Below are 57,671 nucleotides of genomic sequence, written 5' to 3'. Positions count from 1 at the left end.
ATGCTGAGGATCCCAAGTTCGCCTCGACCGTGCGTGGCAGCCGGTTGGGGATGGCGTCGAACCGGCGGCGGTTACAGGCCGGCGCATTGTTCGTGTTGGGCCTGACGCTGCTGATCGCCGGCGTTGCCCTGCCGCTCAAGCCGGGCGGCTTCCCGATCATCAGTCTGCTCGGGTTCCTCGTGATGTTCGCCGCCGGAGTCTTGTTGCTCCTCGGCGGTCGTCGGCCGTCGACTCCAGGGGCGACGGGCGGTAGTTCCGGTTCCGGAAAGTCCGGTCGAAGTTCCCGCGGCGGCAAGAAGTCCTCGGGTGGTGGCTTCACCAACCGCATGGAAGAGCGGTTCCGGAGGCGTTTCGAGCAGGACTGACCTCCTCGACCATCAGGTGTACCGACGACGGCGCGACCCACGGGTCGTGCCGTCGTCGTTCGTCTGCAGACCTTTCACCGACCCGGCGTCGTCCGCCTCTCCGCCCCTCCACCACCGCGCCCCACTCGCGCAATCTCCGTCTCCCCACCGCCTCCCACCTCGGCTCCGGCCGCAGTGTTTTCCCTGGTCGCCGATTGCTCGGCCCTCGCTCCGCCGGTGGGGCGGATCGTCGGGGCGCCGACAGCGGTGGATCCGTCGTCGTCACGCGAGCGCGTGTCCCCATTTTCCGCCACCTGCTCTGAGCTGGGAATGTGACGACAACACGCGCGGCCGGGCGGCAGTAATCCGTTTCCGGTGGGGCAAAGTGGGGTAATGTGGGGCGCGGCGGGACAAGGTGTCCTGTCGCGCGAAGCATCCGTCCGGCAGCGGGGAGGCGCCGAGTGTTCCTCGGTACCTACACCCCGAAGTTGGACGACAAGGGCCGGCTGACACTGCCGGCGAAGTACCGAGACGAGCTGGCGGGAGGGGTGATGATCACGAAGGGGCAGGATCACAGCCTCACCGTGTTCCCTCGCGACGAGTTCGCCGCTCTGGCCGAACGCGCTGCGAGTGCCTCACGGAGCAACCCTCAGGCACGTGCGTTCCTGCGGAGTCTCGCGTCGGGAACGGAGGAGCAGCGACCCGACTCACAAGGCCGGATCACGCTGTCGTCAGCTCACCGCAAGTACGCCGGTCTCACCAAGGACTGCGTGGTGATCGGTTCGGTCAGGTACCTCGAGATTTGGGACGCGACGGCATGGGAGACCTACCTCGCCGAGCACGAAGAAGACTTCTCGGAAGCGAGAGACGAAGCACTACGCGACATCTTGTAACCACGGCTCGGGCTGCGCGGCGAGTGCCGCGAGGCCTCTGCCCGATGTGCCGGCCCTGACGCACTTCCCCAGCGCCAGGTACGGACCGGAGGGCCCTGACGCACTTCCCCGGCGTCAGGTCTCTTCGGACTCGGACAGAGACCTCGAGGCATTCGCCGTCTTCCGTATCCACCCCCGTGGCGGCGAGCACGGTATCGAGACGAGCGACAGGCAGGCACGAGGCATACCACCGTCCACCCGACGAGTACCCGACAGACCGTAAGCGGCCCGAGCAGGATTCCGGAGGACACATGGTGGACGGCGAGCACGAATCCGTCGATGGTACGGATGAGGCCACCGGTGCCGATGTGACATCTGCGGCGGAATTCGGCCACGTGCCCGTCATGCTCCAGCGCGCCGTCGACCTTCTCGGTCCGGCCATCGAGAGCGTCGGTCCCGACGGCGAGGGCGCGGTCTACGTCGACGCGACACTCGGTCTCGGGGGGCACTCCGAACACTTCCTGACGATCTACCCGAGGCTGCGGCTCGTCGGCCTCGACCGTGATACCGACGCACTGGCGATCGCCCGCGAGCGACTCGCACGGTTCTCCGACCGCACAGACTTCGTCCACACCCGCTACGACGGGATCGCCGACGCGCTCGAGAGCGTCGGCCTCGACCGGTACGGCTCGGTCCACGCCGCCCTGTTCGATCTCGGCGTGTCCTCGATGCAGCTCGACGAGGCGGAGCGCGGTTTCGCCTATTCCAAGGACGCCCCGCTCGACATGCGGATGGATGCCACCACCGGCATCACCGCGGCCGATGTCCTCAACACCTACAGTCACGGCGACCTCGCTCGCATCCTGAGCACCTACGGCGAGGAGCGCTTCGCCGGCAGGATCGCCTCCGAGATCGTGCGGACCCGGGCCAAGACTCCCTTCCGGACGAGCGGCGAACTCGTCGAACTGCTGTACCGCACGATCCCGGCGGCGACCCGCCGTACCGGTGGTCACCCGGCCAAGCGCACCTTCCAGGCGTTGCGGGTCGAGGTCAACGCGGAGCTCGACTCGTTGCGCACCGCGATCCCCGACGCTCTCGACGCTCTCGCGGTGGGCGGCCGGATCGTCTTCATGTCCTACCAGTCGCTCGAGGACAAGGTCGTCAAGCAGGAACTGACACCGCGTGCGAAGTCCCGCAGTCCCGAAGGGCTTCCGGTCGAACTGCCCGGGACGGGACCGGAACTGCGCATCCTCACCCGCGGTGCGGAGCGGGCAACGGACGACGAGATCGAGGCCAACCCACGTTCGGCGCCCGTCCGCCTGCGTGCTGCAGAACGAATCGCCAGGAGGTAACCGATGACCGTACAGGTGGCACCCCCGCAGCGCCGGAACCCGGGGCGATCGACCGCAGCGCAGCGTGCCTATCAGCGACGGTCGCAGCGCGCAGCGCAGCTCGGGGTCGAACAGGTGCAGACCCGCGGGCGCACGACGGGTGCCGGACGTGTCCGCACCCGGATCCCGTTCGTCGCCACCATCATCGGGCTCCTGGGCGTGGGCATGGCCGTGACGCTGTTGCTGACCACCCGGGCGACCGAAGACTCCTACGAGCTCAGCGCGGCGCGGTCCCTCAACGAGGAGCTCGCCCAGAAGCGGGCGGTGCTCCAGCGCGACGTCGCCACGGCCGAGTCGGCTCCCGCGCTCGCGGTCGCCGCGGCGGAACTGGGGATGATCCCCACCGGGCAGGTCGCGCGGATCGTCGTCGCTCCGGACGGTTCGGTGCAGGTGGTGGGCGATCCGGTTCCGGCCCAGGGTGCCCCGCCGGTCCCGCTGGATCCGCCCGCCCGAGAGGACGCCCGCGTCCAGACCCCGCTGGCCGGCAGCGCCGGGGCGGAGACCCCGCGGCCGCTCGGTGACGTGAGCGAGGAACCCCGGCCGCGCACCGACACCGAGGGCACGCGTCGGGCCGCGCCATCGGCCGACGGCCGCCCGGTGGGCGAGGAACCGGCACCGGCTCCCGTGCCGGTACCCGCGGCGGAAGCTCCCGCGGCCGCCACGCCGGATGTCGAGGGTGCCGCACCTGTACCGCCCGCGGCAGGACAATCGGTACCCGTGAGCGAACTGCCGCAATCCGAAGCGCCCCGTGAAGCGGCGCCCGAAGCACCAGTCCAGGCCGTGCCGACGGAACCCGAGGGCGGGCCTCGGTGAACAACCGCTCCACCCCTCGGCGTGCACCGCAGCGACGTTCCACCCCGGCGACGCGCGGCGGCCGCGCTCGAATGCCCGCGCCGCGCGATCGCAAGCAGCGCGACCGGACGAGTTTCGCGTTCCGCAACAAGTGGGGCCGGATCGGCATGTTCGGCATTCTGGGCGTAGCCGTCGCCCAGTTGTTGTCCGTGCAGCTCGTCCAGGCCCCCACACTGTCCGCCGAAGCCGCCAGCCAGCGCACCACCCGACTCGTCGAACCCGCGACCCGCGGCACCATCGCCGATCGCAACGGGGAACCGCTCGCGTACACCATGGAAGCGAAGGCGCTGACCTTCCAACCCGTGCGGGTGCGCAAGGAACTCGAGGAGGAACGCGCGAAGGACCCGTCCCGGCCCGAGGTCTCCGAATATCTCGAGGGCATCGCGTCGGCGGTCCACGAGGCGCTCGGCGCCGCGGCGCCGGAGAAGGACGTGCTCGAGATGCTCGAGAGCGACGAGACCTTCGTCTACCTCGCCCGCGGCGTCGATCCGGGGGTCGCGGCGGAGATCGTCGACGAGTACGACAAGGTCGGCACCGAGCGTCAGGACATCCGTCTGTATCCGGGCGGATCGCTCGCCGCCAATCTCGTCGGCGCGACCGGCTGGGACGGACACGGCCTGATCGGGCTCGAAGCGTCGATGGACGCCGTGCTGGCGGGTACCGACGGTTCGTCCACCTACGACCGTGGATCCGACGGCGCCGTCATCCCGGGCAGCTGGCGCGACCGTCAGCCCGCCGTCGACGGTTCCTCCGTCGAGCTCACGATCGACAACGACCTGCAGTACCACGTGCAGCAGGAGGTCCAGCGCGCGAAGGACCTGTCCGGGGCGAAGAACGCCTCCGCTGTGGTGCTCGACGCGCACACCGGCGAAGTGCTCGCCATGTCGAACGACAGCACCTTCGACCCGTCGATCGGTGTCGCGAACAACCCGCCCGACGCCGAACAGGGCAACCTCGCGGTCAGTTCGCCGTTCGAACCCGGGTCCGTGAACAAGATCATCACCGCGGCCGCGGCGATCGAGGACGGTCTGACCCGCCCCGACGAGGTCCTGCAGGTCCCCGGCACGATCACCATGGCCGGCGCGACCGTCAAGGACGCCTGGGATCACGGGGTCGTGCCGTATACCACGACGGGTGTGTTCGGGAAGTCGTCGAACGTCGGCACGCTCATGCTCGCCGAGCGGATCGGTGAGGACCGCTTCGCCGAGATGCTGCGACTGTTCGGTCTCGGCCAGCGCACCGATGTCGGCCTGCCCGGCGAATCCGCGGGTCTGCTGCCCAGCCGTGAGCAGTGGTCGGGTGGCACCTTCGCGAACCTGCCCATCGGCCAGGGTCTGTCGATGACCCTGCTGCAGATGACCGCGATCTACCAGACCATCGCGAACGACGGGGAACGTGTCCCGCCGCGGGTCGTGCGCGCGACCATCGCGCCGGACGGCACGCGCACCGAGACGCCCCGTCCCGATCCGGTGCGGGTGGTGAGCCCGCAGACCGCCGCGACGGTGCGCGACATGTTCCGTTCCGTCGTCCAGTCCGATACCGGCAACCAGCAGGGCACCGGTGCGGGCGCCGCCATCGAGGGCTATCAGATCTCGGGCAAGACGGGTACCGCCCAGCAGATCGACCAGAACTGCAAGTGTTACTCGAACTCCGACTACTGGATCACCTTCGCCGGCATCGCTCCGTCCGACGATCCGCGCTATGTCGTGGGCATCATGCTCGACGCCCCGACCCGCAGCTCCGACGGCAGCGGGGGCCAATCGGCCGCGCCGCTGTTCCGCAACATCGCGTCGTGGTTGCTGCAGCGCGACGGCGTGCCGCTGTCGGCCGAACCGGAGAGCAAGTTGATCCTCCAGGTCGACTGACGAGGTGACCGTGGCGCCTCGGTAGGCTGACAGGTCGGTAACGTGACACGACGGTCGTCGCCGAGAGCGGATCGGGAACGAACCCGGAAACATCCGTCGGAGTGCCTGCAGACGAGCTGCAGCGAAGCGAGAGGAAACTGGTGCCTGTGCCATCGAGTCCGGATCCGGCTCCTCCGGAGGAGGGGCGGAGACCCGAGCACCCACCGATGACGCAGATCTCGGTTCTCGCCGACGCCATCGGGGCGCGCGTCGAGATCGTCAATGCAGCCGCCGGAGAGGATGCGGCCCGCGCGGCCGCGATCACCGGCATCGACCTGCGCGCCCAGGGCATCCGCCCCGGCGACGTCTTCGCCGCGCTGCCCGGCGCGCGCGCCCACGGCGCCTCCTACGCGGGCACCGCGCTCGAACGCGGAGCGGTCGCCGTGCTGACCGACGAGGCCGGTCGCGACCTCGTCGCCGAGGCCACCTCCGATTCGGTCGCGGTCCTCGTCCATCCCGAACCGCGTGTCGCGCTGGGGGCGGCGTCGGCCACCGTCTACGGACACCCCTCCCGGAGCATGCAGGTCATCGGCATCACGGGCACGTCCGGTAAGACCACGACGTCCTATCTCGTCGAGGCAGGCCTCGTCGCGGCCGGACGCGTCGTCGGTCTCGTCGGGACCGTGGAGACCCGGATCGAAGGCATTCGCGTGCCGAGCACCCTCACGACACCCGAGGCGCCGCAGCTGCACGCCCTGTTCGCCGTCATGCGCGAACGCGGTGTCGACACGGTCGTGATGGAGGTTTCCAGCCATGCCCTCGCGCTCGGTCGCGTGGACGCCACCGAGTTCGCCGTCGGCGGGGTCACCAACCTGTCCCAGGACCATCTCGACTTCCACAAGGACCTCGACGACTACTTCGGCGCGAAGGCCCGGCTGTTCGCCGAGGACTCGCCGGTCCGGGCCCGCCGCGCGGTGGTGTGCACCGACGACGTGTGGGGACGTCGCATGGCCGAGGTCGCGCGCGCGGGCCGCGACGACGCGACCGCAGTCCGCACGGTCACCACAGGTGGCGACGGTGACGCTGCCGGCGCCGCGGCCGATTGGACGGTCACCGACGAGGTCCCCGAAGAGACGGGAGTGCAGCAGTTCACCCTGACCGGTCCGGACGGGATCGCCCGCCGCGCCACCGTCGGCCTGCCGGGCCGCTACAACGTCACCAACGCCGCTCTCGCTGTAGCGCTTTGCGCCGAGGTGGGCGCCGACATCGACGCCGCGATCCGCGGTATCGCCGATGTCGCGGTGCCCGGCCGGGTCGAACGGGTCGAGCGCGGTCAGGACTTCCTCGCCGTCGTCGACTACGCCCACAAGCCCGCGGCGCTCGAAGCGGTCATCGGAACCCTGCGCGCCGCGACCGAGGGACGCATCGCCGTCGTCGTCGGTGCGGGCGGCGACCGCGACCGGACGAAGCGGCCGATCATGGGCGAGGTCGCGGCGCGGGCCGCCGATCTGGTGGTCGTGACCGACGACAACCCACGAACCGAGAGCCCCGCCGCCATCCGCGCGGCCGTCCTCGACGGTGCACACTCCGTCCCGGCGGCCGAACGCGGCGAGATCCTCGAGATCGGCGATCGCGCCGCGGCGATCGACGCCGCGGTCGCGTGGGCCCGCCCGGGCGACGTCGTCCTCGTCGCCGGCAAGGGCCACGAGACGGGGCAGGAGATCGACGGAGTGAAGCACCCCTTCGACGACCGCGAGGTCCTCGGCGCAGCTCTCGACAAGTACCGGACCGCAGGACCCGACGGTGACCATCCGCCTGCTGCGGGCGGTTCGCATCACGGAGGCAAGGCATGATCCCGATGACACTGGCTCGGATCGCGGAGGGCGTCGGGGGCACCCTGCACGACGTCGACGATCCGTCCGCCGAGGTGACCGGTTCCGTCGAGTTCGACTCGCGACGGATCGGTCCCGGTGGCCTGTTCCTGGCGTTGCCCGGTGCGCGCTCGGACGGCCACGATCACGCCGCGGCCGCCGTCGCCGCCGGTGCGGTGGCGGTCCTGGCCGCACGGCCGGTGGGTGTGCCCGCGATCGTCGTGCCGCCGATTCTGCCGACCGAGACCAACGCCCTCGCGCTCGAACACGACAGCGACGGATCCGGCGCGGCCGTGCTCGCCGGCCTCGCGAAGCTCGCCCGCACCGTGGTGGACACGCTCACCGGCGCCGGCCTCACCGTCGTCGGTGTCACCGGTTCGGCGGGCAAGACGTCCACGAAGGACATGATCGCCGCCGTGCTCGCGCCGCTCGGTGAGGTCGTCGCCCCGCCCGGATCGTTCAACAACGAACTCGGCCACCCGTGGACCGCCCTGCGCGCCACCGCATCCACTCGCTTCCTCGTCCTCGAGAAGTCGGCACGCGGCCCCGGGCACATCGCGGCCCTGGCCCGCATCGCCCCGCCGCGGATCGGCGTCGTGCTCAACGTCGGTACCGCACACCTCGGCGAGTTCGGCTCGCAGGAGGTCATCGCCGAGACGAAGGGCGAACTCGTCGAGGCGCTGCCCAGCGCCGCCGAGGGGGGAGTGGCGATCCTCAACGCCGACGACACCCTCGTGTCGAAGATGGCGACCCGCACCACCGGTCGTGTGGTGACCGTCGGGACCGGGTCCGGTGCCGCCTATCGCGCCGAGGACATCCACCTCGACGACCAGGCGCGTGCCTCCTTCACCGCCGTCGTCCCCGGCGCCGACGGACAGGAGCGGCGCGTGCCCGTGCGGCTCGCCGTGCACGGCGAACACCAGATCGGCAACGCTTTGTCGGCGATCGCCGTCGCCGTGGAGTGCGGTGCGACGGTCGAGCAGGCCGCCGAGGCGCTCGCGACGGCGGGTCCCGTCTCGGCGCACCGCATGGCGGTGCAGACCCGATCCGACGGGGTGACCGTCATCGACGACGCCTACAACGCCAATCCCGATTCCATGCGCGCAGCCGTGAAGGCCCTGGTCACCATGGCGCGGTCCGGTCCGGATCGCCGGCGCACCTTCGCGGTGCTGGGGGAGATGGCCGAGCTCGGGGACGACGCCGTCGTCGCCCACGACGCCATCGGACGCCTCGCCGTGCGCCTCGACGTCACCCGCATCATCGCCGTCGGTGCCACGCGGCCGGTCCGGGGTCTGTTCCAGGGCGCCGTGATGGAAGGATCGTGGGGTGAGGAAGCGAGCCACGTACCCGATGCCGACGCCGCGATCGCGTTGTTGCGCGACGAACTGCAACCGGGCGACATCGTGCTCGTGAAGGCATCGCAGTCCGTGGGACTGTGGACCGTCGCCGAGGCCGTCCTCGCGGACGACCCCGGTGCCGGAGACAACGACGCTGCTGTGGGGACGGAGGACGCCCGGTGAGACAGATCCTGTTCGCGGCGGGCATCGCGCTCGCAGTCTCGATCCTGCTCACCCCCCTCCTGATCAAGATGTTCTCCCGGCAGGGCTTCGGGCAGGAGATCCGGGTCGAGGGCCCGCAGAGCCACCAGTCCAAGCGCGGCACCCCCACCATGGGCGGCGTCGCGATCCTCGCCGGTCTGTGGGCCGGTTACTGGGGGTCGCATCTCATCGGTACGGGATACGACGCGGAAGGTCCCACGGCCTCGGGTCTGCTCGTGCTCGGCCTGACGACGGCGCTCGGCGGCGTCGGCTTCCTCGACGACTTCATCAAGATTCGCAAGCAGCGCAATCTCGGTCTGAACAAGACGGCCAAGCTGGTCGGCCAGCTGGTCGTCGCGGTGGGCTTCGGCATCCTCGCGCTGCAGTTCCGCAATGCGGACGGTCTCACCCCGGCCAGCACCGATCTGTCCTACGTGCGCGATATCGCCACGGTCTCGATGGGCTCGATCGTGTTCATCCTGTTCGTCTATCTGCTGGTCAGCGCATGGTCGAACGCGGTGAACCTCACCGACGGTCTCGACGGTCTCGCTGCGGGTTCGATGGCGCTGGTGCTCGGCGCCTACGTCATCATCACCTTCTGGCAGTACCGCAACGCGTGCGCCGTGGAGCCGACCGCCGGGTGCTACGACGTCCGTGATCCGCTCGATCTCGCGTTGCTGTGCGCCGCCGGCGCCGCCGCCTGCATCGGCTTCCTGTGGTGGAACGCCGCACCGGCCAAGATCTTCATGGGCGACACGGGCTCGCTCGCCCTCGGCGGCATGCTGGCCGGTCTGTCCATCACGACCCGCACCGAGCTGCTCATGGTGGTCATCGGCGCGCTGTTCGTCGCGGAGGCCGCCTCGGTGGTCATCCAGGTCGCGGTCTTCCGGTCCAGCCGCAGGCGGGGGTTCCGGATGGCACCTTTCCACCATCACTTCGAACTCGGCGGATGGGCCGAGACCACGGTGATCATCCGGTTCTGGTTGCTCGCCGCCATCGCCTCGGCGATCGGTCTGGCCCTCTTCTACAGCGAATACCTCGCGGCGATCGGGGACTGACCGTGAACGACGAACTCGAACGGCTCAGAGGACGGGCGGTGCTCGTCGCCGGGGCAGGGGTGTCCGGCCGCGCGACGATCGAACCCCTTACCGATCTCGGCGCCCACGTCACCGTCACCGACCGCAACGAGCGGGCACTGGCCGAGTGCGCGGCGCTCGGCGCCCGGACGGTCGACCTCGACAGTCTCGTCGACGACCCCGCTGCGCTGCGCGAGTTCGCCCTGGTGGTCACGAGTCCCGGATTCCCGCCCGACGCCCCGCTGCTCTCGCGCGCGGCCGGCGCGGCGATCCCCATCTGGGGCGACATCGAACTGTCCTGGCGCATCGACCGCGCCGAGGTCTACGGACCGGCCCGTCGGTGGCTGGCCGTCACCGGGACGAACGGCAAGACCACTACGACCATGATGCTGCACGCGATCCTCGAGGCCTCCGGCCTCGGCAGCGTCGCGTGCGGCAACATCGGTCTTCCCGTGCTCGACGCCCTGCGCCGCGACGAACCGCGGGCCGACGTACTCGCCGTCGAGTTGTCGTCCTTCCAGCTGCACTGGGCGCCCTCGGTTCGGCCCGAGGCCGGCGTCGTGCTCAACATCGCCGAGGACCATCTCGACTGGCACGGCGGCATCGAGAACTACATCGAGGCCAAACTCGGTGCGCTCACCGGCGCCGTCGGGGTCATCGGTCTCGACGACCCGATCGCCGGTGGTCTCGGCGACCGGTCCCGTGCCGTGGTCACCGTGGGCTTCACCCTGGGCTATCCCCAGGAAGGCGAACTCGGGATCAGCGGCGAACTGCTCGTCGACCGGGCGTTCGCCGATTCCGCCGTGCTCGCCCGGGTGGACGACGTGACGCCGCCCGGCCCCGCCGGACTGTCCGACGCACTCGCGGCCGCAGCCCTCGCCCGGGCCATCGACGTGCCCGCCTCGGCGGTGCACGACGGCCTGCGACGGCACCGCGTCGGTCCGCACCGCGCCGCGCCGGTCGGGCAGGTCGACGGCGTCGAGTACATCGACGATTCGAAGGCGACCAATCCGCACGCGGCCCGTAGTTCGCTGCTCGCCCGCGACCGCGTGGTGTGGATCGCCGGTGGTCTGCTCAAGGGCGCCCGCGTGGACGACCTGGTCGCCGAGGTTGCGCCGCGACTGTCCGGAGCCGTGCTGCTCGGCCGCGACGCCGGCGACATCGCCGACGCGCTGGCGCGACACGCCCCGCAGGTCCCGGTCGTCGTCGTGGACACGGGCGACGATGAAGCGATGACCGATGCGACGAGCGAGACCGACACGTCTTCGGTGAGGAGGGCCGTGGCACGGGGCGCCGACGGTCCTGCCGCGATGCGCGTGGTGGTCCGGGAGGCGGCCGCACTCGCCTCGCCGGGGGAGACGGTGCTGCTCGCCCCGGCCGCGGCATCGCTCGACATGTTCGCCGATTACGCGGAGCGCGGCCGGAGTTTCGCGTCCGCGGTCGAGGAACTCCGCGGGGGCGGGACGCAACCGTGACCCCTCGGGCAGGAGCGACCCGAGCAGGGGCGAACACCGACGAGCCGGTGGTCGGAGTACGCGGCCGGTTCGGGGCCTGGATGGCGCGACCGCTCGCGTCCTTCCATCTCGTGGTGACGATCGCCGTCCTGCTCACCGTGCTCGGCCTCGTCATGGTGCTGTCGTCGTCGAGCGTCGGCGCGGTGGCCGCGGCGGGATCGGCCTACGGATTGTTCACCTCCCAGGCGATCTTCGCCGTCCTGGGCATGGTGATCTTCTACATCGCGCTGCAGATCCCGGTCCGGGTGATGCGACGCTTCGCCTTCCCGGCGTTCGCGTTCTCGGTCGTGCTGCTCGTGCTCGTGCTCATACCGGGCATCGGTACGGTCTCGCAGGGCACCCGGGGGTGGTTCGTCATCGCCGGTATCTCGTTGCAGCCGGCGGAGATCGCCAAGATCACCCTTGCCGTGTGGGGTGCGCACCTGCTCGCCTCCCGGCGTGGGGAGAACTCGACGCTGCGCGAGATGCTCGTCCCGCTCGTCCCGGCCGCCCTGCTCGTGACCGGCCTGATCGTGCTCCAGCCCGACCTCGGCACCACCGTCTCGATCGTGATCATCGTGATCGCCCTGTTGTGGTTCGCGGGACTGCCGCTCAAGGTGTTCCTCGGGATCGTCGGCACGGCCGCCACACTCGCGGTGATCCTGGCCTTGACGGCCGGCTATCGCTCGCAGCGTGTGCGGGCCTTCTTCAACCCCGGCGACGACCCGCAGGGTGCCGGTTACCAGGCGCGACAGGCGAAGTTCTCCCTCGCGGACGGCGGCCTGTGGGGTCGCGGGCTCGGTCAGAGCCGCGCGAAGTGGAGTTATCTGCCCAACGCCCACAACGACTTCATCTTCGCGATCATCGGTGAGGAACTGGGCTTCCTCGGTGGAGTGGCCGTCATCGGCCTGTTCGGTCTGTTCGCCTATGTCGGACTGCGGATCGCGATGCGCTCGGCCGACCCCTTCCTGCGCCTGTTCACTGCGACGGCGACGACGTGGATCATCGGCCAGGCCTTCATCAACATCGGCTACGTCGTGGGACTGCTGCCCGTGACCGGCCTGCAGTTGCCGCTCGTGTCGGCCGGTGGTACCTCGACGGCCACCACCCTGCTGATGTTCGGCCTGATCGCCAACGCAGCCAGACACGAACCCGAGGCCATCGCCGCGCTGCACGCGGGTCAGGACGGCCGGTTCGCGCGGCTGCTGCGCCTGCGCAAGCCGGAGGCCTACCGGGCCGGTCGCTCCTCGGCGGCGCGTACGGTCGCAGCACGACAGCCGCGAGCGCGGGCCGCGGCGCCCGAGCGCAGTGCCCGCCCCGCGTCGAAAGGTGGGGGATCGCGCAAGCGGCAGTCCCCCGCACCGAACGAGCGGCAACGGGGAGCCGCGACGGACCGCCGGACATCGGCAGGCCGGACTGAACCCCGGGAGGGGACCGGCCGGGCCCGGCGTGCACAACCTGCACGCGAACCGGCTCGCGGCCGGCAGCAGACGAACCGCACGACACGCGGATCGAACGGACGAAGCGGAGAGAGAGGGAACCGTAGGTGAGTGGGGAGAGGCCGGCACTGTCGGTGGTGGTGGCCGGAGGCGGCACGGCCGGTCATATCGAACCGGCACTCGCGGTGGCCGACGCCGTTCGCGCACTCGTGCCTGACGCGCGGATCACCGCGATCGGCACCGAACGGGGACTCGAGACGACGCTGGTGCCGCGCCGCGGATATCCCCTCGAACTCATCCCGCCGGTGCCGCTGCCCCGCAAGCCGACGGTGGACCTGCTGAGACTTCCCGGCCGGGTGGTCTCGTCGGTGCGCCGTACCAGGCAGATCCTCGACGAGGTCGGCGCCGACGTCGTCGTCGGTTTCGGCGGGGACGTCGCGTTGCCCGCCTATCTCGCGGCCGGAGCCGGTCCGCTGCGTCGACGCCGGCGCATCCCGGTCGTCGTCCACGAGGCCAATGCCAGTGCGGGCATCGCCAATCGCATCGGTGCCCTGCGGGCCGAGCGCGTGCTCGCCGCCGTCCCGCGCTCGGGAATCGTCCGGCGCGGTGACGCGCAGATCGTGGGGATCCCGGTCCGCTCGTCGATCACCGGTCTCGACCGCGCCGGGCTGCGCGCGGAGGCACGCCGGCACTTCGGTCTGCCCGACGACGTACCCGTGCTGCTCGTCTTCGGTGGGTCGCAGGGTGCACGCTCGCTGAACGAGGCCGTGTCCGGCGCGTCCTCGGCACTCGCGGAGGCCGGCATCGCGGTGCTGCACGCGCACGGACCGAAGAACACCGTGGACATCCCCGCCCATGTCGGTCACGCCCGCGCCCCGTACGTCACCGTGCCCTATCTCGAACGGATGGACCTCGCGTACTCCGCCGCCGATGCGGTGGTCTGCCGGTCCGGGGCCATGACGGTCGCGGAGGTCTCGGCGGTGGGTCTGCCCGCCGTGTACGTGCCGCTCCCGCACGGGAATGGTGAACAGGAGCTCAACGCCCGCCCCGTCGTCGAGGCCGGCGGTGGCAGGATCGTCGCCGACGGCGACCTGACTTCGGACTATGTCGCCACGGAAGTGGTGTCGCTGCTCGGCGACGAGCGGAGACTCGTGGAGATGGGGCGCAGCGCCGCGGCCGCTGGTCACCGCAGCGCCGCAGACGAGATGGCGCGCATAGTGCTCGAGGTTGCCGGAGTGGAACCGAACAGGAGTGAACGATGAGTGCGCAGTTCCCCGCCGAACTCGAGCGGGTGCACATGGTCGGTATCGGCGGTGCCGGGATGTCGGGCATCGCCCGGATCCTGCTCGCCCGTGGGGGACAGGTATCGGGTTCCGACGCGAAGGAGAGCCGCGGTGTGCTCGCGCTGCGGGCCCGCGGCGCGCAGGTCCGCATCGGCCACGCCGCCGAGGCTCTCGACCTGCTGGAGGGTGGTCCTACCGCCCTGGTCACAACGTTCGCGGCTATCCCGAAGGACAATCCCGAACTGGTCGCCGCCCGCGAGCGGGGCATCCCGATCCTGTTGCGACCCGCGGTCCTCGCCTCGCTGATGCGAGGGAACCGCACCTTCCTGGTCTCCGGCACCCACGGCAAGACCTCCACGACGTCGATGCTCGTCGTCGCGCTGCAGCACTGCGGCCTCGATCCGTCCTTCGCGGTGGGCGGTGAACTCAACGAATCCGGGACCAACGCCCACCACGGCAGCGGGGACGTCTTCGTCGCCGAAGCCGACGAGAGCGACGGCTCGCTGCTGCAGTACGACCCGAACACCGTGATCGTCACGAACATCGAGGCCGATCACCTCGACTACTTCGGCACGCCGGAGGCGTACACGGCGGTCTTCGACGAGTTCGTCGCCCGCATCGCCCCCGGCGGCCTGCTCGTCGTCTGCCTCGACGACCCCGGCTCGGCGGCCCTCGCCGAGCGCGTCGTCGCCCTCGGCCGCGACGACCTGCGGGTGCAGGGTTACGGCACCGCCGACGTCATCGGCACCGTGGGCGACCACCGCGGCGTTCCCGTCGGGGTGCGGCTGCTCGGCTGGGAGGCCAAGGATGTCGGCGGCGTCGCCGAGTTCCACCTCGCGGGTGAGGATTCGCCGCGCACCGTGCGACTGTCCGTCCCCGGCCGGCACATGGCGCTCAATGCTCTCGCCGCGCTGCTCGCCGCGCTCGAAGCCGGAGCGCAGGTCGACGAGGCGATGGAAGGCCTCGCCGGTTTCGGTGGTGTGCACCGGCGGTTCCAGTACACCGGCCGCGAACACGGTGTGCGGGTGTTCGACGACTACGCCCACCATCCCACCGAGGTCCGCGCGGTCCTTGCGGCCGCGGCCGAACTCGTGGCGGGAGAGCCGCTGCGCTACACCGAGACGGGCACCGAACGGCCCCGCGTGATCGTCGTCTTCCAGCCGCATCTCTACTCGCGCACCGAGGCGTTCGCCACCGAGTTCGGGCAGGCTCTCGACCTCGCCGACGAGGTCGTGGTGCTCGACGTCTACGGCGCCCGGGAGGAACCGATCCCGGGTGTGAGCGGTGCGCTGGTCGCGCGGGCGGTGAGCAAGCCTGTGCACTACCAGCCGAATCTGTCCGCGGTGCCGCGGCAGGTCGCGCGTCTGACCCGGCCGGGTGATGTCGTGATCACGATGGGTGCCGGTGACGTCACGATGCTGGGCCGGCAGATCCTCGACGCGCTCCACAGCAAACCGGGTCGCTTCCGTCCGGCCGGGGCGGCTCCCGAGCCCGGCGGATTCCGCGCACCCGGCGGTTCCGGACCGGGACCGATCAGCTCGTGACGCCCGCCGCCGTCTCGTCGCGCCGCCGTCGCGGACGACCGTCACGCGAACCGCGTGAGCCCGATGAAGCCCGCGAACGCAGCACTGCCCGCCGCCCGTCCGGGCGGTCGGTGCGCCTGCGGACGGTACTGCTAGGGGCGGCTGTCGTCGCGGTGTTCCTCGGCGCCATCGCGGTGGCGTGGCTGTCGCCGTTGCTGTCCGTGCGGGTGATCGAGGTGGACGGGATCGAGGTCGTCACCTACGACGAGGTGGTCGACGCGCTCGCGGTCGCCGAGGGCACGCCGCTGCTCCGGGTCGACACGGCCGCGGCGGCCCAGCGGGTCGCGACGATTCCGCGTGCGGCGTCGGCCCGGGTCCAGCGGGTCTATCCCTCCACCGTCCGGGTGACAGTGACCGAGCGCGAGGCGATGGTCTTCTTCGACGCCCCCGACGGCACCCACTCTGTCGACATCGAGGGAGTGGACTTCGCGGTCGAGCCGCCTCCGATGTTCACTCCCCGTCTCGTCACTCCGACGCCGGGCACCGGCGATCCCGCGACCCGCGCCGCCGTGGAGGTGCTCGACAAGTTACCGCCCGACCTGCGCGTGCAGGTGGAGACGGTCGAAGCGCCCTCCCCGTCCGACATCTCGATCGTCCTCACCGACGGGCGTGTCGTGGTGTGGGGTGGAACCGATCGTTCCGAGCGGAAGGCGGCGGTCGTCGGCCCGCTGCTGACACAGCCGGGGGAGCGATTCGACGTGGCGAGTCCCGACCTGCCGACGGTGAGGTGAGGGATCGACGAAATTCGTCCGGCGTGTCCGGCGCGTCTACTGGCTAATCTCGGTACCCGTGCCATAGCGTTTCGGACAGTCGCGTTACTTGACATAACCTTCAAGCTGTGGTTGAGGGTTTGTCGGGGCAGCGCGCTGCGGAGCCGTCCGCCCGACCGGCGGACGTGACCGACATCGAGTCAGACCCAGACCCAGCACCACCCGGACACCATGCACCACCCGGAACTTCAGGAAGGCGAGAGCACATGACGCCCCCGCACAACTACCTCGCCGTAATCAAGGTCGTCGGTATCGGCGGTGGCGGCGTGAACGCGGTCAACCGCATGATCGAGCAGGGACTCAAGGGAGTCGAGTTCATTGCCGTCAACACCGACGCGCAAGCCCTGCTCATGTCGGATGCCGACGTCAAGCTCGACGTCGGCCGCGAACTGACCCGCGGACTCGGCGCCGGCGCAGACCCGGAGGTCGGCCGCAAGGCCGCCGAGGATCACAAGGACGAGATCGAAGAAGTACTCAAGGGCGCCGACATGGTCTTCGTGACCGCAGGCGAGGGTGGTGGAACCGGTACCGGCGGCGCTCCCGTCGTCGCGAGCATCGCCCGCAAGCTCGGCGCGCTCACCGTCGGTGTCGTCACGCGTCCGTTCTCGTTCGAGGGCAAGCGCCGCGGCAGTCAGGCCGACACCGGCATCCAGACGCTGCGCGAGTCCTGCGACACGCTCATCGTCATCCCCAACGACCGGCTCCTCCAGCTCGGCGACGCCGCCGTCAGTCTCATGGACGCCTTCCGCTCCGCCGACGAGGTGCTCCTCAATGGTGTCCAGGGCATCACCGACCTCATCACCACACCGGGTCTGATCAACGTCGACTTCGCCGACGTGAAGGGCGTCATGTCGGGTGCCGGCTCCGCGTTGATGGGCATCGGCTCGTCGCGCGGCGAGGGGCGTGCGATCAAGGCCGCGGAGGCCGCTATCAACTCGCCGCTGCTCGAGGCGTCGATGGAAGGCGCGCGCGGCGTGCTGCTGTCGATCGCCGGCGGATCCGATCTCGGCCTGTTCGAGATCAACGAGGCTGCCTCGCTCGTGCAGGAGGCCGCGCACATCGACGCCAACATCATCTTCGGCACGGTCATCGACGACTCGCTCGGCGACGAGGTCCGCGTGACCGTCATCGCCGCGGGCTTCGAGGGCGGAACGCCTGCCCGCCGTCCCGTCGAGGTCGGCCAGCAGCAGCAGGGGCAGGCGCAACAGCAGCCTCCGCAGCAGCAGCAGCAGCCGGCCGGTCGGCCCGGTGCAATCGGCGTCGCGCGCGCCGGCGAACTCGGCCGTCCCGAGCGCGAGACCGTCGAAACCACCCCCGTGCGCGAGCAGCCCCCCGTCGGCAGCCAGCCGCCGGCCGGAGGCGGCAACGCACCCCGCAGCGTGGACATCGACGACGACGGTGACGACGACGTCGACGTGCCGATCTTCATGCGCCGTTGACGGCTCCGCACCGCCTGCTGCGCGCCCGCCGGGTCGTGACCACACGAGCCGGCGGGGTGTCCGCAGCTCCGTACGACAGTTTCAACCTCGCCGATCACGTCGGTGACGACCCGGCCGCAGTCGCTGCCAACCGGCGGCGGCTCGCGTCCGTCATCGGGTTGCCGCCCGAGCGGTTCGTCTGGATGGAACAGATCCACAGCCGCAACGTCACCGTGGTCGACGCGCCGGTGTCCGAACCCGTTCCCGCCACCGATGCGCTCGTCACCCGCGAGACCGGGCTCGCGCTCGTGACCCTCAGCGCCGACTGCGTGTCGATCCTGCTGTCCGACGAGGTGGCCGGGGTGGTCGCCGCGGTGCACGCCGGCCGGGTGGGGGCGCGCATCGGGATCCTCCCGCGCGTGCTCGACGTCATGGTCGATCTCGGCGCCCGCCCCGATCGCATCGGTGCGCTGCTCGGACCGGCCGCGAGTGGCCGGCAGTACGAGGTGCCCGCGGCGATGAGGGCCGATGTCGAGGCACACCTGCCCGGCAGCGCGACCCGCACGAACCGCGGTACTCCCGGACTCGACCTGCGTGCCGGACTGCGCCGCCAGCTCGCCGATCACGGCGTGACCGCCGTGGTGGAGGATCCGCGCTGCACGATCGAGGACACCTCGCTGTTCAGCCACCGGCGTTCGGCACCCACGGGGCGGTTCGCCTCGGTCGTCTGGCTCGAGGAGGCCGGCGAGGAGGGAACGGCGTGAGCCCCCCCACCTCCGAGGAGCGGCGCGACGAACTCGCCGGACGTCTCGCCGCCGTACGCGAGCGGCTCGACGCCGCGGCGCGCGCCGCCGGACGCGATCCGTCGGACGTCGCGTTGCTGACTGTCACCAAGTTCTTTCCCGCCTCCGACGCCGTGCTCCTCCACGAGCTGGGATGCGAACGCTTCGGCGAGTCCCGCGAGCAGGAGGCGAGCGCGAAGATCGCCGTGTTCCGGGAGAGCGTCGACGCGCCGGTCGAGTGGCACATGATCGGTCGGGTGCAGCGCAACAAGGCCCGTGCCGTCGCCCGTTGGGCGCACACGGTGCACTCGGTCGACAGTCTCCGTCTCGTGCAGGCCTTCGAGAAGGGGGCGCGGGCCGCCCTCGACACCGGCGAACGCACCGTACCGCTGCGGGCACTGCTGCAGGTCAGCCTCGACGGCGACCGGGAGCGCGGCGGCGTGGTCGCCGAGGATCTTCCCGCCCTCGCCGAGGCGGTCGCCGCGTCCGAGGTCCTCGAACTCGGAGGCTTGATGGGAGTGCCGCCGCTCGGGTGGGAGCCCGAGCGGGCATTCGAGCAGCTTCACGCCATGCATGCACGGTTGCTGCAGGACCACCCGGCGGCGGTGGAGCTGTCCGCGGGCATGTCGGGTGACCTCGAGCACGCGGTTCGATGGGGTTCGACGTGCGTGCGTGTCGGAACGGCGGTCTTGGGGTATCGACCGTTAGCCTGAATGACATCCGCCGCGCGAGGGAAAGGCGATCGATGAGCACACTCCACAAGTTCAAGGCGTACTTCGGGATGGTGCCGCTCGAGGATTACGAGGACGAGTACCTCGACGATCCGGCGAGTGGCCGCCGCGACCGTGATCGCGACTACGGCGAGGCCACTTATGGCGGGTACGCGCCGTCGCATCGCGACGAGTACGCCCCGTCGCACCGCGAGGAACCGGTTCGCGAGTTCGAGCACGACGAGTTCGACCGGTACGAGCCGGCACCGCGTCCGCGGGTCGAACCCATCACCGCTCGCAGTCCCCGTCCGGCGCCCACCCCGGCCCGCGCGGTTCCCAGCCGTGCACCACTGACGGCGGAGAGCCGGCTCGAGCGCGCCGAGCCCCGGCGTGGTGCGCTCTTCGACGAGGGAGGTCCGTTGTCCAAGATCACCACGTTGCGCCCCCGCGACTACAGCGAGGCGCGCACGATCGGTGAGCGTTTCCGCGACGGAACGCCGGTCATCATGGACCTCGTCGAGATGAGCAACGCCGACGCCAAGCGACTCGTCGACTTCGCGGCCGGGCTCGCCTTCGCGCTGCGCGGTTCGTTCGACAAGGTGGCCACGAAGGTCTTCCTGCTCTCGCCCGCCGACATCGACGTCTCCGCCGAGGAACGGCGGCGTATCGCCGAGACCGGCTTCTACAACCAGCAGTAGTCGACGCGCGCTGCGCGGGCGTGCACCCGGCACGTCCGTCGCGGCATGCCCGTCGCCGTCCCTCGAGCGTTCCGACACGCCCGGCCATGATGCAGATCACTGCAGGCCGGGCGTTTCGGTTTTGATCGACCCGTCATCGTCGGGCATTGTGGGCAGGTGGCCGTTTTCGAGGTGCTGTGGTTCCTGCTGTTCATCTTCTGGCTTCTGCTGATCGGACGGATCATCGTCGAGTTCATCAGAACCTTCGCGCGGGAGTGGAAGCCGTCCGGCTTCGTGGTCGTCGTTCTCGAGGCGATCTTCACGGTCACGGATCCGCCGGTGAAGCTGCTGCGGAGACTGATTCCGCCGCTCAATCTCGGTGGTGTACGGCTCGATCTGTCCATCATGGTCTTGCTGTTCATCGTGTATTTCCTCATGGCATTCCTGCCCAGGGGCGGCGCAGCATGATGCCTGCGTCGGACGTCGGGTCGAGCCGTCCCGGAGCTGCCGTGTGCCACAATGGAGTGCCATATACAGTGGGTTTTGATACGCGTAACGCACTGTCGATTACTCAGAACGCCTGCTTGACCGCTTACTCGACGCGTGAAGGGATCCTTCCATGCCGCTGACACCAGCTGATGTGCACAATGTCGCGTTCAGCAAGCCTCCGATCGGGAAGCGTGGTTACAACGAGGACGAGGTCGACGCCTTCCTCGATCTCGTCGAGCAGGAGTTGACGAACCTCATCGAGGAGAACGCCGACCTGCGTCAGCGGGTCGCCGAACTCGACCAGGAGCTTGCCGAAGCCAAGAAGGCGCCGCGCAGCGCGTCGTCGTCCGCGCCGGCGGCCCCGTCCAAACCCGAACCCGCGCGTGTCGTCGAGACACCCAAGCCGGAACCCGCCCCGGCGCCGGCTCCGGCACCCGTCCCGGTCGCCGCTGCGCCGTCGAGCGGCGACGCGAGCATGCAGGCCGCCAAGGTCCTCGGGCTCGCGCAGGAGATGGCCGACCGCCTCACAGGCGACGCCAAGGCCGAGGCCGAGGAGCTCGTGCGCAACGCTCGGACCAACTCCGAGCAGCTCGTCTCCGACGCCCGCACCCGCAGCGAGGCGATGATCGCCGACGCGCGGCAGAAGTCCGACGCGATGCTCGCCGATGCCCGCACCCGTTCGGAGACCCAGCTGCGTCAGGCCAAGGAGAAGGCCGACGCGCTGCAGGCGGACGCGGAGAAGAAGCACACCGAGATCATGGCCACGATCAACCAGCAGCGTTCGGTGCTGGAGGAGCGCATCGAGCGGCTCAAGACGTTCGAGCGTGAATACCGGGTGCGCCTGAAGTCCTATCTGGAGTCGCAGCTCGAAGAGCTCGAGCAGCGCGGTTCCGCCGTTCCGGTGGACGGTGGACAGGAAGTGTTCAACCAGTCCAACTCGTCGTCGTCGTTCGGATCGTCGTCCTTCGCGAAGGGCAACAGCTGACCGACGGTCTCTCCGGCTGGTGCTGTACGGCCTGGTGCTGTACCTCGGTAGAGGAGGAGCGTCGTGCTCGTCGTCACGCTGGTACTCGCAGCTGTCGGATTCGGTCTTCTCGTGATCGCGTTGATGACCGGTTCGGTGCTCTGGGCATGGGGTTGTATCGCGGTGTGCGTCGTGGGAGCGGTGCTCCTGCTGGCGAGCACGCTCGGCGGACGGAGTTCGGCCGAAGGTGAGTGGGCCGATCCCCGTTCCGTCGGGCAGGCCGGAGCCTCGGGCGGACGTCCCGGTCGGCGTGCATCGCGCCGGCGTCGCGGCGACCGGAATTCTTCGGATCGCTGAAGCGTCCTACAATATGCATCACCGAGCGTGAAGCTCGATCCCGCGATCGCGGGCGGCGTCGATCCGGCCATCACCGGGGAGCCTCCGGAAGAACGGCGACCTTGCCGGTCGCCCAGTAGAACCGGACGGGTGGGCCCGTCACAGCCCGAACGAGTGGCCGTCCCCCCGGACGAGCAAGCGGGGTGGTACCGCGGTGGCCGTGCACGCGCACGGCGATCGTCCCCGTGCCGAGACGTATCCAGGCACGGAGGAGCCACGCTGTGACCGAGAACCACGCTGCACCGGATCCCACCGCAGCAACCGCCGGCAGTACTGCCGGATATCCGCGCGTCGACTACGACCTGCCGCGCGATTCGGGTGTCGACTTCCCGGCGCTCGAAGAATGTGTGCTCGCACAATGGGCCTCCGACGGCACCTTCGAGGCCTCGCTGCGCAACCGCGACGGCGCCGACGAGTTCGTCTTCTACGACGGCCCGCCCTTCGCGAACGGACTCCCGCACTACGGGCACCTGCTCACCGGCTACGTCAAGGACGTCGTCCCGCGTTTCCAGACCATGCTCGGCAAGAAGGTCGACCGTCGCTTCGGCTGGGACTGCCACGGCCTGCCCGCCGAGCTCGAGGCGGAGAAGCAGCTCGGCATCAAGGACAAGTCCGAGATCGACTCGATGGGCGTGGCCGAGTTCAACGCCTACTGCAAGCAGTCGGTGCTGCGCTATACCGGTGAGTGGCGCGACTACGTCACCCGCCAGGCACGCTGGGTCGACTTCGACAACGACTACAAGACCCTCGACCTCGACTTCATGGAGTCGGTCATGTGGGCGTTCAAGTCGCTGTACGAGAAGGGCCTGATCTACCAGGGCTTCCGCGTGCTGCCCTACAGTTGGTACGAGCAGACGCCGCTGTCGAACCAGGAGACCCGTCTCGACGACGCCTACAAGATGCGTCAGGACCCGGCGGTCACCGTCGACATGGTGCTGCGCGCCCCCGGCTCCGAACTCGACGGCGCGTGCGCGCTCATCTGGACCACCACGCCGTGGACCCTGCCGTCCAACCTCGCGATCGCGGTGCACCCCGAGATCGAGTATGTCGCCGTGCGCGGGGCCGACGACAAGACCTACCTGCTCGCGCAGGATCGTCTCGGCCACTACGCCCGCGAACTCGGCGAGGAGCCCGAGGTGCTCGGCCGTTACCGCGGCACCGACCTCGTCGGTCTCGCCTACGAGCCGCCCTTCGACTTCTTCACCGGCCGCGAGAACGCCCACCGGGTGATCGCCGCCGACTACGTCACCACCGAGTCCGGCACCGGAATCGTCCACCTCGCACCGGCTTTCGGTGAAGAGGACATGGAGTACTGCCAGCGCAACGGCATCGAGCTCGTCCAGCCGCTCGATCCGGGCGGCAAGTTCACCTCGATGGTGCCGCCGTACGAGGGTCTGCAGGTCTTCGACGCCAACCCGGCCATCATCAAGGACCTCAAGGCCGCCGGAAAGCTTGTGCGGCACGAGACCATCGAGCACTCCTACCCGCACTCGTGGCGGTCGGGTCAGCCGTTGATCTACATGGCGGTGCCGTCGTGGTTCGTCGCCGTCACCCGTTTCCGCGACCGCATGGTCGAGCTCAACCAGCAGATCACGTGGGTGCCCGAGCACATCCGCGACGGTCAGTTCGGCAAGTGGCTCGAAGGTGCCCGCGACTGGAACATCAGCCGTAACCGCTACTGGGGCAGCCCGATCCCGGTATGGATCTCGGACGACCCGGAGTACCCGCGTGTCGACGTCTACGGTTCGCTCGACGAACTCGAACGCGACTTCGGCGTGCGGCCCACCGACCTGCACCGGCCGATGATCGACGAACTCACCCGGCCGAATCCCGACGACCCGACCGGGAAGTCGACCATGCGTCGCGTCCCCGAGGTCCTCGACTGCTGGTTCGAGTCCGGCTCGATGCCGTTCGCCCAGGTGCACTATCCCTTCGAGAACCGCGACTGGTTCGACACGCACTACCCGGGCGACTTCATCGTCGAGTACAACGGCCAGACCCGCGGCTGGTTCTACACGCTTCACGTCCTGGCCACCGCGTTGTTCGACCGTCCCGCCTTCAAATGCGTTGCCGCCCACGGCATCGTTCTCGGCGATGACGGCCTCAAGATGAGCAAGTCGAAGGGCAACTATCCCGACGTCAACGAGGTCTTCGCCCGCGACGGTTCCGACGCGATGCGCTGGTTCCTCATGTCCTCGCCGATCCTGCGCGGCGGCAACCTCGTCGTCACCGAACAGGGTATTCGCGAGGGCGTGCGGCAGGCGCTGCTGCCGCTGTGGAACGCGTGGAGCTTCCTCCAGCTGTACGCGTCGAAGCCGGGCACCTGGCGGACCGATTCGACAAACGTGCTCGACCGGTACATCCTCGCCAAGCTCGCGCAGACCCGCGACGTCATCACCGAGGCACTCGAGACCGTAGACATCGCCGGGGCGTGCGACGAGCTGCGCACCTTCTGCGACGCGCTGACCAACTGGTACGTGCGCCGCTCGCGGAACCGGTTCTGGGACGAGGACACCGACGCGATCGACACCCTCCACACGGTGCTCGAGGTCGTCACGCGCCTGGCCGCGCCGCTGCTGCCGATGGCGTCCGAGGTGATCTGGCGGGGTCTGACCGGTGGTCGGTCGGTGCACCTGGCGGACTGGCCGGCGGCCGACGACCTGCCCTCGGATCCCGCGCTCGTCGCGGCGATGGACGAGGTGCGCGGGGTGTGCTCGACCGTGCTGTCGCTGCGCAAGGCCCAGAAGCTGCGCGTGCGGCTGCCGCTGCCCGAGGTGACGGTGGCGACGCCTGGTTCGTCGCATCTCGATCCGTTCGTCGATCTCATCAAGGACGAGGTCAACGTCAAGCGGGTCGTGACCACCGACGACGTCGAGGCCCACGGCCGGTTCGAGGTGGTCGTCAACGCGCGTGCCGCCGGTCCGCGTCTCGGCAAGGACGTGCAGACGGTCATCAAGGCCGTCAAGGCGGGAGACTGGACGCAGGCGGAGGACGGCACGGTCACCGCGGCCGGCATCGCCCTGCTGCCCGAGGAGTACACCAGCCGTCTGGTCGCGGCCGAGCCGGAATCCACCGCCGCGCTGCCGGGTGGCAACGGCCTGGTGGTCCTCGACACGGCCGTCACCGAGGAACTCGAGGCCGAGGGCTGGGCCAAGGACCGCATCCGCGAGTTCCAGGACGCGCGCCGCAACCTCGGCCTGGAGGTCTCCGACCGCATCTCGGTGCGGTTCGAGGTTCCCGCCGAACGCGCCGAATGGGCTGCCCGCCACCGGGATCTGATCGCCGGCGAGATCCTCGCCACGACCTTCGAACTCGGTGCCCCCGAGGGCGAGGCGATCGAACTCGGCGAGGGAACCCGCGCGTCCATCGTCAAGGCGTGACCGGGCCGGTGCTTCCGGGAGGATCGAGCGTCCTTCCGGAAGCACCGGTCTGCGGCCTCCCGCCGGACGTGTGGGTGCGGCGCACTAGTCTCGACACGTGCCCGCTTCCGTGAGTCGGCGCTGGGTGTTGCACCTGGATCTCGACGCGTTCTTCGCGTCCGCCGAGCAGTTGACCCGGCCGACCCTGCGGGGCCGGCCGGTCCTCGTCGGTGGGCTCGGTGCCCGCGGGGTGGTGGCCGGCGCGAGCTACGAGGCTCGCGTCTACGGTGCGCGCTCGGCCATGCCGATGAGCCGGGCACGGCGCCTCGTCGGACCGGCGGCGGTCGTGCTGCCTCCGCGCGGAATCCTGTACCGCGAACTGAGCGGACTCGTCTTCGACACCCTGCGCGCCCGGATCCCCATTCTCGAGACCCTCTCGCTCGACGAGGCGTTCGCCGAGCCTCTCGAACTGGCCGGCGCCGACGCCGACGAGGTCGAACGCTTCTGTGCGGAGCTACGCGAACACGTCAGGGAGAAGACGGGTCTCGTCGCCTCCATCGGAGCAGGATCGGGTAAGCAGATCGCGAAGATCGGGTCCGGTCTCGCGAAACCGGACGGGCTGCTCGTCGTCCGGCCCGAAGGCGAGCTTCCGTTGCTGCACAGCCTGCCGGTGCGCAAGCTGTGGGGGATCGGTCCGGTGGCCGAGGACCGGTTGCGGCGACTCGGTATCGAGACCATCGGCGATCTCGCGGCGCTGCCCGTCGCCGAGGCCGCGTCGATCCTCGGCGGCACCATCGGACCGGGATTGCACCGGCTGGCCAACGGATTCGACGACCGGCCCGTCGCCGAACGCGCCGAGGCGAAACAGGTCAGCGCCGAGACCACCTTTCCCACGGACATCGTCGCGATGCCCGGACTGCGGCGGGCGATCGCCGCGTCCGCGACCGCCGCGCACACACGCCTGCGCAAGGACGGGCGTGCCGCCCGCACGGTGGTGCTCAAGCTGCGCAAGGCCGACATGTCGGTGCTCACCCGGTCGTCGACCCTGCCCTACGCCACCGAGGACGTGCAGGTGCTCACCGCCGCCGCCCAGCGCCTCGCGCTCGATCCCCTCGAGATCGGCCCCGTCCGGCTCGTCGGGGTGGGGTATGCGGGTCTGTCCGCGATCGCGCAGGACACCCTGTTCCCCGAACTCGACCGGACGACGACCGAGGAGATCGGACCGGCCGAGGAGGACGACGAGGAGCGCGTCGTGGCGAGCGGGCCGGCCACCCGGTGGACGCCGGGCGCCGACGTCTGCCATCCCGAATTCGGGCACGGATGGGTGCAGGGCGCGGGCCACGGCGTGGTCACCGTCCGCTTCGAGACACGCAGCACGGGTCCGGGACCAGCGCGGACGCTCGACGAGGACGATCCCGACCTCACCGTCGCCGACCCGCTCGCGAGCCTGAACTGAAACATGTTCCCGGCGCCCTCATGGTCTTCTTACTACCGCCGGGTACTCTTGCGGGCGATCCGCTGCCGGATGACCGAGCACGACGAACACATCGTGCACGACCGAACGAGAAGGACGAGAAGTTGAAGCTTCGCAAGATCACCGTCGCCACCGTGGCGCTCGCCGCCGCCCTCACGATGTCCGCCTGCAGCTCGGACGACGGCGGTAGCTCCTCCGAGACGACCGCGAAGACCAGCACGACCACGACCGCCGCGGCTCCGGCCGTCGACTACCCGCCGGTGCCCACCGTCGAGGAGCTCAACGCCGACCTCGCGCGCGCCTTCGACCTGAGCGTCCCGGCCGCCGAGAAGACCGACCTGGTTCAGGGTGCCGAGGAGGATCCCGAGCTGATCAACATGGTCGCCCAGGCGGCCAACGACGCCGGTGTGCAGGTCAACGTCGTCGACGTGACCGACAACGAGAACGGCACGATCACCGCCGGTGTCGAGATGGCGCTCGCGGGCAGCGACCAGCCGTCCTTCGGCACGGTCGACTTCGTCGCCGAGGACGACACCTGGAAGGTGTCGAAGGACTACGCGTGCTCCATCGTCATCAACATGGCGCAGCTGCAGTCCCCGGCCTGCGTGTGATGTAGTACTCGTCCCGAACGAACCGACGGCCGGCGCGGATCATCCGCGCCGGCCGTCGGTGTTCGTCCGTCTCCCGGACTACTGATCCGAGGTGTTCCAGCCCACCCGGTCGACCTGCGACTGCGACAGGCGCGTTCCGCCGTCCGGCTCGACGTAGGTCTGATCGCCGCGCACCGTCAGTTCCCCGCCGACGGGCAGGGGGAGCGACGCGTCGATCGTCATCGACCCCTCACCGGCCATCGTGTACTGCTCGATGTCGAGACGGCCCTGCCCGTTCGGCAGCACCCAGGTGGACTCGCGCGGTGTCTGTTCAACCTTCACGTCGACCGTGATGCGGTCGTCCTCCCGCTCGACGAGCGTCGCCGTCCCGACCTGGTCGAGGGTGATGCCCGCGCTCATCACCTGCTGGTGGATCTCCCACACCGCGCCCACCCCGACGGCTTCCTCCGGGAACGAGACGATGCGATAGACGGCCTGGTAGAAGGCCTGCTCGATCGCCGACCGTGCGATATTCGCCGCATCGGGAGTGGGCTCGAGGCGCAGCGCACTGATCGCGCCGGTGGGGCCGATCGTCAGTCCGGCTCCGGAACCCTCGGCATCGGACAGTGCCGATCCGAGCGTCTCGTCCGGCGACGTCGCCGATCCGACGGTGATGTCGACCACGGTGCTCGGGTCCTCGTCGGAGACCGCCCGCTCGACCGTCGCCGAGAGCGGAAGGGTCAGCTCGGGAGTGGAGAAGTCCTGCTGCGGGTCGTCGCCGACGCGCTGGAAGACCTCGGACCGGGTGGTGAGGACGACGCCCTGCTGCACCCCGGCCTCCGGTACGAGCCGCACCACCGATCGGGGTTCGGCACCGGGGTCGAGCACTGTCGTGGTCACCGCCGACACCGGCACCGTCACCTCCGTCGATGTCGCCGCCGTGACGGCGGGCGCGCCGTCCGAAGGACCACCGCAACCGGCGACGAGAGCGGAGAGGGACAGCACAGCCGCGAGGGCACACGGCCCCGAGCGGGGGAATCTGGACAGCGCAGGCACGCCACCCAGGGTAGCCACGACGGGAGGGGGAACCGCCGCGGTCGTCCGGTAGGGGATGATGGAGCGGTGACGAACGAAGCTTCCCGACCCGACCGCGACGCGGAGACGCCGGTTCCCGGTCGTGCCGACGAGCCGTCCCCCTCCGTCGGCCGCCGCATGCTGCGGCCGCTGCTGCTCGTGGCGCTCGTCGTCTACGTCGCGGATCTGGTGACGAAGGTGCTCGCCGTCCACTACATCGACCCAGCCGATCCGATCTCGATCGTCGGCGACACGGTCACCCTGACACTCGTCCGCAATCCCGGTGCCGCGTTCTCCATGGCCACGGGCATGACCTGGTTGCTCACGCTGGTCGCGATCGCCGTCGTCGTCGGCGTCGTGAAGATCGGCCGGACCCTGAGATCGAGGTGGTGGGCGCTCGGCCTCGCCCTCGTCCTCGGGGGAGCGCTCGGCAATCTCACCGACCGTCTGTTCCGCTCGCCCGGACCGCTGCAGGGCCACGTCGTCGACTTCGTGTCGGTCGGATGGTGGCCGGTGTTCAACGTCGCCGACTCGGCCATCGTGTGCGGAGCGATCCTGCTCGTGGCCCTGACCGTCTTCGGCGTCGAACCCGACGGCGGTGCCTCGAAGGGCCGGGACGCAGCGCCGGGTGCGGACGAAACGAGAAAGGAATCACACCAGTGAGGGAAACCCGCGCGATGCCCGTACCCGACGGGCTCGACGGGATGCGTGTCGATGCAGGCCTCGCGCGCCTGCTCGGTCTGTCCCGGACCGTGGTCGCCACGCTCACCGAGGAGGGCGCCGTCGTGGTCGACGGCGCTGCGGTGGGCAAGTCCGACCGACTGTCCGCAGGCTCCTGGCTCGAGGTGGAACTGCCCGAGCCGCCCCGCCCCCTGACCATCGAGGCCCAGCCCGTCGAGGGCATGGAGATCCTCTACGCCGACGACGACATCGTCGCGGTCGACAAGCCCGTGGGTGTCGCCGCCCACGCGAGCGTCGGCTGGACCGGACCGACTGTGATCGGCGGCCTCGCCGCCGCCGGCTACCGGATCTCCACGTCCGGCGCCCACGAACGCCAGGGCATCGTGCACCGGCTCGACGTGGGCACCTCCGGCGTCATGGTGGTCGCGACGTCCGAACGCGCCTACACCGTCCTCAAGCGCGCCTTCAAGGAACGCACGGTCGACAAGCGGTACCACGCGCTCGTCCAGGGGCATCCCGACCCGAGCAGCGGCACCATCGACGCACCGATCGGCCGCCACCGCAGCAGCGACTGGAAGTTCACGGTCACCGCCGACGGCAAACCCAGCGTGACGCACTACGACACGATCGAGGCGTTCCAGGCCGCGAGCCTGCTCGACATCCATCTCGAGACCGGTCGGACCCATCAGATCCGGGTGCACTTCTCGGCACTGCGTCACCCCTGCTGCGGCGACCTCACCTACGGAGCCGACCCACGTCTCGCGGCGCGTCTCGGTCTCGAACGGCAGTGGCTGCACGCGTGCACCCTCGGGTTCTCGCACCCGACGCGCGGGCACTGGGTCGAGATCACCAGCAAGTACCCGCCGGATCTCGAACACGCGCTCGCCGTGTTGCGCAACGCCTGACCGATGGGACGCGTCCTGCCCTGGGCGGCGGTCGTCGTTCTCGTCGTCGCCGTGCTCGTCGCCGGGTGGACCTCACCGCCGCGGCCGGCCCCGGTCGGCAGCGACACCCTCGGTCCCGACAACGGGGAAGCGGTCGCCGACTATCTGACACGGGCCGCGGACAGCCTGACCGAGGCCGAAGCGGACGGAGACCTCGAGCACTGGGGACTGGTGTCGTTCACCGACGCCGTCGGCATCGACCGGGTCGTCGAACTCACCGACGAGGTGCGCGTGGCGCAGGTGCTGTTCCGTGTGCCGATCGACCGCGTCCAGACACCACTGGTGCCGGTCGCGGTGCCGGAGAACCCGGAGGCGGTACGTCGTGCCCCCTCGGTCGCCGCGGGCCGGCTGAGCCTGGTGGAGTTCGGGACCGAACGCGCCGCGCGGGTCGGGGCGGTCTCCGCGCAGCGGCTCGCCGACGGCTGCGACTGCGTCGTCGCGGCGGTGCTCCGTGGCACTCCCTCACAGTTCCGGGCCGTCGCCGACGCCCCGGACGTGCGGGCCGTGGAGGTCCTGCCCGCAGACGCGATCGCGGGACGCTTCGCGGTGACCCCGCTGCTGCCCACCCACGTCGAAACGGTCGTGCCCGGCCCGGACGACGGGGAGGTGTGACGGTGCGGTGGATCCCGTCTCGGAACGACAGTGTCTCGGAACGACAGCGCACCGGCGGAGCCGTAGGGTGAGCCGGTGAGCGACTCGGAGGATCGGAACGACTCGGGGCAGCGGAACATCGTGCGCACCGGGGTGCTGTGCGGTCTGGGTGCCTATGGATTGTGGGGACTGTTCCCCGCCTACTTCGGTCTGCTCGAACCCGCCGGCGCCGTCGAGATCCTCGCGCACCGCGTGCTGTGGACCCTCGTGCTCATGCTGATCGTACTGGGCGTCATGGGACGCCTCCGCACCCTGCGCGGCCTGTCGGCCCGCACCTGGGGCCTGGTCGCCGCGGCGTCCACCGCGATCGCGGTCAACTGGGGCGTCTACATCTACGGCGTCGTCTCGGGCCGGGTCGTGGAGACCGCACTCGGCTACTTCATCAACCCGCTCGTCAGCGTGGTGTTCGGTGTCCTGTTCTTCCGGGAACGATTGCGGCCGGCGCAGATCGCGGCGCTGGTGCTCGCGGTGTGCGCGGTGGTGGTCATCACCGTCGACTACGGCAGACCGCCGATCATCGCCCTGACCCTGGCGCTGTCCTTCGCGTCCTACGGGGTGATCAAGAAGATCGTGCCGCTCGATCCGCGCACGTCCCTGACAGGGGAGGGGATCGTCGCGGCCCCGTTCGCGCTCGGGTACGTGATCTTCCTCGCGGTGACCGGCACCGGCACCTTCCTCGGGCACGGCGTGGATCACACGGCCCTGCTCGTATCGGCGGGGCCGGTGACCGCAGTGCCGCTGCTGCTCTTCGGCGCGGCCGCACAACGGGTCCCGCTCGCGACACTCGGCATGCTGCAGTACCTCACGCCGAGCCTGCAGATGACGTGGGGTGTGGTGGTGCTCGGGGAGGACATGCCCGCCTCGCGGTGGATCGGTTTCGTCCTGATCTGGATCGCCCTGGCGGTGTACAGCACGGACGCGCTCGTGCGGGCCCGTCGTCAGCGTGCCGTGGTCACTGCGGAGCCTCGCGCGGCTTAGACTCGTCTCTGCCCACAGACATCCCGGGAGAGGCACGCGTGGCTGACTCGTTCGTTCATCTGCACACCCACACCGAGTACTCGATGCTCGACGGTGCCGCGAAGGTCGGACCGTTGTTCAAGGAGGCCGAACGGCTGGGGATGCCGGCCGTGGGCATGACCGACCACGGAAACATGTACGGCGCCAGCGAGTTCTACAACGTCGCCAAGAAGTTCGGCATCAAGCCGATCATCGGCATCGAGGCGTACGTCGCGCCGGAGTCGCGCTTCTCCACCAAGCGTGTGCAGTGGGGTGATCCCGGCCAGAAGTCCGACGACGTCTCCGGCTCGGGTGCCTACACCCACATGACGATGGTCGCCGAGAACTCGACGGGCCTGCGGAACCTGTTCAAGCTGTCCTCCCTCGCATCGATCGAGGGTCAGCTCGGCAAGTGGGCCCGTATGGACGAAGAGCTCATCGCCCACCATCACGAGGGCATCATCGCCACGACCGGCTGCCCGTCGGGCGAGATCCAGACGCGCCTGCGCCTCGGCCACGAGCGCGAAGCGCTCGAAGCCGCCGCGAAGTGGCAGGAGATCTGGGGCAAGGACAACTTCTTCCTCGAGCTGATGGACCACGGCCTGTCCATCGAGCGTCGTGTGCGCGAGGGTCTGATCGAGATCGGCCGCAAGCTCGACATCCCGCCGCTGGTGACCAACGACTGCCACTACGTCACCAAGGATGCGGCCGCGAACCACGAGGCGCTGCTCTGCATCCAGACCGGTAAGACCCTCTCCGATCCCACCCGGTTCAAGTTCGACGGCGACGGCTATTACCTCAAGTCGGCGCAGGAGATGCGCGAGCAGTGGGACCGCGAAGTGCCGGGTGCGTGCGACAACACGCTGCTCATCGCCGAGCGGGTGCAGTCCTACGAGGACGTGTGGACCCACCGCGACCGGATGCCGATCTTCCCGGTGCCGGAAGGGGAGACGCAGGCGAGCTGGTTGCACAAGGAGGTCATGCGCGGTCTCGATCGTCGCTTCCCCGCCGGCCCGCCCCGCGAGTACGTCGAGCGCGCCGAGTACGAGATCAGCGTCATCAACCAGATGGGCTTCCCTGCTTACTTCCTCGTCGTCGGCGACCTCATCAACCACGCCCGCGAGGTCGGCATCCGCGTCGGCCCCGGCCGTGGTTCGGCCGCCGGTTCGCTCGTCGCCTACGCGATGGGCATCACCAACATCGACCCGATCCCGCACGGTCTGCTGTTCGAGCGGTTCCTCAACCCCGAGCGCGTGTCGATGCCCGATATCGATATCGACTTCGACGATCGCCGCCGCGGTGAGATGGTGCGCTACGCCACCGAGCGGTGGGGCAACGACAAGGTCGCCCAGGTCATCACGTTCGGCACCATCAAGACGAAGGCCGCGATCAAGGACTCCGCGCGAGTCCAGTTCGGCCAGCCCGGATTCGCGATCGCCGACCAGATCACCAAGGCCCTGCCTCCGCCGATCATGGCGAAGGACATCCCGGTCTCGGGTATCACCGACCCGAGCCACGAGCGGTACAAGGAAGCCGCCGAGGTCCGCCAGCTGATCGAGTCCAACCCGGACATCAAGAAGATCTACGACACCGCGCTCGGTCTCGAGGGCCTGATCCGCAACGCCGGCGTCCACGCCTGCGCGGTGATCATGTCGTCCGAGCCGCTCATGGACGCGATCCCGCTGTGGAAGCGCGCGCAGGACGGCGCGATCATCACCGGCTGGGACTATCCGTCCTGCGAGGCCATCGGCCTGCTGAAGATGGACTTCCTCGGTCTGCGCAACCTCACCGTCATCGGCGACGCGATCGAGAACATCAAGGTCAACCGCGGGATCGATCTCGACCTCGACACCCTCCCGCTGGAGGATCCGGCGACCTACGAACTGCTCGCGCGCGGCGACACGCTCGGCGTGTTCCAGCTCGACGGCAGCGCCATGCGCGACCTGCTGCGCCGCATGCAGCCCACCGGCTTCGAGGACATCGTCGCCGTGCTCGCGCTGTACCGCCCCGGTCCGATGGGCATGAACGCGCACAACGACTACGCCGACCGCAAGAACGGGCGGCAAGAGGTCAAGCCGATCCATCCCGAGCTCGAGGAGCCGCTGAAGGAGATCCTCGCCGACACCTACGGCCTGATCGTCTACCAGGAGCAGATCATGCAGATCGCTCAGAAGGTGGCCGGTTACTCGCTCGGACAGGCAGACCTGCTGCGTCGCGCGATGGGTAAGAAGAAGAAGGAGATCCTCGACGAGGCCTACGACGGCTTCGCGCAGGGCATGAAGGACAACGGCTTCTCGCAGGCGGCGATCACCGCGCTGTGGGACACCGTTCTGCCCTTCGCCGGTTACGCGTTCAACAAGTCGCACGCCGCCGGCTACGGCCTGGTCTCGTTCTGGACCGCCTACCTCAAGGCGAACTACCCGGCCGAGTACATGGCCGGTCTGCTCACCTCCGTCGGCGACGACAAGGACAAGGCCGCGGTCTATCTGTCCGACTGCCGCAAGATGGGCATCACGGTGCTGCCGCCGGACGTCAACGAGTCGCACACCAACTTCATGTCGGTGGGTGAGGACATCCGGTTCGGCCTCGGCGCCGTCCGCAACGTCGGCACGAACGTGGTCGCCTCGATCATCAAGGGGCGGGAGGAGAAGGGCCGCTACACCGACTTCTCCGACTATCTCAACAAGATCGACACCGTCGCGTGTTCGAAGAAGGTCACCGAATCCCTCATCAAGGCAGGTGCATTCGACTCGCTCGGACACCCGCGCAAGGGATTGATGCTCGTCCACGCCGACGCGATCGACGCGGTGATGAGCACGAAGAAGGCCGAGGCCATCGGCCAGTTCGACCTGTTCGGCGGCGACGACGCCGACGAGTCCGTCGCCGCGGTGTTCAACGTCCGCATCCCCGAGGAGGAATGGGACACCAAGCACCGCCTCGCCCTCGAACGGGAGATGCTCGGCCTGTACGTCTCCGGGCACCCGCTCAATGGCGTCGAGCACGTCCTCGCGTCCCAGGCCGACACCCAGATCCCCGCGATCCTCGAAGGCGCGCTCAAGGACGGCAGCCAGGTCACCGTCGGCGGCATCCTCGCCTCGGTGAACCGGCGCATCAACAAGAACGGTCTCGCCTGGGCGTCCGCGCAGCTCGAGGACCTCACCGGTGGCATCGAGGTGCTGTTCTTCCCGCAGTCCTACGCCGTCTACGGCATGGACGTCGTGGAGGACTCGGTGGTGCTGGTCAAGGCCCGGGTGTCGATCCGTGACGACCGGATCTCCCTGATCGCCAACGATCTCGCCGTCCCCGACCTGTCGCAGATCGGGGTCGCGAAGCCGGTCTCGGTGTCGATGCCCACCCGGTTGTGCACCCCCGACAAGGTCGGTGCCCTCAAGAATGTGCTCACGCGCCATCCCGGTTCGTCCGACGTGCACGTGCGGCTCATCACCGGCAGCAAGGTCACCGTCCTCAAGCTCGACGACAGCCTGCGGGTCGAAGCGTCGTCGGCGCTCATGGGCGACCTCAAGGCCCTGCTCGGGCCGGGCTGCCTGGCCACCTAGCGGTCCGCCGCGCGGCGCGAGCCCTTCGGTGAGCGCCGCGCGGCAAGCCGGGGTCGGCCGGTGCGTCTAGGAACGGAGTGCGTGCTGCTGGATCCTGCGGACCCACCACACGACGACGGTGACCGCAGCGGCACCGATGACGGCGCTCTGGGCGCTGGTGGTGACGACGAGGACCACGAGCAGGGTCAGGAGACCGGCCGCGAGTGCTTCGAGCTTGTACAGGGGCCAGATCGTGCCGGCGATGTCCACACCGTCGGTGCGCTCACGGTGTATCCGGGGGTCGAGCACGGACATCGCGGTGCACCTCCTGTAGGCCGAGCGACTGTAGGCCGGGCGGAATTCTTTCTTCAGGATAGGCGCAGGGAAGAGTTCGGGCCACCGAACTCGACGATCGGGCGGCGACTGCTACAACGATTGTGTTGACTGGTCGGTATGCCACTGCACGGAGAATACGAACCGAGTCCCGTCGAATGGAGCGCCAAGCAGGTCGAGGAGTACGAGTCGTCGGGCGGAACCCGCGGCACCACCCTCCAGGGTCGACCGGTCATCATCCTGACCACGGTCGGCGCCAAGTCCGGCAAGCTCCGCAAGATCCCTCTCATGCGGGTCGAGCACGAGGGTAGGTACGCCGCTGTCGCCTCGCTCGGCGGTGCACCGAAGCATCCCGTTTGGTACCACAACATCGTCGCGAACCCGCACGTCGAGGTCAGGGACCGCACCGAGGTGTGGGACATGACCGCCCGCGAGGTCCACGGCGAGGAGAAGGCGCAGTGGTGGGAACGTGCCGTCGAGGCGTTCCCGCCCTACGCGGAGTACCAGGAGAAGACCGACCGCGAGATCCCCGTCTTCGTTCTCGAACCGGTCGAAGGCCCGTAGACCGAGCACGCTCGGACGGACTGTGCTGCTACCCCCTCGATGCGGATCCCGCCGTGGTGGTCGAATCGGGGGAGTGGCAGCATTGACGGGTGACCTCCACTTCGCGAACAGCAGAACCGATGACTCTGACCGCCGTGCCCTGCGCGGCCGACATCGATGCGGCTGCCGAGCGAATTTCGGAGGCGGTCGACCCAACGCCGCTCGAGCGCAGCCCTCGACTCTCGGCGCTCGTAGGCGCCAACGTCTACCTCAAGCGGGAGGACCTCACCCGGGTGCGGTCCTTCAAGCTCCGTGGGGCGTACAACGCCATGGCGCAGCTCGACGCAGCCGAGCGCGCCGCGGGCGTCGTCACGGCCAGCGCCGGTAATCACGCGCAGGGTGTCGCCTACGCGTGCCGGGTGATGGGAATCCAGGGCCGGATCTACGTGCCCACCCGCACTCCCAAGCAGAAGCGCGATCGGATCCGTGTCCACGGCGGCGACAGCGTCGAACTCATCGGTGTCGGCGACACCTTCGACGCCGCGGCCGCAGCGGCAGCCGACGATGCGATCCGCACCGGTGCGACGATGATCCCGCCCTTCGACGACGCCCGCACCGCTGCCGGGCAGGGCACCATCGCGCGCGAGGTCCTCGAACAGCTCGACGGCGATCTCGACGTCGTGCTCGTCCCCGTGGGCGGGGGCGGCCTCATCGCCGGTGTCGCCGCCTATCTGCGCGAGCGGTCCCCACGCACGTCGATCGTCGGCGTCGAGCCGGCGGGTGCAGCGTCGATGACCGCCGCGCTGGTCGCGAGCGGTCCCGTCACGCTGCCGGAGGTCGAGCCGTTCGTCGACGGCGCTGCGGTCAAGCGGATCGGCGACGTCCCCTACGCCGTGGTCTCCGAACTCGGTGCCGAGGTCGTGTCCCATTCGAGCCTGCCGCTCGTGGCTACGCTGCGCCGGGAGGGGCTCGGCCGGGCCCCGTTCGGGATGACCCAGATCGACGAGGGTGCGCTGTGCACCACGATGCTCGATCTGTACCAGAACGAGGGCATCATCGCCGAGCCCGCCGGCGCCCTGTCGGTCGCTGCCCTCGAGTCGATCTCGGTGCAGCCCGGAGCGAACGTGGTGTGCCTGGTGTCGGGCGGCAACAATGACGTCTCACGCTACGGCGAGATCATCGAGCGGTCGCTCGTCCACCGCGGGCTCAAACACTATTTCCTCGTGGACTTCCCCCAGGAGCCCGGCGCACTGCGGCGGTTCCTGGACGAAGTCCTCGGACCGGACGACGACATCACCCTGTTCGAGTACGTCAAGCGCAACAACCGGGAGACCGGCGCTGCCCTCGTCGGTATCGAACTGGGTGCCGCGGAAGACCTTTCGGCTCTGCTCAATCGCATGGACGCGTCGCCGATCGACGCGCAGCGACTCGAGCCGGGGTCGCCGGCCTACCGTTATCTGACGTAACCGGGTGGCCCGGTCACGTCACGGTTGGTGTGCGGTCACCAGCGATTGCACACCAGCCATGGGCCCCACCAATAGCAGTCGGGCCGCCAGTAGTGGTTCCGGTGATGGTCGCGGTCGTACTTCTTGTCGTGATGGTTGTAGTTCTTGTCGTGATCGTGGTGGTCGTACTTTCCGTGGTCGTCGTGTCCTCCGCTGACATTCACGATCCCGGGTGCTGTGTCGACGGTGGGGGTCGCCGATGCGACTCCGACGGGAGCGAGGACGAGGGCGGTGCTGAGGAATACACTCGCCAGAATCTTCTTGGGTTGCATGGTGATTCACCTCGAGAATTCGACGGTACTTGAGACGGTACTCGCCCACTCGTGGCATAATCAACGACTTTTTTCGCCTGACGAACGTTATCGGCGGGGCATCTCGGGAGCCTCCAGGATCGCGAAGGACCAGCCCGGGATCAACACTGCGGACTCGGTACGGTTGACCACCGGTTCGTCCCACCAGAGCAGTGGTTTCCCGCCGACCGGCACGGTGACGGGGTCGGGTCCGAGATTGCACGCCACGCGCAGCGCCCCGCGGTGCACGACGAGCCATTTCTCGTCCTCGTCGTACGTCACGTGCACGTGCTCGAGCCAGGGATCGGTGAGCTCGGCCCGATCCCGCCGGAGCGCAATGAGTGCGCGATAACACTCCAGCAACCGGGCGTGCCCGCCCTCGTCGCGTTCGTCCCAGCGCAGCTTCGAGCCGATGAAGGTCTCCGGAGCCTGCGGGTCGGGTACGTCGGCGGCGTCCCAGCCGTGTTCGGCGAACTCGCGCCGGCGACCCTCGACGACCGCCGCGGCGAGTTCCGGTTCGGGATGCGACGTGAAGTACCGGAAGGGTGTGCTCGCACCCCACTCCTCGCCCATGAACAACATCGGCGTGAACGGGGACGTGAGCACGAGCGCCGCCTTGACGGCCAGCTGACCGGGCTCGAGATAGGCACCCGGCCGGTCGCCGAGCGCCCGGTTGCCGACCTGATCGTGCGTGCAGGTGTAGGCGACCAGACCGCTCGCCGGCGTGCGCCGGGTGTCGAGCGGGCGCCCGTGGACCCGGCCGCGGAAGCTCGAATACGTCCCGGCGTGAAAGAAGCCGTGCCCGAGCGTGTACGCGAGGCAGTCCAGCGAACCGAAGTCGCCGTAGTAGCCCTGCCGTTCACCGGACACCGCCGCGTGGATCGCGTGGTGGACGTCGTCGGCCCACTGCGCGTGCAGTCCGTATCCACCGCCGGGCCGGGGAGTGATCAGCTTCGGATCGTTGAGGTCCGATTCGGCGATCAACGACAGGGGGCGGCCGAGATGGGCGGACAGGCGGAACGTCTCGACCGACAGTTCCTCGAGGAGGTGTGTGGCGGTGTGGTCGATCAGCGCGTGCACGGCGTCGAGCCGGAGGGCGTCGATGTGGAAGTCGCGGAACCAGCGCAGCGCATTGTCGAGGATGTACCGGCGCACCTCCCCGGATCCGGGACCGTCGAGGTTGATGTTGTCGCCCCAGATTCCCGGGGCCGCGGAGAGATAGGGACCGAAGCGGCCCAGATAGTTCCCCGACGGACCGAGATGGTTGTAGACGACGTCGAGTGCTACCGCCAGTCCGCGCGCGTGGGCGGCGTCGACGAAACGCTGCAGGGCATCGGGGCCACCGTAGGGTTCGTGCACCGCGTACCAGAGCACGCCGTCGTAGCCCCATCCGTGGGTGCCGTTGAACGCGTTGAGCGGCATGAGTTCGACGAACTCGACACCGAGGTCCACGAGTTCGTCGAGACGGTCGATCGCCGAGTCGAGTGTGCCCTCGGGGGTGAAGGTCCCCACGTGCATCTCGTAGACGATGCTTCCTGTCAGTTGCCGGCCGGTCCAGCCGTGGTCGGTCCACTTCGTCTCGTCGAGCACGTGGAGCTGCGACGGCTCGTGCACGCCCTCCGGCTGCCGCGGAGATCGCGGGTCGGGAAGGACCGTCCCGGTGTCGTCGTCGAGCACGAAACCGTATCGGGTGTCGGGAGCGACGCCGACGGTGGTGCGCCACCAGCCGTCGTCGCCGCGTTGCATGTCGTGGAACCGTCCGTCGGCGAACAGTCGGACGGACGACGGGATCGGAGCCCAGACCTCGAAGGTGTGCACTCGACCAGCATGCCGTGTCGGAGGCGTCGGTGCAGGGGATGGCGCCACCGGCGTACCACCCTGCCGCGCGTCAATTTTGTTGCAGCTGCAATGCACTCGATACTGGGGGAGTGAACCCGAATCCCGAGCGAGCCCGCCGACGGTACACCTCGCCGTTGCGGGAGGAAGCGGCCCGCCGAACCCGCGAGACGATCCGCGACGCCGCGGCGCGGCTGTTCGTTCGCGACGGCTACGTCAGCACCACCGTCAAGAACATCGCGGACGAAGCGGGTGTGGCGGTGCGGACGGTGTTCACCGCCTTCCCCGGCGGCAAGGCGGAGATCTTCCGCGAGGCGCTCGATCACGCGGTGGCCGGCGACGGCGATCCGCGCGCGAGCGAGGCGACAGATCCGGAACCGTCCCATGCCGGCGGCGTGGTCTCGCACGTCGACCTCGTGGTCGAGCAGGTGGTCCGCTACGGCACCGCGATGCTCGAACGCGCGGGCGGGCTGCTCATGACCTCCGTGGAATCATCGGGGGCGGACCCCGACATGCGTCGTTTCGCCGCGGACGACGCGAAGGCGACGGCCGAGAACGCCCGCACCCTCGCGGAAGGACTCGAACATGCCGGCTGGCTGCGCGAGGACGTCACCGTCGAGCACGCGGCCGATGTCCTGTTCACCCTGAGTTCCCCACAGGTGCACGCGCTGCTGAGGCGAGACCGCGGATGGGACGTCGACCAGTACCGTCAGTGGCTCTCGGGAACGCTGCGCGCGACGCTGTTGCGACGAACGGCGCCGTGACGGAGTCGGTTCAGTCGTCGCCGCAGTCGTCGAGGTAGAGCCACTCGCCGTCCTCCCGCACGAACCGGCTGTGCTCGCGCATCGAGTCGGGCACCCCGTCCGCCGTCCAGTGCGCGCGGAAGTCCACCGTGCCGGTCGTATGCAGGAATCCGCCTCCGGTGATGTGCAGGACCTCGAGCCCGGTCCAGCGCTGACCGGGGTCGAACTCGATCGAGCGCGGACGTGTGGACGGGTGCCAGGTGCGCAGCAGGTGCGCCGCGTCGCGCGTCGCGAATGCCGTGTACCGCGAACGCATCAGCCGTTCGGCGGTGGGCGCGCTCGCACCGGCCAGCAGCGGCCCGCAGCATTCGGACAGGGGAACGCCGCGACCGCACGGGCACGGGGAATCCGGGCGGGTGTCGGTGCTGCGGTCGGCTCTGCTCATGGCCACAGTCTCCCCCGATGGGCTCGATCGCCCGGCCTCGGGGCGGTCAGAGCGGGAGCGGACGATGCCGGGCGTGAATGATGTTCTCGGACCGCGCGCTCCGGAGCGCTCCGTGATGCAGAATGCCGGACATGAATGCGCAGCGCTATGTCGGGGTCGTGGGGCCGGGTGAAGCCACGCCCGAACAGCGACGCCTCGCCCGCCAGGTCGGGGGACTCCTCGCCGGACGCCGGGCCGTCGTGGTCACCGGCGGTCTCGGTGGGGTGATGGCGGCAGCCTGCCGTGGCGCTGTGGAAGCCGGTGGGACGACCCTCGGCCTGCTGCCCGGAGACGACCGTGCCGAGGGCAATCCCTATCTGACGGTGGCCGTTCCCACGGGCCTCGGAGAGATGCGCAACGCGCTGCTCGTGCGCAGCAGCGACGCGTTGATCGCGGTGGGTGGAAGCTGGGGCACCATGAGCGAGATCGCGCTCGCGGTCCGCATCGGTGTTCCGGTCATCGCGATCGGCGGTTGGCGGATGCCCGCCGCCGGAGTGCTCGATGTCGAATCGCCCGCCGAGGCCGTCGAGTGCCTGCACGCACTGTTGTGGCGCAAGGACCCGATGTGAGCCGACCGTGACGACGCAGTAAGCACGACGCAGTAGGCACGACACCGTAGACGCGACGATCCCCGCCGATCCGGATCGGCGGGCATCGTCTGTTGTGGACTCCTGTGGAGCAGGAATCTACGAGCCGGAGTTGGTGAGCTCGTAACGGCGGCGGTACTCCTCCTTGGACGTCTCGCTGATGTCGACGTCGGTGGCGCGGGCGCGCAGGGCGCCGACGGTAACCTCCTCACGCGGGATGTGCTCGAAGGGATCCCAGTCGAAGAACCTCGCGGCGTTGGCGAAGGTGATCTTGTCGATCTCCTCGTCGGTGCACTCGCACGCGTCGAGTTCCTCCTCGAGCATCTCGGGGGAGTTCGGCCACGTCGAGTCGGAGTGCGGGTAGTCGCATTCCCACGCGATGGTGTCGACGCCGAGCCGGTGACGGTTGTTCAGTCCGCTCGGTTCAGTGATGTAGCAGGCGAGGAAGTTCTTGCGCCACACGTCCGTCGGGCTCATGCCGGCCGGCAGGAAGCTGGTGCCGGTCCGGGACTGGTTGACGACGTGGTCGTCGATGCTGATCATCACCATGTCTTCGGCCTTCATCGAAACCTCTCCCTGACTGCGCAAAGTCCTGCCGGCGACGGCGCTCGCGATGAGAACTAGATCTTCCGTGCTCGAGAACGTAAACCAAGGACCTTCGACCGTGAGAATGTAATTCTCTATTTCGTGATCGACTACGCCGAGGGGTGATTGCATGTCCGGCCCGACGGGTGTGCCGGGGTGGTTCGGCAATCGAAAATGACAAGAATGCTTGACATGGAATGACAAGCATAGTTTACTTTTGGTGTGACCGACACACCGAGGAGCAACCGGGTCCGCGAATTCCGCAAGAAAGCGGGACTCACCCAGGCCGCGCTCGGCGACGCGGTCGGCGTCAGCAGACAGAGCATCGTCTCGACGGAGAAGGGTGACTACGCGCCCAGCGTGTACCTCGCCCTGCGTCTCGCCCTCACACTCGACAGCACGGTCGAGGAACTGTTCCCGCTCACCACCTAGGAGCCCTCATGACGGTCTTCGTGAAAACCGCGCGCTTCATCGGCGATCTGGACGACGAATTCTACCGCGACGAACGTCAGCGAGACGTCTGGAACGAAGCATCGGCGGTGGGATTCCAGTTGTCCCTGTGGATCGCGCTGGTGGCGGCGGCGCTGCTCCCGTGGCTCGCCGGCCGGCCCGGGGCGTGGACGGCACTGGGCATCCTCGTGGCCTGGTTCGTCGTGTCGATCGTGACCCAGTTGTACGCGCGGCAACGCGACGTCGACCTGTACGCCACCGCGAAACTGTGGCGACCCCGCAGTGCCGCCGCCGCCGCGCTCTATCTCGTCGGCGTCGCCGGCATCTTCCTCCGCCTGCGTTACGAGAGCCATCCTTTCGAGAACGACGCCGCGACCTGGACGGGGCGGGTCGTCGGCGCGGCGGTCGTCATCGTCCTCGCAGGACTGGTTCTCGCCTGGAGTCGGCGACGCACCCAGCGCCGGCTCGACGCGGAGGAAGCGCTCGACGCGCTCGAGGACTAACGCGCGCGGACGAGTGCTGCGACCGGCTGGGAGTCGAGCAGATCGGCCACCCGCACCCGACCGGTGAAGGAGCGTCCGGTCAAGGCATCCGACCAATCGCCGTCCGGCAGGTCGACGGTCGTGTCCTTCCACCCCGAACGCGACAGCGCCACGGTGCGGCGGGAAGCCACCGCGAGGACATCGAGGTCGTCCGACGCCGGACCGCGGCCGAACGCGAGCAGGTGCTCGGCGGCCGGGCCGGTGGCGAGGACCGGAACGTACGCGCCACCGACGAAGCTCGCCGGTCGTTCGCGGCGCAACCGGAGCGCGGTGCGCACGATCGTGAACTTCGCCGGCGCCGAATCAGGGGCGTCGAGCAGCCGCCGTCGGACGTCGAACTCCACCGGCCGCCGGTTGTCCGGATCGACGAGCGAGTCGTCCCACAGTTCGGTGCCCTGATAGACGTCGGGGACGCCGGGGCCGAGCAGTTGCAACAGTTTCTGGCCGCACGAGACGGCCGCGACGTGCGGTTCGACCTCGGTCACGAAAGCGGTGAGCTCACCCGCGACCGGTCCGTCGATCACCGCGTCCAGCCAGCTGCCCACCGCGGTCTCGAATTCCTCGTCGACCTCGGTCCACGTGGTGCGGGTTCCGTTCTCGCGCAGCGCCTTCTGCGCGTAGGCATGTACCCGTTCACGCAGTTCGTCGGTCACCACTCCGTCGAGCGGCCAGACTCCGAACAGGGTCTGCCACAGGAACAGTCCGATCGCCGGATCCGGTGCGGGCGCACGGTCGTTCCACGACCCGAGCCGCCGCGACCACTCGTCGGCGACCTGCGAGAGCACACCGATCCGCGCCCGGACGTCCTCGCTGCGTTTGGTGTCGTGGGTCGACAGGGTGGTCATCGCCCGCGGCCAGTGCCGTGCCCGCTGGGTCCACGCGAGGTGGAACTCGGCCGGGGTGGCCGAGAAACGGCCGGGTTGCCCGCCCACCTCCTGCAGCGAGATCAGCCGCGCCGCCCGATAGAACAGGCAGTCCTCGACCGCCTTGGCCGTCGCGGCACCGCACACCTGGCCGAAGCGGGACGCGGCCTCACCGCCGAGGGCCATCGCCCGGGCGAACACCGCGAGCGCAGGATCGAGCGCGGGTTGCGTCCGCGCGAGGTCGCCGACGATGCGCGGCACCAGGGTCGCGAGCGGCGCGTAGTCGGCGCGGTAGACGGGAAGCTGTGCGGCGACTGCCATCACGGCCTCGCGCAGCGCCGCGTCGTCGCAGCCGGTGTCGCCGGTCTCGCGTCGGATCGCCCGCACGAGGCGGCGCACCTCCGGCGCGAGCCCGCTGCCGAGCACCGATCGTTTGAGGTCGTGTTCGCGGGCGTGCAGCCACGGCGCGTCGCCTTCGGCGCCGGTGAACCTGCGCGACAGGGCGTTCAGCTCCGACTCGCCGGACGGATCGACGAACACCGTCGACAGTTCGCCGAGTGCGTCGTAGCCGGTGGTGCCGTCCACCGGCAGCGTCGCATCCAGCGGTTCGGCATCGCCGAGGATCTTCTCGATCACGAGCCACCGCTCGGGGCCGATCACCTCGCGCAAGCGCGCGAGATAACCGGACGGATCGGCGAGACCGTCCGGATGGTCGACGCGAATCCCGTCGACCAGATCGTCGGCGATCCACGACGCGACCTGCTCGTGCGTCGCGTCGAACACCGCAGGATCCTCCACCCGCACCGCGGCGAGATCGTCGACGGTGAAGAAGCGGCGGTATCCGATCAACCCCGAGTTCCACGCCACGAGCCGGTAGGCCTGCCGCGCGTGGACCTCCTCACCGGTGCCCTCGTCGGTCCCGGGAGCGATCGGGAATCGCTTGTCGTAGTAGGCGAGCATCGGCTCGTCGCCGGAGCGGTCGACGGTCAGCTCCTGCACCGCGTCGTCCGATCCGAGCACCGGCAGAGCGATCCGACCGTCCACACCGTTGTCACCAGCGAGGTCGAGATCGAAGAACGACGCGTAGCGCGATCCGGAGCCGTGCTTCAGGACGTCCCACCACCACGCGTTCTGACGTGGGTCGGCCACCCCGACATGGTTGGGGACGATGTCGACGACCAGCCCCATGCCCCGTGCGCGTGCCTCCCGCGACAACCGTTCCAGACCCTCGCGTCCCCCGAGCGACTCGGAGACCGTGCCGGGATCGACCACGTCGTATCCGTGGGTGGACCCGATCGTCGCGCTGAGGACGGGGGAGAGGTAGACGTGCGAGACACCCAGGGCGTCGAGGTAGTCGAGCAGGGCGACGGCGTCGGCGAAGGTGCACTCGTCGCCGCGCATCTGGAGTCGGTAGGTGGACAACACCGGCGCAGTATTCCCCGCGCCGGCGCCGTTCACACCTGCCGACTCCGTACCGCCGGGGGTCACCGGGTCTTCCGGAGCACCAGAACCGAGCGCGCCTGCACCCGGACCGGCTTACCGGCGACGACCGTCTCCTCGCGCAGACCGTCGGGAACGTCGGTGTCGAGCGCGACCGTCCATTCCTCGGCGTGCGGGCCGTCGGGGGTGACGAACTCGATCGGTTCGTGATGGGCGTTGAAGCACATCAGGAACGAGTCGTCGACGACGCGCTGCCCCCGCTGATCGGGTTCGGGGATGCCCTCGCCGTTGAGGAAGACCGCGAGCGACTTGCCGAAACCGCTGTCCCAGTCCTCGGGCATCATCTCGTCGCCGGCCGGTGTGAGCCACGCGATGTCGCGGGACTGATCACCGCTGCGGATGGGTCGGCCCTCGAAGAACCTGCGACGCCGGAAGACAGGGTGGTCGGTGCGCAGCGCGATCACGTTGCGGGTGAACGCGACCAGGTCGGCGTTGGACTCGGCGAGCGACCAGTCCACCCACGAGAGTTCGTTGTCCTGGCAGTACACGTTGTTGTTGCCCTGCTGGGTGCGACCGAACTCATCGCCGTGGGCGAGCATCGGCGTGCCCTGCGACAGGATCAGCGTCGCGAGCATGTTGCGCTGCTGGCGCCCGCGCAGCGCGAGGACCTCGGGATCGTCCGTGGGGCCTTCCACACCGCAGTTCCACGACCGGTTGTGCGACTCACCGTCGCGATTGCCCTCGCCGTTGGCATCATTGTGTTTCTCGTTGTACGACACCAGATCCGCAAGGGTGAACCCGTCGTGGGCGGTGACGAAGTTGACCGACGCGCCGGGACGGCGGCCGGTGTCCTCGTACAGATCCGACGAGCCGGTCAGGCGCGACGCGAACTCGCCGAGGGTGGCCGGTTCGCCGCGCCAGTAGTCGCGGACCGTGTCGCGGTACTTGCCGTTCCACTCCGTCCACTGACCGGGGAAGTTGCCCACCTGGTAACCGCCCTCACCGATATCCCACGGCTCGGCGATGAGCTTGACCTGCGAGACCACCGGATCCTGCTGGACGAGATCGAAGAAGGCCGACAGCCGGTCGACGTCGTGCAGCTCGCGCGCCAGGGTCGACGCGAGATCGAACCGGAAGCCGTCGACGTGCATCTCGGTCACCCAGTAGCGCAGCGAGTCCATGATCAGCTGCAGGGTGTGCGGGTGACGGGCGTTGAGGCTGTTGCCCGTTCCCGTGTAGTCCATGTAGTAGGCCTTGTCGTCGTCGACGAGGCGGTAGTAGGCGGCGTTGTCGATGCCGCGGAAGCAGATGGTGGGACCGAGATGGTTCCCCTCGGCGGTGTGGTTGTAGACCACGTCGAGGATCACCTCGATGCCCGCCTCGTGGAAGGCCCGCACCATCGCCTTGAACTCGGCGACCACGGCGCTCGGCTTGGTCGACGACGAGTACTCGGCGTGCGGCGCGAAGAACCCGAAGGTGTTGTACCCCCAGTAGTTCCGCAGCCCCTGGTCGAGCAGCACCTGGTCGTGCATGAACTGGTGCACGGGCATCAGTTCGATCGCGGTGACGCCGAGATCGAGGAGATGGTCGATGATCGCCGGGTGCGCGAGACCGGCGTAGGTGCCCCGCATGTGTTCGGGGACGTCCGGATGCGTGGCCGTCATGCCTTTGACGTGGGCCTCGTAGATGACCGTCTCGTTGTAGGGGCGGCGGGGATGACGATCCGTCGCCCAATCGAAGAACGGGTTGATCACCACGGTCGTCATGGTGTGGCCCAGCGAATCCAGGCCGGGAAGCTCTGCGGCGGCGTCGGAGGTCTGCCCCGTCGCGATCGCCTCGGGCTCGGCGTCGTCGGTGGACACGGCGTCGCCGGTGTCGGTGTCCTCGGTGTCCTCGGTGTCGGTGTCCTCGGTGTCGTCCGTGCTCTCGTCCGAGGCGCTGTCGGCCACGGGCTCGGCACCGGGCAGCGGGTACGAGAACAGCGACGGGTCGCCGTCGAACGACCCGTCGAACGCCTTCCCGTACGGGTCGAGGAGCAGCTTGCTCGGATCGCACCGGTGACCGTTCTCCGGATCGAACGGACCGTGCACGCGGTAGCCGTAACGCTGGCCGGGGGAGACCGTCGGAAGGTAGGCGTGCCAGACGTAACCGTCCACCTCCTCGAGCGGGATGCGGGTCTCGGTCCCGTCACGGGAGATCAGGCACAGCTCGACCTTCTCGGCGATCTCGGAGAACAGTGCAAAGTTCGTGCCCGCCCCGTCGTAGGTCGCGCCGAGGGGATAGGGGGATCCCGGCCACACTTCCAGGGGCTCGGGCATCTCGTCGCTGGCGCTCGCTTCGGTGGTCTCCATGCCCGCCAACAGTAGTCTTCCGGCGGTCCCGGCACCGGGTGAGCGCGTCACCACCAGCCGGTGGCGGGACCGAGTTGTCGGCCGAGCTCGGGCGTCAGCGTCCGGACGTAGGTCGTGGTGAGGTGGTTCTCGTCACGATAGATGAGGATGTTTCCCTCCACCGCCCGGCACAGATCCTGCCGGCAGAACTTGTCGGACAGGTCGAGCAGCGACACGGTGGGCAGGTGCGCGGATGCGGCGACGGCCGGGTCGATCGGGTCCAGCGCCTCCTCGCGCGGCACCCCGCACGTCTCCGCGGTGCCGCCCCCCCCAAGGCAGTCGGCGGCCCGATAGGCGAGATCGCCGCGGAACAGCCACGGGTTGTCGCGGATCGCCACCACCGGGATGCCGTAGTCGGCGAGCGTCTCCCACAGATCGACGTACCAGAACGGAACGAAGTCGCCCGGCCCTTCGCCCTGGTCCTTGGTGCGCGTCGACGTGGTGAACACGTAGTCGGGCGGATCCGCGCGCAGTTCGGCGAGCACGGCGGTCGACCATGTGTCGCACTCGACCGTCGGGGACTCCTCGACGAGCGGGGCGAGGGGATCGGAGAGCGGGCACCCGACCTTGAGATAGGTGTCGAGGCGGAAACCGTGTTCGATGCCGAGCGCGTCGAGCGCGGCGAGCCAGTGCTCCGAGTGCGACCCCCCGACGATCACCATGCGGCGGGTCGCGAGCGGGTCGCCGTAGGTACAGGTCAACGGTGCGCGATTGGTGTGCTGGGCGATGCAGTTGTCGAGCGTCGCGGGAGGCAGGTCGCGATGGGCGACGAGCAGCGGCGGTTGCACCGGTTGCGGCTCGGTGGAGACGGCGGGATCGAACACCGCAGCGCCGGGGTACAGCTCCGTCGGCAGGGCGGCGACGCCCTCGAGGGCCTCCGTCGAACGGTCGACGTGGGTGTGCCAGAGGTTCGCGGCCCCGACGAGGGTGACGGCCAGGACCGTCACGAGACCCACGAGCGCGGTGCGGGACGGCCGAGGGGGTTCGACGCGGCGGATGGGGTCCTCGAACCACCGGGTCGACGCCTCGGCGAGCAGCAGCGACAGGGCGATCACGATGAGCCCGCCCACCAGGCCGACCGACGGGTGCCCGAGCACGATCAGGTAACCGATGAGGATCGGCCAGTGCCACAGGTACAGCGCGTAGGCGATCGCCCCGAGGCGCACCATGGGCGCGGATGCCAGCAGTCGCGCCGACGGCGTGTCGTGCTCGGAGTCGGAGCCGGAGCCGGAGCGGATACCCGCGACGACGAGCGCCATGGCCGCACCGACGGGGACGAGCGCCCACGGCCCGGGGAAGAGGGAGTTGCCGTCGAGGACGAAGCCGCACGCGAGCAGCACCGCGAGTCCGAGCGCACCGAGCACGATCCGCAGCGCGCGCGGAACCCGCAGCCACGGCGACAGGCACATCAGCAGTCCGCCGAGAGTCAGCTCCCAGGCACGGGCGGCGCTGTCGTAGTACATCCACGACTGCGGCCGGTCGGCGAGCACCGCGTACGCCAGCGACGCCGCGGTGAGGGCGGCCAGCAGCACCGTCAGGGGCAGGCGGACAGGCACCGACATCCGCCGCAACAGCCACGCGAAGCCGAACACCACCACGAGCGCCGCGATGTAGAACTGGCCCTGCACGGCGATCGACCACAGGTGCTGGAGCGGGCTGACCATCGGATCCGCGGCCAGATAGTCGCTCGCCGTGCGGGCGAGATACCAGTTCTGGAAGAACAGCAGCGACGCCCCGGTCTGGTCGGCCACCTCGAGCCACTGCGTGAACGGCCGCAGCACCACCGTGGCGGCCGCGACAGCGGTGAGCACAACGACGAGCGGAGGCAGCAGACGCCGGCCGATCCGCCGCAGGACGGGACGCGGATCGAGCGGGGCCGAGGAGTCGGCGGTCCTCAGGAGCGTGCCCACGAAGAAGAAGCCGGAGAGCGCCAGGAAGACGTCGACACCACCGGAGACGCGACCGAACCAGACGTGGAAGATCACCACGAGCGCGATCGCGAGACCGCGCAATCCGTCGATGTCGGCACGACGCGCGGGGCGCCTGCCTGCTGTCCGCGCGCCACTCTCGAGTTCCGGTCCCGAGGTGTGGACGGACATGTGACGGATACCCCCGGTGTCTTACGTGTGCGGCTGTGCTGCGAACCGGGCGACGAACGCACCGGCCGATTGCCGTGAGCGTCGTTCACGGCAACTCGGGCAGACTACGCGGCTGCGGGCGGCGACCTCCAACCGCCTACAGTTTGGGCGTGGGCAACTCTCCTCTCCAGGTCGAGCGGATCCGCACCCTCGACGCTCGGCACCTCTGGCACCCCTACGGCGCGTTTCCGGCGACCACCGAATCGTTGGTGGTCGACCGTGCCCACGGTACCCGGATCGTCCTCGCCGACGGTCGTGAGCTGGTCGACGGCATGAGTTCGTGGTGGGCCGCGGTGCACGGATACGGGCATCCCGTGCTCGACGCGGCCGTCCGCGATCAGCTCGACCGGATGAGCCACGTGATGTTCGGCGGCCTCACCCACGAGCCCGCCGCGCGGCTCGCGGAACTGCTCGTCGACATCACCCCCGCCGGTCTCGACACCGTCTTCCTCGCCGACTCGGGCTCGGTGTCGGTGGAGGTGGCCGTGAAGATGGCGGTGCAGTACCAGCGTGCCGTCGGCAGGCCGGGACGGCGTCGCCTGCTCACCTGGCGCGGCGGCTACCACGGCGACACCTTCGCCCCGATGAGCGTGTGCGATCCGGAGGGCGGCATGCACGCACTGTGGACCGACATGCTCGCGCGGCAGGTCTTCACCCCCGCCCCACCGGCCCGTTTCGATCCCGACTACGTCGCGCACTTCGAGGCGATCCTGCTCGAGCACGTCGACGAGCTCGCCGCGATCGTGGTCGAACCGGTCGTCCAGGGCGCCGGCGGCATGCGCTTCCACGACCCGCGGTATCTGCGCGAGCTGCGCAGGATGTGCGACGAGCACGGACTGGTACTGATCTTCGACGAGATCGCGACCGGTTTCGGGCGCACAGGCGAACTCTTCGCCGCCGACCACGCGCAAGTGAGCCCGGACGTGATGTGCGTGGGTAAGGCACTCACCGGCGGATACATGACCCTCGCGGCGACATTGTGCACGCGGGCCGTCGCCGAAGCGATCAGCGCGGGGGAGGGTGGCGGTGTGATGCACGGCCCGACCTTCATGGGCAACCCGCTCGCGTGCGCCGTCGCCGTCGCGGCGGTCGAACTGCTGCTCTCCCGCGACTGGCGGGCCGAGGTGGCGGCGGTGAACGCGGGACTGACGGAGGGACTCGCGCCGGCACGCGAGTTGCCGGGGGTCGCGGACGTCCGCGTCCTCGGAGGCATCGGCGTGATCGAACTCACCGATCCGGTGGACATGCGCGCGACGACCGACGCCGCCGTGGCGGCCGGGGTCTGGCTGCGGCCGTTCCGCAATCTCGTCTACGCGATGCCGCCCTACATCTGCTCGGCCGACGATCTCGCGGCGATCACCTCGGGGATGATCGCCGCCGTCGGCGCGAACGCCCGGTGACCGAAGGGGTCAGCGGACGGCGGTGAGGAACTCCGCGATCGCGCCGGTCCACGAGATGGACGGAGAAGCGGTCCTCCAGGACGGAGGCCACGCGCGACCATTCGTCCCCGGTCGCGATGCTGCTGTGCACGACGACGAGACCCGGACCCTGCCCGAGCTTGCGGAATCCGATCGTCGTTCCGTCCCGGGATTCGATGTGGACGACCACCTCCCATGCCGTTCGTCGGGGTCTGCCGAACCGTCCGAGCCTACGACCCGAGCAGACCGACGTGACGACTTGAACGGTGTTCAAGTATGGTCACCGCTCATGACCGCACATCCCGCCCTGGCGTGGCTCGACGACACCGCAGCGGCGCGACGCGCAGCGGGCCTGCACCGCGACCCCGTCGTCCGAACCCCCGGCTCGACCGTCGTCGACCTCGCCTCCAACGACTATCTCGGCCTGACCCGCCATTCCGAGGTCCTCGCGGGAGCGACCGCTGCCCTGCGGCGATGGGGAGCCGGCGCCACCGGATCGCGGCTGGTCACCGGCACCACCGCCGAACACGAACTCCTCGAACGCGAACTCGCCGACTTCGTCGGGGCCGACAGCGGCCTGGTGTTCTCGAGCGGATACGCCGCGAACCTCGGTGCCGTCGCCGCCCTCGGTGGCAAGGACGCACTGATCGTCTCCGACGCCGGTGGTCACGCCTCGCTCGTCGATGCGTGCCGGCTGTCCCGCTCGAGGATCGTCGTCACCCCGCACAACGACGTCGACGCGGTCGCGCACGCCCTCGCGACCCGCACCGAGGCCCGCGCGCTCGTCCTGACCGACTCGGTGTTCAGCACCGACGGCGACCTCGCGCCGCTGCGGGAACTGCATCGCGTCTGCCGAGCGCACGGCGCGTTGCTCCTCGTCGACGAGGCCCACGGGGTAGGAGTCCGCGGCGCGGGGGGCCGCGGACTCGTCCACGAAGTGGGCCTCGCCGGCGAGCCCGATGTGGTCGTCACCGCGACGCTGTCGAAATCCCTTGCCTCCCAGGGCGGAGCCGTCCTCGCCGACGGGCGTGTGCGGGAACATCTCGTGGACACCGCGCGCACCTTCATCTTCGACACCGGACTCGCCCCGGCCGCCGTCGGTGCCGCCCGGGGTGCGCTGAAGGTGCTGCGCGCCGAACCCGCACGTGCCGCTGCCGTGCTCGAGCAGGCCGGGTGCTTGGCTCGTCTCACGGGCGTCGAGGCGCCGCCGTCCGCCGTGGTGTCGGTGATCCTCGGCGACCCGCGCGTCGCCGCCGACGCCGCGGCGCGGTGCCGCGACCGCGGCGTGCACGTCGGCTGCTTCCGGCCGCCCTCGGTTCCGGCCGGTACCTCGCGGCTGCGCCTGACGGCACGCGCGAACCTCACCGACGACGAACGCGCCCTCGTCGACGAGGTGCTCACTGACGTCCTCGCGGGAGCCCGGGCGTGAGCATCCTCGTCGTCACCGGCACGTCGACCGATGTGGGCAAGACCGTCGCGACCGCGGCACTCGCCGCGAACGCCGTGGCCGCGGGACTGCGGGTCGCGGTGTGCAAACCCGCCCAGACGGGCGTGACGGACGACGGGCCGGGCGACCTGCAGGAGATCCGGCGACTGGCCGGGGACCGTGTCTGGCTCGTCGAACTCGCGCGGTATCCCGATCCGCTCGCACCGGATACCGCCGCGCGGCGCAGCGGACGCCCGATGCTCACCCTCGAGGAGATCGTCGACACCGTCCGGATTCTCGACACCGAGTACGACCTCACCCTGGTCGAGGGGGCGGGAGGTCTGCTCGTCCGGCTCGGCGCGGGCGGTTTCACCCTCGCCGACGTCGCGGCCGCGCTCGGAGCGCCGGCGGTGATCGTCGCCGCCGCGGGACTGGGCACGCTCAACCACACCGCGCTCACCGTGGCCGCGCTCCGCTCGGCGGGGATCGAATGTCCGGGGGTCATCGTCGGATCCTGGCCTGCTGCACCGGATCTGGCGGAGCAGTGCAATCTCGACGACCTCCCCGACGTCACCGGCGTCCCAATCGTGGGCAGGATCCCGGCCGGCAGCGGCGCTCTCGACGCCCGCGTCTTCGCCACCCGTGCCTCTCGGTGGTCGGATCTGCCGCTCCCGACGAAACGGCGTGCGGGCGGATCTTCCGCTGTACTGTGATGGATGCCACATTGCAACTGGCCTGTTCCCATCGTGTCGGCCGGCGCGACATGCCGATACCCGCTACGGAAGGGACATGTCGACCGCTCGGCCCGGAGGTACGGATGTCCATCAGCGAATTGCAGGAACTTCAGCGCACCGCCGCCCACCTGCGCCAATGCCTCGGATCCCTACGATCGCGCTACGGGGACGCAGCCCCGGTGAAGAGGCTGTCGAACGACGTCGAACGTCTCGACATCGACATACGCGACTTCGCCGAACATCCTCCGCGCGAGGTCGTCAACAGCCTCGGTCAACGCATCCCGATTCCCGATACGCCGTACGACGACTCGTTGTTCCGCGGAACGGATACGGACGACGAAGGTCTCGGCGGGCTGCACGGCTCGCGGTGAGCACCTCCGAGGCGACGCCGGCGGCGCGCGGTGAGCCGGCCACCGGCGTCCGATCCGAGGGCCGCGCACGGATCACCGCGCGGACGCTGCGGACCGACCGCTGGTGGCAGACACCCGCACTCACCGTCCTCGGTCTCGGTGTGTTCGTGGTGTACGCGACGATCCGTTCGTTCGTGCGCAGCGCCTACTACGTCGAGGACTACCACTACCTCACGCCGTTCTATTCGCCGTGCGTGAGCGCGTCCTGCGTGGACGGCGCCCGCCATTTCGGCACGTGGGTCGGCGAACTCCCGATGTGGATCCCGCTCGCCTTCCTGTCGTTGCCGTTCCTCCTCGGCTTCCGGCTGACCTGCTACTACTACCGCAGGGCCTACTACCGATCGTTCTGGTTGTCGCCGCCCGCGTGTGCGGTCGCCGAACCGCACCGGCACTACACCGGGGAGACGCGGTTCCCGCTGATCCTGCAGAACTCGCACCGCTACTTCTTCTACGCCGGCTTCGTGGTGTCGCTGATCAACACCTACGACGTCGTCCTGTCCTTCCGCGGTCCGAGCGGGTTCGGCATCGGACTCGGCAACCTGATCCTGCTGATCAACGTCGTGCTGCTCTGGGGCTACACGTTGTCATGCCACTCTTGCCGGCACGTCACCGGAGGCCGGCTGCGGCACTTCTCGAAACACCCCGTGCGCTACCGGATCTGGACGTTCGTCTCGAAACTCAACACCAGGCACATGCAGTTCGCGTGGATCACGCTGGGAACCCTGATCCTCACGGACTTCTACATCATGCTCGTGGCGAGCGACACCATCGCCGATCTGCGGTTCATCGGCTGACGCGCACGGCACGACACCGGCCGCACCGAAGGAGGGGGAACACGGATGGTGGATGTCGAACGGCACAAGGTCGACGTCGTCGTGATCGGAGCAGGCGGCGCCGGGCTACGCGCGGTGATCGAGGCGCGGCAACGCGGCTTCTCCGTCGCCGTGGTGTGCAAGTCGCTGTTCGGCAAGGCCCACACCGTGATGGCCGAGGGCGGATGTGCCGCCGCGATGGGCAATGCCAACCCCCGCGACTCCTGGCAGGTGCACTTCCAGGACACGATGCGCGGCGGCAAGTTCCTCAACAACTGGCGGATGGCCGAACTGCACGCCCGCGAGGCCCCCGACCGCGTGTGGGAGCTGGAGACCTACGGAGCGCTGTTCGACCGCACCCCCGACGGACGGATCAGCCAGCGCAACTTCGGCGGCCAGACCTATCCGCGACTCGCCCACGTCGGCGACCGCACCGGACTCGAACTCATCCGCACGATGCAGCAGAAGATCGTGTCGCTGCAGCAGGAGGACCACGCCGAGCACGGCGACTACGAGGCCCGGGTGCGGGTCTTCGCCGAATGCACCATCACCGAACTGCTGAAGGACGACGAGGGACGCATCGCCGGTGCGTTCGGATACTGGCGCGAGACCGGGCGTTTCGTGTTGTTCGAGGCGCCCGCGGTCGTCATCGCCACCGGTGGTATCGGCAAGTCGTGGAAGGTCACGTCGAACTCGTGGGAGTACACGGGCGACGGTCACGCCCTCGCCCTGCGTGCCGGCGCCACCCTGATCAACATGGAGTTCGTCCAGTTCCACCCGACAGGGATGATCTGGCCGCCGAGCGTGAAGGGCATCCTCGTCACCGAGGGTGTGCGAGGCGACGGCGGAGTGCTGAAGAACTCCGAGGGGGAGCGGTTCATGTTCTCCTATATCCCGCCGGTGTTCAAAGGCCAGTACGCGGAGACAGAGGAGGAGGCCGACCGCTGGTACGAGGACCAGGAGAACAATCGCCGCACGCCCGACCTGCTCCCGCGCGACGAGGTCGCCCGCGCCATCAACTCCGAGGTCAAGGACGGCCGGGGGACTCCGCACGGCGGAGTCTTCCTCGACATCGCCTCGCGGATGCCGGCCGACGAGATCATGCGCCGCCTGCCGTCGATGCATCACCAGTTCAAGGAACTCGCCGACGTCGACATCACCGCCGAGGCCATGGAGGTCGGCCCGACCTGCCACTACGTGATGGGCGGCATCGAGGTCGACCCCGACACCGCCGCTGCGGCAGTCCCGGGGCTGTTCGCCGCCGGGGAATGTTCCGGTGGCATGCACGGATCGAACCGGCTGGGCGGGAATTCGCTGTCCGATCTGCTGGTCTTCGGTCGCCGGGCAGGTCTCGGCGCCGCAGACTACGTGCAGAGCCTCACCTCGCGGCCGATCGTCGGCGACGCCGACATCGACGCCGCCGCCCGTGCGGCGCTCTCGCCCTTCGATCCGGCCGACACCGATCGCGCCGAGAACCCGTACACCCTGCACACCGACCTGCAGCAGGTCATGCAGGATCTCGTGGGCATCATCCGGCGCGCGGACGAGATCGAACGTGCCCTGCGCGAACTCGACACCCTGCGCACACGGATCCGCAACGTCGCGGTGGAGGGCCACCGCCAGTTCAACCCGGGCTGGCATCTCGCCCTGGACCTGCGGAACATGCTCCTCGTGTGCGAGTGCGTCGCGCGGGCCGCGTTGCAGCGCACCGAGAGCCGCGGGGGACATACCCGCGACGACCACCCGTCGATGGACTCCGAATGGCGTCGCACTCTGCTCGCCTGTCGTCTGGACGGCGGCGACCCGTTCGTCCCCGACGTGACGGTCACCGCCGAACGGCAGCAACCGATGCGTCCCGACCTGCTGGAGCTGTTCGACATCGACGAACTCGGGAAGTACTACACCGACGAGGAACTCGCGGATCATCCCGGACGGAGGGGTTGAGATGGGACACCAGGCGGCGTTCAGGATCTGGCGGGGCGACGCCGACGGCGGGGAACTGCGGGACTACACCGTCGAGGTCAACGAAGGGGAGGTCGTCCTCGACATCCTGCACCGTCTGCAGGCCACCCAGGCACCGGATCTCGCCGTGCGCTGGAACTGCAAGGCGGGCAAGTGCGGATCGTGTTCGGCGGAAGTCGACGGTCGCCCGCGCCTGACGTGCATGACCCGCATGTCGCTGTTCGATCCCGACGCGACGATCACCGTGACCCCGATGCGCACCTTCCCGATCATCCGAGATCTCGTCACCGATGTCTCGTTCAACTACCGCAAGGCACGCGAGATACCGGCTTTCGCGCCGCCTCCTGATCTGGCGCCGGGGGAGTACCGGATGCAGCAGGTCGACGTGCAGCGCTCCCAGGAGTTCCGCAAGTGCATCGAATGCTATCTGTGCCAGAACGTCTGCCATGTGGTGCGCGACCACGAGGAGAACAAGGAGGTCTTCGCCGGTCCCCGCTATCTCATGCGCATCGCGGAACTCGAGATGCACCCGCTCGACGTCGCCGACCGGCGCGACGTCGCGCAGGACGAGCACGGCCTGGGTATGTGCAACATCACCAAGTGCTGCACCGAGGTGTGCCCGGAGAACATCCACATCACCGACAACGCGCTGATCCCGATGAAGGAACGCGTCGCCGGCCGCCGCTACGACCCGATCGTGTGGCTCGGCAACAAGCTGTTCCGGCGCTGAGCAGGGAGCAGGGACCGGGCCGGACGCAGGGACCGGCTCAGTTCACGCGTTCGGCGACCAGCGGAACCAGTTCGTCGAGCGCGAACGGCACCGACAGCACCGAGTTCGTCGAGAACGCCGCGGAGATGTCGGAATCGCTGTCGAGCACGAGGAACCGGCCGTCGCGCACCGCCGGGATCTGCTGGAAGACCGGATTGTCGGTCACCTCGGCGGCCGGCACGTAGATCGGCAGCACGATCAGCAGGTCGGAGTCGAGCATGCCCAGGTTCTCGTCGGAGACGGTGATGAAGAAATCGTCCGTCGCCGCGGCCTGCACCTGCGGATTGTTCACGAAGCCGAGCTCGGTCATGAAG

The 57,671-nt window shown here is 69.2% G+C and carries 51 protein-coding genes (2 of these 51 running past the window's edge); 41 read left to right on the top strand and 10 right to left on the bottom strand.

The features are described 5' to 3' along the window. The 23 genes from IM25_RS19825 to IM25_RS19715 all read left to right on the top strand — a co-directional run. On the top strand, positions 1–365 hold the 3' portion of the coding sequence (locus IM25_RS19825) for a DUF3040 domain-containing protein (protein ID WP_024101274.1). The gene continues 55 nt to the left of window position 1, outside the view; only the last 365 of its 420 coding nucleotides appear in the window; the start codon falls outside the window, past its left edge; the stop codon is at positions 363–365. Positions 366–805: 440 nt separating this feature from the next. Continuing rightward, positions 806–1,237 (top strand): division/cell wall cluster transcriptional repressor MraZ, encoded by a 432-nt coding sequence (gene mraZ, locus IM25_RS19820; protein WP_065996286.1) that lies wholly within the window; start codon positions 806–808, stop codon positions 1,235–1,237. A gap of 290 nt (positions 1,238–1,527) precedes the next feature. Continuing rightward, entirely contained in the window at positions 1,528–2,568 is a 1,041-nt protein-coding gene (gene rsmH, locus IM25_RS19815; protein ID WP_033097599.1) for a 16S rRNA (cytosine(1402)-N(4))-methyltransferase RsmH, read from the top strand. Positions 2,569–2,571: 3 nt separating this feature from the next. Then, the gene (locus IM25_RS19810) at positions 2,572–3,420 is read left to right on the top strand and encodes a hypothetical protein (RefSeq protein WP_019289758.1); all 849 of its coding nucleotides are present in this window, start codon (positions 2,572–2,574) and stop codon (positions 3,418–3,420) included. Between the two features lie 71 nt (positions 3,421–3,491). Next, positions 3,492–5,324, top strand: a complete 1,833-nt coding sequence (locus IM25_RS19805) for a peptidoglycan D,D-transpeptidase FtsI family protein (protein ID WP_033097600.1) — start codon at positions 3,492–3,494, stop codon at positions 5,322–5,324. Between the two features lie 206 nt (positions 5,325–5,530). Next, positions 5,531–7,156 (top strand): UDP-N-acetylmuramoyl-L-alanyl-D-glutamate--2,6-diaminopimelate ligase, encoded by a 1,626-nt coding sequence (locus tag IM25_RS19800; RefSeq protein ID WP_065996285.1) that lies wholly within the window; start codon positions 5,531–5,533, stop codon positions 7,154–7,156. After that, positions 7,153–8,694, top strand: a complete 1,542-nt coding sequence (locus IM25_RS19795; protein ID WP_065996284.1) for a UDP-N-acetylmuramoyl-tripeptide--D-alanyl-D-alanine ligase — start codon at positions 7,153–7,155, stop codon at positions 8,692–8,694. Before IM25_RS19800 ends, IM25_RS19795 begins: the two co-directional genes overlap by 4 nt. Then, a complete protein-coding gene (gene mraY / locus IM25_RS19790; protein WP_065996282.1) occupies positions 8,691–9,770 on the top strand; it encodes a phospho-N-acetylmuramoyl-pentapeptide-transferase in 1,080 nt (359 codons plus the stop codon). Before IM25_RS19795 ends, mraY begins: the two co-directional genes overlap by 4 nt. 2 nt (positions 9,771–9,772) lie before the next feature. Next, positions 9,773–11,263 (top strand): UDP-N-acetylmuramoyl-L-alanine--D-glutamate ligase, encoded by a 1,491-nt coding sequence (gene murD, locus IM25_RS19785; RefSeq protein ID WP_019289756.1) that lies wholly within the window; start codon positions 9,773–9,775, stop codon positions 11,261–11,263. Positions 11,264–11,343: 80 nt separating this feature from the next. Further along, entirely contained in the window at positions 11,344–12,831 is a 1,488-nt protein-coding gene (ftsW, locus tag IM25_RS19780) for a putative lipid II flippase FtsW (RefSeq protein ID WP_050993496.1), read from the top strand. Then, on the top strand, positions 12,828–13,982 hold the full coding sequence (gene murG / locus IM25_RS19775; protein WP_037216831.1) for an undecaprenyldiphospho-muramoylpentapeptide beta-N-acetylglucosaminyltransferase: 1,155 nt from the start codon (positions 12,828–12,830) through the stop codon (positions 13,980–13,982). Before ftsW ends, murG begins: the two co-directional genes overlap by 4 nt. Continuing rightward, positions 13,979–15,547 (top strand): UDP-N-acetylmuramate--L-alanine ligase, encoded by a 1,569-nt coding sequence (murC, locus tag IM25_RS19770; RefSeq protein ID WP_065996281.1) that lies wholly within the window; start codon positions 13,979–13,981, stop codon positions 15,545–15,547. The genes murG and murC overlap by 4 nt, the downstream gene beginning before the upstream one ends. Then, positions 15,544–16,317 carry a cell division protein FtsQ/DivIB gene (locus tag IM25_RS19765; protein ID WP_006554137.1) on the top strand — a complete coding sequence of 258 codons (774 nt, stop codon included), beginning with the start codon at positions 15,544–15,546 and terminating at the stop codon, positions 16,315–16,317. The genes murC and IM25_RS19765 overlap by 4 nt, the downstream gene beginning before the upstream one ends. 245 nt (positions 16,318–16,562) lie before the next feature. Beyond that, on the top strand, positions 16,563–17,795 hold the full coding sequence (gene ftsZ / locus IM25_RS19760) for a cell division protein FtsZ (RefSeq protein WP_033097604.1): 1,233 nt from the start codon (positions 16,563–16,565) through the stop codon (positions 17,793–17,795). Beyond that, entirely contained in the window at positions 17,792–18,538 is a 747-nt protein-coding gene (gene pgeF / locus IM25_RS19755) for a peptidoglycan editing factor PgeF (protein ID WP_033097605.1), read from the top strand. Before ftsZ ends, pgeF begins: the two co-directional genes overlap by 4 nt. After that, a complete protein-coding gene (locus IM25_RS19750; RefSeq protein WP_033097606.1) occupies positions 18,535–19,269 on the top strand; it encodes a YggS family pyridoxal phosphate-dependent enzyme in 735 nt (244 codons plus the stop codon). Before pgeF ends, IM25_RS19750 begins: the two co-directional genes overlap by 4 nt. A 32-nt stretch (positions 19,270–19,301) precedes the next feature. Continuing rightward, positions 19,302–19,964, top strand: coding sequence for a cell division protein SepF (locus IM25_RS19745; RefSeq protein ID WP_006554133.1), 663 nt, complete (start codon positions 19,302–19,304; stop codon positions 19,962–19,964). 156 nt (positions 19,965–20,120) lie between these two features. After that, positions 20,121–20,411, top strand: a complete 291-nt coding sequence (locus tag IM25_RS19740; protein WP_006554132.1) for a YggT family protein — start codon at positions 20,121–20,123, stop codon at positions 20,409–20,411. A 151-nt stretch (positions 20,412–20,562) separates the two neighbouring features. Then, the gene (gene wag31, locus IM25_RS19735) at positions 20,563–21,417 is read left to right on the top strand and encodes a DivIVA-like cell division protein Wag31 (protein ID WP_006554131.1); all 855 of its coding nucleotides are present in this window, start codon (positions 20,563–20,565) and stop codon (positions 21,415–21,417) included. Positions 21,418–21,480: 63 nt separating this feature from the next. Next, positions 21,481–21,753 (top strand): hypothetical protein, encoded by a 273-nt coding sequence (locus IM25_RS19730; RefSeq protein WP_006554130.1) that lies wholly within the window; start codon positions 21,481–21,483, stop codon positions 21,751–21,753. A gap of 260 nt (positions 21,754–22,013) precedes the next feature. After that, positions 22,014–25,172 (top strand): isoleucine--tRNA ligase, encoded by a 3,159-nt coding sequence (gene ileS, locus IM25_RS19725; protein WP_033097607.1) that lies wholly within the window; start codon positions 22,014–22,016, stop codon positions 25,170–25,172. Positions 25,173–25,296: 124 nt separating this feature from the next. Then, positions 25,297–26,607 carry a DNA polymerase IV gene (locus IM25_RS19720; RefSeq protein ID WP_033097608.1) on the top strand — a complete coding sequence of 437 codons (1,311 nt, stop codon included), beginning with the start codon at positions 25,297–25,299 and terminating at the stop codon, positions 26,605–26,607. 122 nt (positions 26,608–26,729) lie between these two features. Then, positions 26,730–27,236, top strand: a complete 507-nt coding sequence (locus tag IM25_RS19715; protein WP_033097609.1) for a hypothetical protein — start codon at positions 26,730–26,732, stop codon at positions 27,234–27,236. 78 nt (positions 27,237–27,314) lie between these two features. Here IM25_RS19715 and IM25_RS19710 read toward each other — a convergent pair whose 3' ends face one another. Further along, entirely contained in the window at positions 27,315–28,271 is a 957-nt protein-coding gene (locus tag IM25_RS19710) for a hypothetical protein (RefSeq protein WP_033097610.1), read from the bottom strand. A gap of 66 nt (positions 28,272–28,337) precedes the next feature. Between IM25_RS19710 and lspA the strand changes: the two genes are divergently transcribed. The 5 genes from lspA (at position 28,338) to dnaE (ending at position 35,118) form a co-directional block, all read left to right on the top strand. Beyond that, positions 28,338–28,952 (top strand): signal peptidase II, encoded by a 615-nt coding sequence (gene lspA, locus IM25_RS19705; RefSeq protein WP_033097611.1) that lies wholly within the window; start codon positions 28,338–28,340, stop codon positions 28,950–28,952. Between the two features lie 14 nt (positions 28,953–28,966). Further along, on the top strand, positions 28,967–29,875 hold the full coding sequence (locus IM25_RS19700; protein WP_174247134.1) for an RluA family pseudouridine synthase: 909 nt from the start codon (positions 28,967–28,969) through the stop codon (positions 29,873–29,875). Between the two features lie 3 nt (positions 29,876–29,878). After that, positions 29,879–30,526: a hypothetical protein gene (locus IM25_RS19695; protein ID WP_033097612.1), complete on the top strand. Its 648-nt coding sequence runs from the start codon at positions 29,879–29,881 to the stop codon at positions 30,524–30,526. Between the two features lie 75 nt (positions 30,527–30,601). Further along, a complete protein-coding gene (gene rarD, locus IM25_RS19690; RefSeq protein WP_442971515.1) occupies positions 30,602–31,543 on the top strand; it encodes an EamA family transporter RarD in 942 nt (313 codons plus the stop codon). A 38-nt stretch (positions 31,544–31,581) separates the two neighbouring features. Beyond that, on the top strand, positions 31,582–35,118 hold the full coding sequence (gene dnaE, locus IM25_RS19685; RefSeq protein ID WP_019289741.1) for a DNA polymerase III subunit alpha: 3,537 nt from the start codon (positions 31,582–31,584) through the stop codon (positions 35,116–35,118). A gap of 66 nt (positions 35,119–35,184) precedes the next feature. Here the strand turns inward: dnaE and IM25_RS19680 are convergent, their stop codons facing one another. Next, positions 35,185–35,412 carry a hypothetical protein gene (locus IM25_RS19680; RefSeq protein ID WP_006554120.1) on the bottom strand — a complete coding sequence of 76 codons (228 nt, stop codon included), beginning with the start codon at positions 35,410–35,412 and terminating at the stop codon, positions 35,185–35,187. 138 nt (positions 35,413–35,550) lie between these two features. Here IM25_RS19680 and IM25_RS19675 point away from each other — a divergent pair, with 138 nt between their 5' ends. Together IM25_RS19675 and ilvA are read left to right on the top strand one after the other, a co-directional pair. Beyond that, positions 35,551–35,994, top strand: a complete 444-nt coding sequence (locus IM25_RS19675) for a nitroreductase family deazaflavin-dependent oxidoreductase (RefSeq protein ID WP_006554119.1) — start codon at positions 35,551–35,553, stop codon at positions 35,992–35,994. 119 nt (positions 35,995–36,113) lie between these two features. Next, the gene (ilvA, locus tag IM25_RS19670) at positions 36,114–37,439 is read left to right on the top strand and encodes a threonine ammonia-lyase IlvA (RefSeq protein ID WP_019289740.1); all 1,326 of its coding nucleotides are present in this window, start codon (positions 36,114–36,116) and stop codon (positions 37,437–37,439) included. 35 nt (positions 37,440–37,474) lie between these two features. On the opposite strand, the gene IM25_RS19665 is transcribed toward ilvA, so the two are convergent. Then, the gene (locus IM25_RS19665; protein ID WP_033097613.1) at positions 37,475–37,750 is read right to left on the bottom strand and encodes a hypothetical protein; all 276 of its coding nucleotides are present in this window, start codon (positions 37,748–37,750) and stop codon (positions 37,475–37,477) included. 87 nt (positions 37,751–37,837) lie between these two features. Beyond that, complete coding sequence (gene treZ, locus IM25_RS19660) at positions 37,838–39,586, bottom strand: malto-oligosyltrehalose trehalohydrolase (RefSeq protein ID WP_033097614.1); 1,749 nt, start codon at positions 39,584–39,586, stop codon at positions 37,838–37,840. Between the two features lie 110 nt (positions 39,587–39,696). On the opposite strand from treZ, the gene IM25_RS19655 reads away from it, so the two are divergent. Further along, positions 39,697–40,368, top strand: coding sequence for a TetR/AcrR family transcriptional regulator (locus IM25_RS19655; protein WP_006554115.1), 672 nt, complete (start codon positions 39,697–39,699; stop codon positions 40,366–40,368). 10 nt (positions 40,369–40,378) lie between these two features. Here the strand turns inward: IM25_RS19655 and IM25_RS19650 are convergent, their stop codons facing one another. Continuing rightward, on the bottom strand, positions 40,379–40,792 hold the full coding sequence (locus tag IM25_RS19650) for a YchJ family protein (protein WP_033097615.1): 414 nt from the start codon (positions 40,790–40,792) through the stop codon (positions 40,379–40,381). 122 nt (positions 40,793–40,914) lie between these two features. Here IM25_RS19650 and IM25_RS19645 point away from each other — a divergent pair, with 122 nt between their 5' ends. Beyond that, positions 40,915–41,400 carry a TIGR00725 family protein gene (locus IM25_RS19645; protein ID WP_006554113.1) on the top strand — a complete coding sequence of 162 codons (486 nt, stop codon included), beginning with the start codon at positions 40,915–40,917 and terminating at the stop codon, positions 41,398–41,400. Between the two features lie 117 nt (positions 41,401–41,517). Here IM25_RS19645 and IM25_RS19640 read toward each other — a convergent pair whose 3' ends face one another. Beyond that, positions 41,518–41,982, bottom strand: a complete 465-nt coding sequence (locus tag IM25_RS19640; RefSeq protein WP_231911914.1) for a hypothetical protein — start codon at positions 41,980–41,982, stop codon at positions 41,518–41,520. A 243-nt stretch (positions 41,983–42,225) separates the two neighbouring features. On the opposite strand from IM25_RS19640, the gene IM25_RS19635 reads away from it, so the two are divergent. Together IM25_RS19635 and IM25_RS19630 are read left to right on the top strand one after the other, a co-directional pair. Beyond that, on the top strand, positions 42,226–42,435 hold the full coding sequence (locus IM25_RS19635; protein ID WP_006554111.1) for a helix-turn-helix transcriptional regulator: 210 nt from the start codon (positions 42,226–42,228) through the stop codon (positions 42,433–42,435). A gap of 8 nt (positions 42,436–42,443) precedes the next feature. Then, on the top strand, positions 42,444–42,956 hold the full coding sequence (locus IM25_RS19630) for a hypothetical protein (RefSeq protein ID WP_033097617.1): 513 nt from the start codon (positions 42,444–42,446) through the stop codon (positions 42,954–42,956). Here IM25_RS19630 and treY read toward each other — a convergent pair. Genes treY through IM25_RS19615 form a run of 3 tightly spaced genes read right to left on the bottom strand, consistent with a single transcriptional unit; the run spans position 42,953 to position 49,787 of the window. Continuing rightward, complete coding sequence (treY, locus tag IM25_RS19625) at positions 42,953–45,346, bottom strand: malto-oligosyltrehalose synthase (protein ID WP_082920937.1); 2,394 nt, start codon at positions 45,344–45,346, stop codon at positions 42,953–42,955. The two genes, IM25_RS19630 and treY, sit on opposite strands and share 4 nt — an antisense overlap. Beyond that, a complete protein-coding gene (glgX, locus tag IM25_RS19620; RefSeq protein WP_033097618.1) occupies positions 45,343–47,649 on the bottom strand; it encodes a glycogen debranching protein GlgX in 2,307 nt (768 codons plus the stop codon). The genes treY and glgX overlap by 4 nt, the downstream gene beginning before the upstream one ends. A 47-nt stretch (positions 47,650–47,696) precedes the next feature. Beyond that, the gene (locus IM25_RS19615) at positions 47,697–49,787 is read right to left on the bottom strand and encodes an acyltransferase family protein (RefSeq protein ID WP_065996280.1); all 2,091 of its coding nucleotides are present in this window, start codon (positions 49,785–49,787) and stop codon (positions 47,697–47,699) included. 149 nt (positions 49,788–49,936) lie between these two features. Here IM25_RS19615 and IM25_RS19610 point away from each other — a divergent pair, with 149 nt between their 5' ends. From IM25_RS19610 to IM25_RS19575, 7 genes are all read left to right on the top strand, one after another. Further along, positions 49,937–51,226: an adenosylmethionine--8-amino-7-oxononanoate transaminase gene (locus IM25_RS19610; protein ID WP_033097620.1), complete on the top strand. Its 1,290-nt coding sequence runs from the start codon at positions 49,937–49,939 to the stop codon at positions 51,224–51,226. Positions 51,227–51,533: 307 nt separating this feature from the next. Continuing rightward, a complete protein-coding gene (locus IM25_RS19600; protein WP_033097622.1) occupies positions 51,534–52,673 on the top strand; it encodes an 8-amino-7-oxononanoate synthase in 1,140 nt (379 codons plus the stop codon). Then, complete coding sequence (gene bioD, locus IM25_RS19595; protein WP_033097623.1) at positions 52,670–53,383, top strand: dethiobiotin synthase; 714 nt, start codon at positions 52,670–52,672, stop codon at positions 53,381–53,383. The genes IM25_RS19600 and bioD overlap by 4 nt, the downstream gene beginning before the upstream one ends. A 104-nt stretch (positions 53,384–53,487) precedes the next feature. Continuing rightward, positions 53,488–53,775: a hypothetical protein gene (locus tag IM25_RS19590; RefSeq protein WP_024101240.1), complete on the top strand. Its 288-nt coding sequence runs from the start codon at positions 53,488–53,490 to the stop codon at positions 53,773–53,775. Next, positions 53,772–54,608, top strand: a complete 837-nt coding sequence (locus IM25_RS19585; RefSeq protein WP_033097624.1) for a hypothetical protein — start codon at positions 53,772–53,774, stop codon at positions 54,606–54,608. The genes IM25_RS19590 and IM25_RS19585 overlap by 4 nt, the downstream gene beginning before the upstream one ends. A 45-nt stretch (positions 54,609–54,653) precedes the next feature. Continuing rightward, positions 54,654–56,570, top strand: coding sequence for a fumarate reductase/succinate dehydrogenase flavoprotein subunit (locus IM25_RS19580; RefSeq protein WP_033097625.1), 1,917 nt, complete (start codon positions 54,654–54,656; stop codon positions 56,568–56,570). A gap of 1 nt (position 56,571) precedes the next feature. After that, a complete protein-coding gene (locus IM25_RS19575; protein WP_033097626.1) occupies positions 56,572–57,318 on the top strand; it encodes a succinate dehydrogenase/fumarate reductase iron-sulfur subunit in 747 nt (248 codons plus the stop codon). 37 nt (positions 57,319–57,355) lie between these two features. Here the strand turns inward: IM25_RS19575 and IM25_RS19570 are convergent, their stop codons facing one another. After that, on the bottom strand, positions 57,356–57,671 hold the 3' portion of the coding sequence (locus IM25_RS19570; RefSeq protein ID WP_052040083.1) for an iron-siderophore ABC transporter substrate-binding protein. The gene runs 680 nt beyond the window's last position; only the last 316 of its 996 coding nucleotides appear in the window; the start codon falls outside the window, past its right edge — the gene reads right to left on this strand; it ends in the stop codon at positions 57,356–57,358.

It is taken from the genome of Rhodococcus sp. p52, from assembly GCF_000763325.2.
GTDB lineage: Bacteria > Actinomycetota > Actinomycetes > Mycobacteriales > Mycobacteriaceae > Rhodococcus > Rhodococcus pyridinivorans.
Note: the sequence above shows the minus strand (reverse complement) of the source record. Positions and strands in the feature narration are given on the sequence as shown.

Bases quoted from the DNA above. Each gene is read 5' to 3' on its own strand.
- rsmH (WP_033097599.1), top strand. From the start codon at position 1,528: ATGGTGGACGGCGAGCACGAATCCGTCGATGGTACGGATGAGGCCACC.
- IM25_RS19810 (WP_019289758.1), top strand. From the start codon at position 2,572: ATGACCGTACAGGTGGCACCCCCGCAGCGCCGGAACCCGGGGCGATCG.
- IM25_RS19805 (WP_033097600.1), top strand. From the start codon at position 3,492: ATGCCCGCGCCGCGCGATCGCAAGCAGCGCGACCGGACGAGTTTCGCG.
- IM25_RS19800 (WP_065996285.1), top strand. From the start codon at position 5,531: ATGACGCAGATCTCGGTTCTCGCCGACGCCATCGGGGCGCGCGTCGAG.
- IM25_RS19795 (WP_065996284.1), top strand. From the start codon at position 7,153: ATGATCCCGATGACACTGGCTCGGATCGCGGAGGGCGTCGGGGGCACC.
- ftsW (WP_050993496.1), top strand. From the start codon at position 11,344: ATGGCGCGACCGCTCGCGTCCTTCCATCTCGTGGTGACGATCGCCGTC.
- murC (WP_065996281.1), top strand. From the start codon at position 13,979: ATGAGTGCGCAGTTCCCCGCCGAACTCGAGCGGGTGCACATGGTCGGT.
- ftsZ (WP_033097604.1), top strand. From the start codon at position 16,563: ATGACGCCCCCGCACAACTACCTCGCCGTAATCAAGGTCGTCGGTATC.
- IM25_RS19745 (WP_006554133.1), top strand. From the start codon at position 19,302: ATGAGCACACTCCACAAGTTCAAGGCGTACTTCGGGATGGTGCCGCTC.
- wag31 (WP_006554131.1), top strand. From the start codon at position 20,563: ATGCCGCTGACACCAGCTGATGTGCACAATGTCGCGTTCAGCAAGCCT.
- IM25_RS19700 (WP_174247134.1), top strand. From the start codon at position 28,967: ATGCCCGTACCCGACGGGCTCGACGGGATGCGTGTCGATGCAGGCCTC.
- IM25_RS19695 (WP_033097612.1), top strand. From the start codon at position 29,879: ATGGGACGCGTCCTGCCCTGGGCGGCGGTCGTCGTTCTCGTCGTCGCC.
- IM25_RS19680 (WP_006554120.1), bottom strand. From the start codon at position 35,412: ATGTCCGTGCTCGACCCCCGGATACACCGTGAGCGCACCGACGGTGTG.
- IM25_RS19675 (WP_006554119.1), top strand. From the start codon at position 35,551: ATGCCACTGCACGGAGAATACGAACCGAGTCCCGTCGAATGGAGCGCC.
- ilvA (WP_019289740.1), top strand. From the start codon at position 36,114: ATGACTCTGACCGCCGTGCCCTGCGCGGCCGACATCGATGCGGCTGCC.
- IM25_RS19665 (WP_033097613.1), bottom strand. From the start codon at position 37,750: ATGCAACCCAAGAAGATTCTGGCGAGTGTATTCCTCAGCACCGCCCTC.
- IM25_RS19650 (WP_033097615.1), bottom strand. From the start codon at position 40,792: ATGAGCAGAGCCGACCGCAGCACCGACACCCGCCCGGATTCCCCGTGC.
- IM25_RS19645 (WP_006554113.1), top strand. From the start codon at position 40,915: ATGCCGGACATGAATGCGCAGCGCTATGTCGGGGTCGTGGGGCCGGGT.
- IM25_RS19640 (WP_231911914.1), bottom strand. From the start codon at position 41,982: ATGAAGGCCGAAGACATGGTGATGATCAGCATCGACGACCACGTCGTC.
- IM25_RS19630 (WP_033097617.1), top strand. From the start codon at position 42,444: ATGACGGTCTTCGTGAAAACCGCGCGCTTCATCGGCGATCTGGACGAC.
- glgX (WP_033097618.1), bottom strand. From the start codon at position 47,649: ATGGAGACCACCGAAGCGAGCGCCAGCGACGAGATGCCCGAGCCCCTG.
- IM25_RS19615 (WP_065996280.1), bottom strand. From the start codon at position 49,787: ATGTCCGTCCACACCTCGGGACCGGAACTCGAGAGTGGCGCGCGGACA.
- IM25_RS19600 (WP_033097622.1), top strand. From the start codon at position 51,534: ATGACCGCACATCCCGCCCTGGCGTGGCTCGACGACACCGCAGCGGCG.
- IM25_RS19590 (WP_024101240.1), top strand. From the start codon at position 53,488: ATGTCCATCAGCGAATTGCAGGAACTTCAGCGCACCGCCGCCCACCTG.
- IM25_RS19580 (WP_033097625.1), top strand. From the start codon at position 54,654: ATGGTGGATGTCGAACGGCACAAGGTCGACGTCGTCGTGATCGGAGCA.
- IM25_RS19575 (WP_033097626.1), top strand. From the start codon at position 56,572: ATGGGACACCAGGCGGCGTTCAGGATCTGGCGGGGCGACGCCGACGGC.